The organism is Algoriphagus lutimaris (genome assembly GCF_017051705.1).
In the GTDB taxonomy this organism is placed as follows: domain Bacteria; phylum Bacteroidota; class Bacteroidia; order Cytophagales; family Cyclobacteriaceae; genus Algoriphagus; species Algoriphagus lutimaris.
Window position 1 is genome coordinate 2,476,555 of the sequence record NZ_JAFIDJ010000001.1, and the last position, 57,671, is coordinate 2,534,225.

Genomic DNA, 57,671 nt, shown 5'->3' on the forward strand with positions numbered 1-57,671 from the left:
ATAAGAAACCTCGAATCTGCTTCTATGCAATTAGAGACTTAATTGAATCCAAACTTAAAACGGAAGACTTTTGGCAAAATGAAGAAATGCATGTTTTGTATGAAAAGTCTTTCAAGGAGATACATGACAATATAGAAACTATATTATCAATTATTACTTTTAACACGCATGATTCACAAGAGCTTGAGGAGTTGTATGAATTAATATGGACATATAAAAATCACAAATCAGAAAGCTCCATTTTTGGAAAAGCGTTTGGGTATAAAGTATATGATTTCATTGAATATGGTTTCAGACAGAAATTTCCATTTCAAAGACAAAAATTTCTATTATCAAAGCTCGATTCTCAACTCAAAGAAAAACCTGACAATGAGTTCATACATAATCACATTTTCGCTTGTGTAAAATTCCTAATGGTTGAAGATTTTGAAGGAGAATCTCATTATGACAAATACACTCATGCATTTTCATGGGCAAGACACCATGTTTACCAAAATGAACATACAGAAAAGATTAGATTAGATTCATTGAATTTGTTATTTAGAATCTATGAATTAGTGCGCTATAAAGAACATTCCAAAAATTGTTTTGACAAAATTATCCATGTCCTTTATTTTATGTCTAAGACTTTACAGGATAAAAATCATCTTGACCAGACTAAAGAAGTCGAAATAGTTTTAGATTTTTTACACACAATATTGGATAAAGATCCAAGTATAAAAGAACGCAGCAAAATTATACGACAACTAAAAATTTATGAGCGTAGAGAAATTAAGGAAGAGTATAAAGCACAAAGGGATGAACTACTTCTTAAATCCGAAAGTGTTGATACTGTTAAAGAAAGACTTTCCTTATTATTTTTGGATGAGTATTTCTCATTGAAAAATAACATTGATTCTATTTTTAAGGAAATAATAGCCAAGTATAATGACAATTTAAGTTTCTTCGAAGATATTATTGAAGTTAAGAGAGAACTTATTAATAATGATTATTCCAATTTTAATGAACTTCTTTCATACCTAATTGCGAATCATCCCACCTTGTCTAAAGAATTACTGGATTTCGTTATTACGAATCATCCTGAACATGTTTGTGACTTTAGAACTCTTGTTAAAGCAAACTATAAAGACAACGAATATTTTTACTTAATTATCAATAAAGTATGGAGTTTTGATTTCGAATGTTCAAAGGGCTCAGTACTATGGATGCTAACAAATGGTCGTAATAGAGAGGTTGAATACTATAGAGAAGATGATTTAAAATACTTTGAGGATGTTGTCAAAAACAAGTTAAGCAAACAACTTTGGAGTACATCTTTTTCTTTACCAAAGTACATTTTAATCAATCCTGAAAGAACATTAAATTTAATCACATCAATTTTTGAAATAAGTGAAAATGAAAGAGAAGATGGATACTTACTTCATTCAATCTTTGAAGACAAAGAAATAATTGAAAATAATACTGAACTAATTAAAACATTTGTCTTTAGTAGCACTCATCATTTTCCAATTGACTATCATTACCTAGGAGAAGTATTAAACTTTTTGGAGAATTATTTTGGTTTTGATACCCTTTTAAAGTATTTGATTGAAAAAATAAAATTCATCGAGAAAAGTCAAAAACCAATTTATTTATCATACCACAAACGTTACACGAACCCAAACAAATCCTTAGAACAGACAGAAAAAGACTTTATACAAGTCATTAAATGGTATGCTGAATTAGAATCAAAATCTGATTATATCCATAAAGTACTGGTTGAATTCTTACGACCCGAAATTATTGAATCTGAGAGTTTCAAAACAAGTTTTAAAGAATTAGTTGAAAGTTCTGGAGATGATATTGACAAAGTGGTTGAATTGTGTAGAGCATTGGATGTTTTCGAAAATAAAGGAGAGTACTTAATTTCCCTACTGATAGAGGTGGCAAACGAGATATGCAATAAATATAAAATTGACAATCAAAAGCTTATAACCATACTCGGAAGAGACTACATATTTAATAATGGGACAAAGTCGGGACCAGCGGGAGGACCTTTCCCTCAAGACTTAGCAAAAAAGAAAGAAATTAAAAGAATCCTCGGTAAATACGACATGCATCCAGATGTTAAGTCTATTTTTGACTATGCACTTAAAAATGTAAACGGAGATATTAAAAGAGATTTATTTAGAGATGAAAAATGGTAGAAAACCCAGCAGGTAACACTTTGTATAAGTAATGGATGTAGCAAACATCGAGGTTTGTAGCCCGCTCAAACTGCATTGCGGTTTGACAGGAAAGTACCACGCAGTCTGCCACTACTCATACAATTTACCGTTGCATTTAATAAACGTCATGAAAATAACACATTAAACTACTTAACTAATGGATGTAAACTAATATCAGGATTTAAACATTAACCTGTAAACTTTTTTTAGGACGAGTCATACCACCTCCCCCCGGTGTCTACCCCCCCTCCCCCCGGGTATATACCCCCCAGGGGGGAGTAAAAAGAATCTCCCGAGATTCTTTTTATATCATCGGAGACTCTTTTTGTATCTCGGGAGACTCTTTTAATATCAACAGAGATTCTTTTTGTATCTCGCGAGATACTCTTAATATCAAGCGAGACTCTTTTCATATCTCGTGAGATTCTCTTTGAATCAATCGAGACTCTTTTTGTATCTATTGAGATATTCTTTGTATCAACGAAGACTCTTTTTATCTCTCCCGAGACACCTTTTGCATCAAGAGAGATTCATTTTTAGATCTAAGGATTTACAAAAAATTTCCAGAAACGGGCTTTTGTAAGAAAAAGAAGAGGATATAATGAAATAAAAAACCAGCAGTTCCGAAAAGGAATCTGCTGGTGAGCGTTAAGTTTATATCTAGGGCTAATGCAACTTTACATTAAGCGGCTTGCGAACTTTCTTCGCTGGAATTCTTATCGAATCGTTTCTTAAGATCCTCATAGATTCCTTTGGCACCTGGCGCATTCATTCTAGCTGCATATTTTACGGTGTTGTAATAACTCAAGGCTCCATCAAAACTTTCGGATCCAGCCAACATCAATGTGTCACTGAGGTTATCATTAAATAAATTAGCTGAATTTAATATGGGGCCCAATCCTTTTACTGCTCCCCAGTCTTTTTTTAATTCTTCCACAGGAAGATAAGGAGGCAAAAATTGAGGTTCAGAGTCAACATAATCCATGACCTTTTCTACAAAAGGCCTGGAACCATCCGACATTTTCAAAAGATCCTTCCGCTGCGTCGGAGTCAGCGCGATTAAATAAGGGGCTAAAAGTTCCCTTGCTTCATTTAATTTACCCAGAGCATCCGCTAATACAGCTTCTGGGATTTCGATTGAATTACGATTTTCTATCGCCATCATAAAAGTATTTAGGTAAATGATAAAAACTAACTAAAAGTAATTTAATAGATTATTTTCATAAAAATAAATTCTTAGGTCACTAAAATTAAAGTTCGTTACTTCCAGCATAATCCCCACTTTCAAATCCAAGTGACATCCCCTCCGCTATTTCTCACCTTTGACCCTAAAACCGGAAGCAGCCACTAAGCAGGAATTCCCCAAAATCCTTAAATTGTTGGAAACAAGCCAAACAACCTAGCCATCGACAGCCTACAAGCCGGTAGTAGATTCATTCATAGATGTACCGCTGGCTGTCTCAACCTTCGCCCATGATAAACTTTTTTCAAAAAATCCGACAACAATTGCTTTCAAATGGAAACACCGGGAAATACCTGAAATATGCCTTGGGTGAAATTGTGCTAGTAATGATAGGGATTCTGCTGGCGCTACAGGTGAATAATTGGAATCAGGATCGACTCAATCAGCAACTGAAGCAATCATACATAGAAAACTTATTGGTGGATCTGCAAAAGGATATTTCCTCCATCGAAGAACAAAAGGAGATCAATACTTATACAGAACAAGAGGGGCAATACTTGGAAGCGTTTTTGGGCCAGCAACTCACGGAGATAGATACTTTCCGACTTACACGCTCACTTATCATGACGGCATTCATTCCCAACGCCACCATTACCAACTCCACCTATAATGACCTGATCAATAGCAACCATTTTCACTTATTTCAAGATGCCCAGTTAAAAAGGCTGTTGGACGACTATTACATCCCTAATAATTGGGCAGTGCTATTTAATGAACGAATTCTTCAAACTGCCTGGTTTGATTACCGGGATGAAATGGTTAAATTCCATAGCCCGCTTTTGTATCGGGATTTTTATGAGTTGGACGATCCCGTGGAACTGAGTTATTCTCCAACATACCAGATCGATTGGAAAGGCATCCAGCAGAATGCGTATTTAAAAACTCAAGTGGGGATGATTGTGGCCTATAGACAGCAAATTCGAAAATTCCAGGAAGATCTACTTCAAAAAGCTCAGAAAGTAGTGGAGTATTTGGATCAAGAAAATTAAGGAAAGCGCTTGGAGCAGTATTTGGTGATCCTAAAAAGGGATCTTTTTAGAAAGAAAAACTTGTATACCCTGCGTGACCAAGCAGAATTGATGAAGGGGGGGATGAGTGGTTGCAGGGGATGATTCTATGAGCATCCATCTTTATTATAGCTATCATGAAACAACTCTCAAAAGCACAATCCATCCTGTATCATTTTTACCCTGGCGTGATCATTACTTTCTTTTTTATCTTGATCACCCCTATCCTATTGGAAAAAGGATTTCCCCCTCAGTTTTCAATGCTCCTCGCCGGCGGCCTTGTGGTGGTCCCTGTTTTTCTGATCCATTTAAGAAGCGCAAAATCAAAGGAGGGCGTTCCACGAATCAGCGACCTAATGGTTTACAAAGAGAAAATACCCACCAAAAAAATGGTGCTGTATACTGCCGGGTTGATCCTATTTGCTTTTTTGATCTACGGACTCACCCAGCCCCTCAATGTGCTGTTGACCGAAAAACTCTTGTTCTGGCTGCCCGACTGGTATCAGGTGAGAGACTTTGAAGGGTATTCGAAAAAAATAATTCTGATCACCTTGTTGTTAAACCTCCTTCTCAACGGGCTATTGGCTCCCTTTTTTGAGGAGCTGTATTTTAGGGGATATTTATTGCCAAGAATGGAAACCTGGGGCAAGTATGCTCCGGTGCTGAGTGCTGTTTTATTTTCACTCTATCATTTTTGGCAGCCCCAAATCTATTTGACCTTGATCCTTGCGCTGCTTCCCATGACCTATTTGGTTTGGAAAACCCAGAGTTTACGATTGGCAATCTATGTTCACTGTGGGCTCAATATCATCGGGACTTTGTTATCCTTAGGAATGCTTGGACAGTAGGAAACCACTAGGATTTTTTAATATTTGTCAGCCTTTGGATCTCTTTAGGTACCCCATCTGAGACTTCTCTGTTCCCGAATAATCGGGACTGGCAGTTCTCCTTCGAAAGGACCAACTTGCAACACAGAAAATCTAGCTTTAGTAGGGAAGTTGAACACCTGCTTCTGGGAGGCAGGCTACCTACTGAACACTGATCAAAATACCGTTTTCTACAAACCTTCGAGGAGCCCCTCTATCCTTTTTTTATTCGTAAACGGTCCGTCTAAACCTCCACGATTTTAATCCTTGAATTCCAAAACTTAATACAAGGATCAAGGAGAAAGTCCACGAAATCCTTAACTTAATTTTACCAAACCAAACCACGTGTGAGTCAATTGAATAAAACCAGCGGGATCAGAATTGAACTGGAGCAAAGCAAGTGATTTACGACACCAACACCCATGATTAATTTCTTTAGAAAAATTCGCTATCGGCTTATGGAGCATCAGTTAATCGGGAAGTATATGAAGTATGCGGTCGGGGAAATTATCCTGGTGGTGATCGGTATCCTGATCGCTTTCCAGTTGAATGAATGGAACGATCATCGCAAACAGGTAAAATTAGAACAGGAATATTATTGCCGGTTACTGGATGATGTCCGGTTGGATGAGAAACAAACACAAATTTTGTTAGAGCAAGCCGAAGAGCGTCTGGTAGCATCCAATCATGCTGTCCGATTACTCTTGGAAGACAACTCGGAAAAAATTGAAATTGCTTCTCAGATAACGCGCTCCACCAAAGCTGTATTCTCTGATTTTAAGCCAAATAATTCGGCTTTTGACGATTTAAAATCTGGAGCTAATCTCAATATCATCAGCGATAAACTCATCATCAAGGCGCTAAACCGTTATTTCAATAGGTTTGAAGAGCTAAAGAGTATCATCATGGTAAATGGGAAGCATGCGGTAGATATTTTGTTTGCGCATGAGGATTACTTTGCAAATGGTGCTGTCCAAGCCTCTATTAGAGAGGGGAGATTCAAAGATGGGCTGGATGAAGACTTGAAAGAAGCTATTCTGGTCCTTGACGATGATATTCTTACATCCCAAATGAGAAGGAGATTACTCAATGAATCCTTAGAGTTTGTAAGCGTGAACACCCGGCAAATCGAACTTTATCAATTGCTACTTCAGGAAACCAACGCCTTGAAAGTGCAATTAGAAGTAAAATGTGCAGCGCAATAAAGAAACCCGGTGATGCGATCATTCCGATCCAGGCTACTATAAACCTACCGCTGATAGGTAAGCTGCTGTTCGGGTTCCAATATCCTTCCTGGATGTAATCTTGAACCTAAATCATAGGATTTTAAATCCGCGTTATTGAAAGATCGGTATTATTCCTCTTAAATGATTTAACCAAGAGGTTTACAAGACTTTGGATCCTAATTCAAGATTACAACTGCGATATTTATCAGGTCTCGAATAGCTACGAAAATCAAAATCTATAATAACCGATTATAGTCAGTTGTTTTGATCAGTTATAATACTAAATTGATTGTCAAATACTTGAAAAATATACCAGTAGAGGTAGTTGACAACCAATACTGAAAAATAGCAGGATCTTTTTTAAACTTTTTTCATTTCAACTTATGCAACGATTACTTTATGTTTTGCTGGCGGCATCACTTCTAGCATGCAATGGCAAAAACAATGATAAAGCCCAAGAATCGGCTACATCTTCCTCTTCAAATATGGACACAATACATGTTGAGTTGGAAGAAGTAATCGGGGGATTGGAAAATCCTGTTCAACTAAAAAGCTTACAGGGTTCGGACAGATTATTCATTGTTTTGCAAGGGGGTAAAATCCTTCTTAAGGATAGAAATAGTCCTTCCCAAGAAGTGTTCTTGGATATTACTGACCGGGTAGATCATCAGCTCCCTGATTTCACAGAATTAGGGTTATTGGGATTGGAGTTTCACCCAAATTTTGAAGAAAACGGCCGATTATTCGCATTCTACAGTCATCAAATCAATGATGACAAAAACGGAGTAAACGTTCGAATTTCAGAATTTACGCTTCAAAAAGACGATTCAGGACTTGCTGATCCGGATTCGGAGCGAGTACTAATGGAATTGGATTACAGTGGTCTATTCATTATAGGGGGGAATTTATCCTTTGGGCCTGATGGGATGCTCTATATTGGGGTGGGCACAGGCAAAAGCGATGAAGCAAAATGGAATGCACAAAATTTAACTAATGTATTCGGCTCCATTTTAAGGATTGATGTAGACAAAGGGCAACCCTATTCCATACCAGAAGATAATCCTTTTGTAAATGGAAAGGCACCTGAAATTTGGGCTTATGGCTTTAGAAATCCCTATCGATTTGATTTTGACTCTGAAACAGGAGCTTTGGTTTGCATAGATGTTGGGGATAGACTCAAAGAAGAGGTGAACATCATTACCAAAGGTGGAAACTACGGTTGGCCTCTATATGAGGGCACCATTCTAACTGAAAACCAATCCATTGATTCAATTAATGGAAAACTGATTTTACCTGCGATTGAATACGATCACATTCTGGGATGGGGCGAGGCAATAGTCGGTTCCTTTCAATATAGAGGGAATAATTTCCCCGTCTTTCAGGACAAAGTTTTGATTTCAGATTGGAGTGGGCAAATGTTTCTTGCCAGCGATTTCGAAAATCCGAAGTTAGCTCCCATTGTATCAAACAGCATCAACATGCCCTCACAAGAAGATGTCAATCTAGGGGACAGATATTTTATCAATGGAATGATGGAATCCGAAGCTGGTGAAATTTATTTAACGGTACAAAAGGGTTTAGGTGATGGAAATGGTTTAGGGTCGATTTTTAGAATTAAGTATTAACCCATCTCGATTTTAGGTAAATGGATTCTGAATCTATTAATCAGTTTCCGCTGTTCAGGTCCTGATGGCTATCGTGGATGAAATCCTGAACCTATATCATAGGATTTAAAATCCGAGTAAATAAGAAAGAGCGTAGTGTTGTCTTTAAGTGTTTTGATCGAGAAGATAAAAACCTTTTGATCATACTTCGGGATTACAACCGCGATATTTATCGGTTTGAGAAGAGCGGAGTTCAAAAGCCTTATGGTCAAAAACTTTTAAGATCGGATAAAGAAAGAAATCATTGAAATTCTTATTTTAAGTTCAATACCAACTAACCCACTATCATCAAAACAACTAGTTAATCAATAGGATAGTTGTAATCGGGCTTTTTACTAAGTGTTGTGCTTCATTTTACCAACCAATAATCAATGATAAAATTCTTCAGGAAAATTAGGCAAAACTTGCTGGAAAAGGGTCAGACTGGAAAGTACCTAAAATATGCGCTTGGGGAGATCGTACTTGTTGTTATTGGAATCTTAATAGCACTTCAGATCAACAATGCGAATGAAAGCTTAAAGCAAAAACGCAAAGCTAAAAACTACGAAAAGACTTTAATTACTGAACTTAACGCTGATTTGATGAGGATCAATCAGTTAGATACCTTATGTCAGAAAATGCAAAAAGACATCAATGATTACCTCTCCTATTTCAAAAATCCGGATAAGGAATATAATGTAGTCATTCAAGAAATGGAAAAGGTGAACTATTACGGTGATTTCTACCAAAGTATTGCCTATACCATCGATGATATTATTAATACGGGCAACCTAGAGCTATTTAACAAAGAGATCAAAAATGCCATTTTAGAATATAAAGCCACGCAGGATTTTTATGAAAAAAACAGAGATGAAGTGGTACAAAAATATGTTTTGAGTGATCTTGAATTTGAAAATGCGGTAGATATACTTTCATTTAGCGATCTCCCATCTGATAAATCTAAAAACCTGAATGACTGGCTATTTGATTTCAAATCAGAACAATACAAATTGTTCAATAATCGAGCGCTTTCTATTTTACGGACTTACTATTTCCGGTCCGACCAAAACAATAAAATGAGACTTAGCATTGAAAACCTGCTAACAGAATTGGAAAAAGATTAAATAATGAAGCCATAACAACCCTTAAAATGAATGTTCTTACAGAATATTTTGAAAGTGTTGCTGCAAAATTGATTTTATAAAGGAATAGCAGATGGGACATAACCTAATCTCAGTTAGACCTTGCAATTTGTAACTAAAACAGCTATGAAGAGTAAATTAATTTTATTTTCCCTCCTCTTATTAGTTTCATGTTCCAGTAAAAAAATCGAGGCAGAATTTATTGAAATTGAGAATAACAATGCTCGATTTGAAATTGTGAATAACAGTGAGGAAGATATTGGCAAAATCACATTTGAAATAAGATACTTAGACAGTTCAGATGGCATATTACTTTTAGACACGGTATCCTATCAAATGAGTAATGAGGGTCAAAATGAGCCCCTTCCATTTTTAAAAGCGAATGATAGAACCTTTATCGTTCAACGTGCACCTGATCAATGCAATAAGGCAGAAATAATGGTATTGGAAATTGGTCATTGAGAAGCAGATAATACATATAAACTAGCTTCAATACGATAGAATGACCCTTGCGGTGAAACTCCCAAATTGACCACTGACCACTGACCACTGACCACTGAAAACTAATTCAGGATACTACAAACCTAGCAATAGCTCTTTTTCATTCATTATGTGGAAGTTATAAACCTGGTGATCAAAATCTTTAGGGAATTGTAAAGATGGAATCCAATGAAATCCATAATTTGGGTGAAACAGCGACACCCATATGGACATTGCAGATATATTCGCAATGGAATATTGTAGTTACGTATATACATGTGTTGGAAAAATAGACAAATATGAAAATTAAGCTTTTGCTCATAACTGGAATTTGCATGCTCGCAATAGCATGCCAGAATCAAAAAGATGAATCACAGGCAGGTTCTGAAAGTGAGAATTCGGAAAATCAATTTGACTTACCTGATAGTTTGTCAACCAGAAGAATTTCTTTCGTTCTAAACCTGAAAAAATCTGTTGCTGAAAGGAATTGGCCTGAGTTTGGGGAAAAGAATAATGAAGGAACTTTAATTTACTTCGATGCAGATCGGTCTGAAGTGTTCTTCCCAGATTCACATGTAAATAAGAAATTGCACAACCCCAAAAAACACAGTGATAATTATTGGCTAACAGGAAGGATAGACAGCATTCCTTATCACATGGAGGTAATGATCAGTTTCAATGAAGAAGATTCTTTAGAGTTCTTTTTTAAAAACCCTGTAGAACAATATTCTTCTGTGGAGGAAATAGGGAAATACATCCCTTCCGTTGAAAGTACAGAAATGTGGTCAACTATGGTTATTCATGAAATGTTTCATCACTTTCAATACAACAATGAGAACTACTTGGAGTATGCTGAATCCGATATTGGAATTTTACCTTTTGACATTAGAAACTTGGTGGCATTATGTCAGGAAGACAAGCAATTTCTAGCTATGATTCAGGATGAAAATAATATTCTAATGAAAGCCATTTCTGAGGATAGTAAAGATAATCGCGATTCTTTAATTACATCCTACTTGGACCAAAGGAAAAAGCGGATCACTAAATACGGTTCAGAACATCCCCATCTAGAACAGGTAGAAAACTATTATGTCATTCAAGAAGGATCGGCTAGGTACATTGAGTATTACAGCATGTTTTCCCTTAATAATTACTTCAATAATTCTGATGCTCCAATAATCCATAACGATCCAAAGTTTATTTCTTATTCAGAATTTGAAGAAATTGATTTGGAAAATCATGCTTTTAATTATTTAGTCTATGCTGGTCCAACGGACTATCATTATACGATTGGCTTTAACATCATGCGCCTTTTGGATGAATTGAAAATTGAGTACAAGAAATATCTGCTTAATAATCCAGAAAAAGGATTACACCAATATTTAGAGGATTATATAACTACTTTGCCAAACAAAAGCTAATAGCAATATCGTCCTGCTGGACATTACTGTTCATAGACAGACCGTCATTGAAAACCCTTTGAAGAGTTCCTGCTTACCGTTCTTATTTGTGAACGGAAAGGACATCCTTCAAAGGGTTTTATGTTTTACATCAGCCTTCGTCTCCGCTCAACCTGATAGTTTTACTTTGATATTTCGAAAGAAGATTTCTCAGTTCTCGAATAATCAGGGCTGGCAATTCCTCCTTCGAAATGACCTAATCACTATAGCGCCAACCTACCTCCGGCAGGCAAGCTGATCACTGATCACTGACCACTGACCACTGACCACTGACCACTGACCACTGAAAACTAATTCAGTATACTACAAACCTTTCAAAAATTCTTTTTCATCAAATGGGAGGAGATCATAAATCTTGTTATCATAAACTTTTGGGATAGGATAAAGATAGATTTCAATGAAATCCTTATATTAAATAAGGCACTTCACCTACTTGTGGATAATTGTGATATATACGCAATAGATTTTTGGAGTTGTGTATATACAAGTGTTGTGCTTCATTATGACCAACCAATAACCAATGATTAAATTTTTTAGAAAAATTCGTCAAAACTTACTAATGGAAAACAAAACTGGAAAGTATTTAAAATATGCTGTCGGTGAGATCTTACTCGTAATGGTCGGCATATTATTGGCTCTACAAGTAAACAATTGGAATGAAAAACAAAAGAATGTTAAACTCGAAGTACATTATCTTAATAGACTTTTGAAAGATTTAGAACTGGACCTTGAGGATCTTGGCACAGTAATTATTTCAAATACAGTTAACTTAGTTTTGGCTGAAGACGCCTTATTAAAATTAGGTGCGGATACTACAATTTTGAGGCGTGATGCCCCTTCCGAGATTGCACATAAAGAAGCTACAATTATTGATCAATCAGTTATTTACTCAGGTTCAATTATTACGGACTACTCATTTCGCTTGGAGTCATTTGGCCACCAATTAACCCGACTTTTGCAGACTAGAGGATTTGATCTAACCCAAACGACAATTAATGACCTCCTATCCACGGGTAAGATTGAAGTAATCAGAAATAAAAATTTAAGACAAAAAATTCAATCGTACTATGCTGTGATGCAAAGTAACATTGGAAATGAGGAAGATTTGATTAATCGACACAGATACTACCTCCAGAGTGTTTTAAACGACGCTGGGATTCCACCTTGGAGTAAATTGACCCTGGAAGAAGTAAAGGATATTACTGGAGTAGATAAAAGTCTTAAAACAGCCTTATATAATATTTATGAGGGCACTCATATATCACTCAGAATCAACTACACAAATGATGGCTCGCTTTTTAAAAAAATACAACAATTGAAGAAAGAAATTAACGCTGAATTGGACTTATTATAGTTACTTTAAGTATGGCAACTTAAATAATAAATTGAATAAATAAATAAATAACGAAAGCACAACAAAGCATAAAATGCTAATGGCTCCCATTCTGTCGCCACGCCATTTATGCGGGGCGTTTATCCATTTTGAATAGATTTGATCAGGAGGGCAATTTTCTTTTGTTCTTACCTCGGGATTGTAACCTCGATATTTATCTGATTTCGAGGAGCACATCCCGAAGAGTGGATAGCCTAAATAAAAAACCTCCGATATCTTCTCGACTCCGGAGGTTTACATTTTTCGGATATATTACGTTACTAGAGATTTCTCAGTTCCCGATAATCGGAACTTGAAGTTCCTCCTTCGAAATGACCTAATCACTATAGCGCCAACCTACCTCCGGCAGCCAATCTGACCACTGACCACTGACCACTGACCACTGACCACTGACCACTGAAAACTAATTCAGTATACTACAAACCTAGCAATAGTTCTTTTTCATTTATTGTGTGGAAGTTATAAACCTGGTGATCAAAAACTTTAAGGTATGGTAGAGATGGAAGCCAATGAAATCCTTATTTTGGATTACCCAACACTGAACTAATACGGTTGAAGACCATGCAAATAGGTTTGCATAGGATATAGATTATTAGGTTTATACCCGTGTTGTCTAAAATTAATAAACGATATGAAAGGGTTACTTGTACTTGGATTGATTTTGATTTCTCAATTTTCGATGGCTCAAGACACGATCTGTATAAACAAAACCATTGAGCACAAAATATATTCTGAATACTTAGAAGAAGAACGAAGCTATTGGATTAGTTTACCGCTTAATTATTCAGATACATTAAGCTATCCTGTCATCTATGTCTTAGATGCCGAATGGAGGTTTGACTTAATAAGAAATATCACTTTTTATTTAGGTGCAGACGGGAAAATTCAAAACTCAATCATTGTCGGTATTCCCCATATTGACTGGGAAGAAAAAAGAGGTCGAGACCTAACCTTTAGTCAATCAAGAAATGAATATGATGGAGAAAAAGTTGATTCAACCTGGTACAATGAGGCAAATTCAGGACAGGGCATGAAATTCTATCATTATTTTATTCATGAATTGATTCCTGAAGTAAACAACAACTACCCCACCAATAGTTACGAAACATTGATCGGCCACTCTTATGGAGGTTATTTTGGAGGATATATCTTATCCTTAAATCATCCCTTCGAAGTGATTCATATGTACGATCCTTCAATTTGGTTTAGCAATGGAGAAGTTATTAATAGGCTAAAAAACAATAATTTACAGAAGGAGGTAAAAATACATTTAACGTATCAGCCTATCCCAGAATTCCACAAAAGTAAAATTGAAGAATTCATATCAGAGCTAGAGAAGAACCAGAAAGTAAGTTTAACAACTGAATTTTATAGGGATGAAACCCACAATTCTTTGTTTCTGGATAGTTTTTACCAAGGAATTACGAAAACTAATAAATGACCTGATTTCACCACTGCCAACCTCCCTCCGGCAAGCAAGCTGATCACTGTCCACTGATCACTTTGAACTCATTCAGTATCCTAAAAACCTTTCAAAAGTTATTTTTCATCAATTGGGAGGAGATCAAAAGCTTTTTGATCAAAAAAATTTTAGGATTGGATAAAGATAAATTTCAATGAAATCCTTAAATTATTATAGTCGCTCCACCTTCTTGTGGATAATTGTGATATATACACAATAGATTTTCGGAGTTGTATATACAAGTGTTGTGCTTCATTATGACCAACCACTGAGCATATGATAAAATTCTTTAAAAAGATTCGACAAAGATTATTGACCGAAAATAAATTTAGTAAATACATCTTTTACGCGATAGGTGAAATTATTTTGGTTGTGGTTGGTATTCTAATAGCATTACAGGTTAATACCTGGAATGAATGGAGAAAGGACAGAAAACAAGAAAAAGAGATTTTAATCGACCTAAAACTGAACCTTGAAAATAACATAACCATTTTTAGAGCAAGAATAGATTATTTTAATTTTGGTCAAAAATCAGGTAAGATTATTATGGACGTGATTGATAATAAACTACCAAATCATGACTCACTGGGAATTTACTTTTTTAAGGCAACAGGAGGATATGGAGGAGCTGATGTAATTTCTTTCGTAGGCTATGAAGCATTTAGAAACAATGGATTTAGTCTTGTCGCTAATAAATCTTTAAAAGATGAGATATTGAAGTTGTTCGAAAACACTTATAGTCATTTAATTTCTATTGATGGAACATTTGTTCAACACAACTCATATCAAAGAGAGATTTTAGGGCAACTCTTCTATCAGAACGAAGATGATTCACTTATGCCTTATGACTATGATATGATTCTGAAATCTCAAACATACTATTCTTCGCTGACTGATTTCTATCACAATTATGGATGGATGAAAGAGGAAACAAACAAAGGATTATCAGAAACTCGTAGAGTGCTAAAACTAATAAATGAAGAATTAGAATAAAAACGAACCACCAACAGTGCATAAAATGTTCATTGCGAGCAAAAGCTCGCAACGCCATTTATGCTAACCGTTGTATCCAATTTGAATAGCTTTGATAAAGAAGGTAATATTCCTTTTAATAATACTTCGGGATTGCAACCGCGATATTTTTCGGGTCCCGAAGAGCACATCCCGAAGAGTAGATAACCAAAATAAAAAAAACTCTGAAATCTTCCTGACTCAGGAGGTTTATATCTTTCAGCTTTTGTGCATTGCACAAGAGATTTCTCAGTTCCCAAATAACCGGGGCTGGCAGTTCCCCCTTCGAAATGACCCAATCACCATATTGTCAACCTCCCTCAGGCAAGCAAGCTGATCACTGTCCACTGATCACTTTGAACTCATTCAGTATCCTACAAACCTTTCAAAAGTTATTTTTCATCAATTGGGAGGAGCTTATAACTCTTGTGATCAAAAAATTTTGGGCAAGGATAAAGATGGAAGTCGCTGAAAATCTTATTTTTATAAAAAGCACCATACCAACTCGTGGCTAATTGGGGTGTATTCGCTAAAGCATATTGGTGTCACATAAGTACAAGTGTTGGCAGCAATCAGGATAGTTCGATAACAATAGCAAAACGATAAAAAGATTTTTAAAAATATTAGAGGCTTTAAAGGATGAAAAGTATGAGAAGCAAAAAAAAGGAAAATTTAATATTTATATGGCGAATTACTGTGGCGCATACCATTGCATATTTCTGCGCTGGAATTTTTGCACTATTCGTAATAGATTATAAATCCTGGTTTTCAGAAGGTGCTATTTCATCTTTCATGTTACCAACGGATACGCCAATTGTTGCACTCGGGCCTGCATTCCAAATTATTAGAGGACTTATAATGGCGATGGTGTTATTGCCTTTGAGAAAAATATTTATAGACGGGAATTACGGTTTTTTTAAGTTGTGGCTTTTGATATTAGGGCTTTCGGTATTTTCTACTTTCGCAGCCGCCATGGGTTCACTTGACGGGTTCATCTATACAAATGTTCCAATTATTGAACAAATAATGGGTTATCCTGAAGCATTATTGTGGGTTACACTATTCGTCGGAATATTAAAAGCATTTTATAAATTGGAGAGCCGAGCGATCAACGTAATTGCCATCGTTTTTTTTGCTTTGATTATTTTCATGAGCATTATGGGATATTTAGAAGGGTTGGGAATTCTTGATACACAACAATAAAGGACATAAATGCCTGTTGCTAACATTTTGTATAGGTAATGTCCCTATCATACCATTTTCTGCCCAACAGATACCTTCGAGGAGCTACTGTGTCCGGTTTTTACCAGTAAACGGAAAGGAACTTTTAACTCTTAGGTCAAAAACTTTTAGGATAAGGTAGAGATGAAAGTCATTGAAAATCTTAATTTGGATTGAACAATAACCAATTCACTCTGAACCAATTGAATAGTCACGAAATAGACTAAGCAGAACTAGGCTCTTATAAGAAGCGTTGGCAAACTTTGCAAAAATGAAATCAAAAAATGAAATCACTCCATCTGAACTATTAGAAATCATAAAGCATGGGGCTCAGGTATGGGAGGAATGGCTGAAAAAAAATGCGCTTACTGAAAATTTTGACGAATATTTTAACAGCAATTTTCTTGATTCGGATATTGAATATATATCTCAAAAGGAGATGTTGGAAAGGAGAGTCAAAATCAATGGGCTATGCGAACTTGATCTTAGTGGTTTTGACCTACAGGAGTTTGATTTAAGATTTTTTCTTTTGAGAGGAGTAAATTTGGAAGGAGCGAATCTCTCAAATGCCAACTTGGAAGGAGTAAATCTCGAAAAAGCAAACCTTAAGGGAGCAACTCTTAAAGGGGTTATTCTTAAAGGAGCTAACCTTAAAGGAGCAAATCTCGAAAGAGTTAATCCCACAAAGGCAAGTGATTTAGATGATCCTTTTTTTTCAGAAAATCTTAGATCAAATCCAGGTAAAGCGGCAGATTTTTCAGGGGCAAATATGGAAGGGGCTATTCTTGCCCATGCAAATCTTTATGGAGACAATCTATATGAAGCAAATCTAAAAGAGGCAATTCTCACAGAAGTCATTCTAACGGAAGCATCTCTCGGTTCAGTAGATTTTACAAAAGCAAATCTTGTAAAAGCAAATCTTTGTAAAGCAGGTATTGGGTATGCGAATTTCACAGAGGCAAATCTTTATAAAGCATATATCCCATATTCAAGTCTTTTTCATGTAGATCTTACAGGAGCAAATCTTCAAGAAGCAGATCTTGAAGAATCAGATCTTAAAGAAGCAAATCTATCAGGAGCAAACCTTGAAGGAGCAAACCTTGAAAAAACAAATCTTGAAAAAGCAAATCTGGAAGGTGCTAATCTTACACAAGTCGTTCTTACTCAAGCAATTCTTTTGAGCGCAAATTTTACAGGTGCAACCATCAGAAATTCAATCCTGGCATATACAGTCATGATTGATACGAATCTTTCTAATGCAGACTTAACTAATACCATCTTGACTGGATCTAATTTTACATATACTAAAATAGAGAACGCCATTTTTGATGGATGCAATGTATATGGAATTTCAGTTTGGGATTTAATCGGAGAACCAGCTTCACAAAATAATTTGGTTATTACCAATCAACAAGAACCTAATGTTAACCCTATTATTACGGTAGATGATATTGAAGTAGCTCAGTTTATTTATTTGATGCTGAATAACACTAAAATTCGAAAAATTTTGACCACGATAACAGGTAAGGGAGTGTTAATTCTAGGTCGATTTTCTCCAGAAAGAAAGAAAATATTAGATGCTATTCGTAATAAGTTAAGAGAATTGGATTTTGTCCCTATGATGTTTGATTTTGAACAAGTGGAATCCAGAGATTATACGGAGACCATTCAAATTTTAGCAGGTATGTCCAGGTTTGTTATCGCAGATATTACTAGCCCTAAAAGTAGTCCTCTTGAACTTCAAGCTACAGTTCCCAATTTTAAAATCCCACTTATTCCAATTATTCAAGAAGATGAACAGGCGTTTGCCATGTTTTCAGATTTAAAAGGAAAATACAAATGGGTGCTGGAAGAATTAAAATATACAAGTGAAGTTGATTTAATTAAAGCATTTCAAAAAGGAATAATTGATCGTGCAATTGAAAAAGAGAAAGAATTATTTAAAGAGAAAGAGAAGCCAAAATTTGATGAAGATGTAAAGGATAATCGCCCCTCTACCTCTGATTATTTTTAAGAGACTGATTGTTACTATTAAAAATGGCAATTATTTGATTTTATGATGTTCAAGTAATTATTGCCATTTTGGATGCAATCCTGAACCCAAATCATAGGATTTAAATCTGTATTTTAAAAGCCCAGTATTTTTTCATCTTAAATGATTTAACCAAGAAGTTTACCAGCCTTTTGATCATTCTTTGAGATTACAACCGCGATAATTATCAGACCTAGAAGTGGGGAGTGATCACTGCAAACTGACCACTGAAAACTAATTAAGGATACTATAAGCCTTATGATCAAAGACTTTTGGGATAGGGTAGAGATGGAAGTCATTGAAATCCTTATTTTAGAATAAACAACAAGTAATTCACTCTGAACCAATTGAATAGTTATGAAATAGGCTAGCCCAACCCAGGCTTTTACAAGTAATAGCAGTACTGATAAATTTTATCCCTGTCATTTTAAAATTCGACGATATGTCCACAATAAAAAAAGCTTTTCCATTCCGAAATTTTCTCCTTTCATGCATTTTACTACAGAGCATTAATGCGTTTGGTCAAGGCCAGGAAAAAACAGAACCCCAGTTAATTAATGCCAGTCCAACAGATAATTTACCTCCCTATATAAAACTTGTAAGCGGCTTTGGAGAACGTCCGGATTGGTCTCATGATGGCCGGTTCATTTTGTTTTTAGACAAACCAATGGGCGAAGTATATGAAATGGAATTAGCAACTGGAATAATCCGTCCAAAAACCAGACATTTCAATCATTACGGTTTTACCAGAGCCATGTATTTATCAAATGGGGACATTCTACTTTCAGGTCCCAATGCACCATTTGACCCTACCAACATTGAAGAAAGGGATAAAGCGCGTGACTTAACCTGGTTGTATGTCATGGATAAAAATGGAAATACACCCCCGGTTTCATTAAACACACTCTGTGCTGAAGGTCCAGCTGTTTCCAGAAATAGGATGAGAATAGCCTGGACTCACCGGGACCGGCAATTACCTGAGCTAGGAAAAAACAGGGCAAAGCTATTAATGGCCGAAATAATTTATCAGGATGGAATTCCTAAGCTAGCCAACGAAAGGGAGATTTTTGATTCAAAACAATTACCCTTTTCACTGGGTCATGCAAGTCTTGAAACACAAAGCCTTGTCCCTCCCGAAGATGTAAAAGTAACTTTCGCTGTTTATACCATTGATAATGGGAATAATACGGATGTTTATATGGTTGACAGCGAAACCGGAGAATACAGGACGATCACTAATTCCCCTTGCTGCTACGATGAGCCCGAAGGAATATTCCCTGATGGGTTACACACCTTAGTCGAACACGGGAATTCTGAGAAAAATGCCTGGCCTTTGCTAGATCTGTATAAATTGAAATTAGATGGTTCAGGGGCAATGCAAAGATTAACGCATTTCACTGACTACAAGGGATACAAGGCCAATCAAGGAGTAATTTCAGACGATGGAAGATATTTATGTTTTCAGATAGGAAAAGATAATACAGAACCTGGCGTAGGCTTTGGTTTTCTAATCATGGATTTGGAAGAAGCTTCAAAACACCTGGAAGATTTTAAAACATATGATAAATAATAGAACTACAGCTACCAGTGTATTTAAGTACATGCAGGTTCGGGGCTATATTGAAATATGAAAACTTAATTCAAAGGGCAGCATTCACTGATAAGTTGAGGAGTTAAAACCCAGGATTACATATAAAAGAACCCTCCTTTAAAAACTTTCAGTAGCTCCTTTCTTTAGATCTATTTCATAGACGAAAAGGAGATTTTAAATCTTGTGATCAAAAACCTTTTGGAATAGGATAGAGATGAAACCCGCCGAAATCCCTATTTTGTTTACCACAACACTGAATTAATACTTATAAAAACCTTGCGGAAATTTACCAAAAGGGTATAGATTATTGAGTTTAAACAAGTGTTGTACTTATCACGGGGCAAGTCATTTTTAGCGAGAAAATCAGGAAAACCAATACGTTAATATAATTTAATAATCAACTAACTATAAAATCATGACCATTGAACAAAACATTGAAATTATTGAATCATTATACAACGCTTTCTCAACTGGTGATATGCCAACCGTATTGGGGCTAATGCATCCTGATATCGAATGGAATGAGGCCGAAAGTAATTCCCTTGCCGAAGGAAACCCATACATTGGGCCAGATGCAATTTTAGAAGGCGTATTTACTAACCTTGGAAATAAACATGAATACTTTGGATTACAGGATATAAAAATCCATGGCATGAATAATAATATGATCCTAGCTACTCTACGGTACGATGCTAAAGTAAAATCTACAGGTAAGGCTTATAATGCACAGGCTGCACATTTATGGACCCTTAATGATGAAGGAAAAATTATTGCCTTTCAACAATATGTAGACACCAAGAAATTGGCGGATTCAGAAGTATAGGATTGATTAAGGCTACTGCCTAGAAATTTTATATTAACAATAGCTCAATATTGTATAACCGTAATTATTTCGGGTTCGACTATGTCCGAATCCACATGGAGTTGCTATGGTCTGTGCCTGACAGATAAGCCGTATCTTAAAACCCGTAACTGACGGTTACACAATCCGCCCTAAAAAATCCTTCGAGCCCCCAGCACCCCTTTATTTATCGAGGGCTAAAAAGGAGATCATCAGCCTTGTGATCAAAAAAATTAAGGGTAGGAAAAAGATAGAAGTCACTGAAATCCTTAATTTTATACGAAGCACTGCTCCTATCTTGTGGATAATTGTGATATAAACGCAATTGATTTTTGGAGTTTCTTATACAAGTGCTACCTATCACCAATCTTAACTATGAAAAAAATCCTTCTTGCATTTATCTTTTTTACCTGTTGCTATTCATCAAAACTTTCTGCTCAAAATGGAATAGATTCCACGTTATTAAAAGAATTAGAGCGAATGTTTGAAATTGATCAGTTAGCAGCATCTAAGTCCAGAAGCTCTTCGAGTTTATCGACTACTGAGTGGGCTGACAGTGTTTACCAGGCTCATCAAATATTTCTTGAAAATACTCTTAATAAGTTTGGCTATCCTGGTTATGACAAGTTGGGTAAAAGAGGCTCTAATCTTTATTGGGTGATGGTTCAACATTCTGATTTTGATACAAATTTTCAGAAACGAGTTCTCGATTCGTTGTATCAAGAAGTACAGATTAACAATGCTGACCCTGTTAACTATGCCTATTTATTGGATAGAATTAAGATGAACTTGGGTGAAAAGTTGGTTTATGGCACGCAAGTAACTTATCATTGGTTTACAGGAAAAGCTCGCATTAGGCCTACAATTGACCCTGAAAATCTAAATAGTAGAAGAGCTGAGATTGGTCTAGAACCAATTGAAGTATATCTGGAAGAAATGAACGAGGTAAATAATTTACAGGGCAACTCAATTATAGGCGGAATAACAAATTTGGGGTTATTGTTGATAATCACCTTAATAGTAATATCAACTTTAGTTGTACTCTTACTTTTTAAAAGGAAAAGAGCAATAGATAAAAAACCTAAACTGAATTAATACGCAGTTTAGCCAAACCGCTGTATCCAATTTGAATAGATTTAATCAGGAAAGTTATATTCTTTTTGATCATACTTTGGGGTTACATCCGCTATCAGATCCCGAAGAGCGGTTAATTGGTCTTTGATATTTTGAAAGAGATTTCTCAGTTGTTCCTCCTTCGAAATGACCTTTCTACTACTCTGCATGATGATCACAGATCATTGCCCCTAATTACTGCAACTGCCTACTTGTTTCAGATTCAGCTATTATGAATTGCCAAAGAGATTTATCAGTTCACGAATAATCGGGATCGGCAGTTCCTTCTTCGAAATTACCTGATCACTATTCTGCAAGCTGATCACTGATCACTGACCACTGACCACTGACCACTGACCACTGAAAACTAATTCAGTATCCTGCAAACCTTTCAAAAGTTATTTTTCATCAATTGGAAGGAGATTATAAATCTTGTGCTCAAAAACTTTTGGGATAGGGTAGAGATGAAAGTCACTGAAAACCTTAATTTTATAACAAGGACTCCACCTACTTGTGGATAATTGCGATTTATACGCAATAGATTTTTGGAGCAGCGTATGTACAAGTGTTTCCACACATTTAAAAAAAGATGATGACAAGAAAAGTATACTTCACAATATTTGTTTTGATTGTGTCCTGTAATTTGACTTTTGGACAATGGCCAATGTCAAACGACCCTGAATTTAACTCTGAAGTAAAAGAGCCAACTTATAAAAAGGGGAAAGGACCAAAAATACTCTTAGATGGTGCTCACCATAACTTTTTTATTCAATGGGATTTTATAAAACCTTTCTCTGACCTGGCAAAAGCTGATGGATACCAAACAATAGTAGATAGTTCAAAATTTACACCTGAATATTTAAAACGCTTTGACGTTGTAATGATTATTACGTCTCTTCCATTCAACTTCACCACTAAAAATCAGGTAACAGATGAATCTACGTTCTCTAAAGACGAGATAAATAGCTTGTATGATTGGGTTAACAACGGTGGTTCACTTTTAGTTTTTAGTGAACATGCACCATTTGACCAAGCAATCAACCCACTTCTAAATCAGTTTGGAATTGAGTCGAGTATTGGAACAACAATTGACAGTTTGAACTATAACAAAGAAATTGGAAGAACAGGATGGATAGAATTTACCAAGGATAATGGACTTCTAAATATTGAACATCCAATAGTTAAAGGGAGAACACCGTCGAATCAAGTTAATCGCTTGCTGACATTTGGAGGTAGTGGACTTAATGGAAAGAATTATACCAACCTGTTAAGGTTGTCTGAATCATCAGAAAACGTAGTTCATAGTACAGGAGTTGGGCCAATTGGAAAAGGTAATTCACAGGCTTTGGCAGGAAATGTCGGTAAAGGAAAAGTAGTTGCTCTTGGAGATTCGAACGGATTTACAGCAATGGTTTTTGACCAAAATGATGGAACAAAACAAAAAGCTGGTATGAATTTAGAAAATTACGATTGGAAACAATTTGTATTGAATACTTTATACTGGCTATCAACTGAATAAAAAAAACGTGTGGTAACAATGTATAACCGCAATTACGGTGGATTCGACTACGTCCGAATCCACTAGGAATTGCTAAAGTCAGTGCCATACCGAAAATTACCGCATATTAACCCGTAACTGACAGTTATACGAGACCGTTAGGCTTCATTATGACCTACCTTTAGCAATGATAAAATTGTTTAGAAATATTCGTCAAAATTTGCTTTCCGAGGGAAAAACTGGAAAGTATATGAAATACGCCATTGGAGAAATTATTTTGGTAGTTATTGGTATTTTGATTGCATTAGCGATAAACAATTGGAATGAGGCAAGAAAAAATAGGGTTAAAGAAAAAGACATTCTTTTTGAAATTGCAGAAACCCTAGAAGTTAATGCAAAAACACTCGATTCTAGTATTTTTTGGGGAAATAGATTTATTAAAGAGCGGCAAAACTATCTTAAATCAGTTAGGGAGAAAAAACCTTATAATGACACAATGCAACAAGGTTTTCAACGTATGAATTTGGGATTTTCTCGTACAGCTCTTTCAAAATCTGGATATGAAATGCTAAAGATTAGTGGATTTGATTTATTACAATCAAAGTCCTTAAAAAAAGAAATACTTAATTTATTTGAAGTTACTTATCCTAATTTAGAACTCAGAGAAAATGATAATCGCCTAAATATTATACTAGAAAATGTCCAATTATACTATTGGCAAAATTTCATGGATACAGACAGTGGCAAATTTCCTATTAATTATGAGCAGCTTTTAAATGATAACTACTTTTATGAACTGATAAATGCTTATCTGGAAAGGGAGACTTTATTACGTAATTGGAAAACGGAAACCTTCGATGAAAATAACCGAGTTCTACAATTAATTAATGATGAATTAAAAAATTAACGAAAGCACAATACCGGCTATAATTCATTGCTTCTGACTTTCCTCGCTGAAAGTCCTTGCAAATTTGCTATCCTCAGTTTACGGTTGAAAATCCTTGCGGATTTTATCGCAGCGAAACCCTTGCCAAACCGCTGTATCCAATTTGAATAGATTTAATCAGGAAAGTTATATTCTTTTCATACTTTGGAATTACAACCGCGATATTTATGGGGTCCCCAAAAGCGGGAAGTCTACATAAAAACCCTCCGAAATCTTCACGACTCCGGAGGTTTATATCTTTCAGCTATTGCGTATTACCTAAGAGATTTCTCAGTCCCCGATAATCGAGACTTGTAGTACCTCCTTCGAAATGGCCTGACTACTACGCAGCTTGCTGATCACTGAGACTGCCCACAGCGATTATCTAATTCAAATAAAACCTTCGAGGTCCCAAAGACCTCAAAGGTTATCTTAGATTTTTATATCGAATTCGCTTCGGTGTCACATCACCCAGACGCTTTTTCTTGTTCTCTTCATAGTCGGAGAAGTTACCCTCAAACCAGACCACCTGAGAATCGCCTTCGAATGCCAGGATATGCGTACAGATCCTATCCAGGAACCATCTGTCGTGGGAAATTACTACGGCACAACCTCCAAAGTTCTCCAGAGCTTCTTCTAAGGCTCTTAGCGTATTTACATCCAAATCGTTGGTAGGCTCATCGAGTAACAGCAAGTTACCACCTTCTTTTAGCGTTAAAGCCAGATGAACCCGGTTCCGTTCTCCACCAGAAAGTACTCCTACCTTCTTCTCCTGGTCTCCTCCTCCGAAGTTAAATTTGGAAACATAAGCTCTTGAATTCACTTCCTTGTTGCCCAGCTTCATCAATTCATTTCCTTCAGAAATCGTCTGGTATACGGTTTTATTCGGATCCAGAATATCATGTCCCTGATCCACATAGGCAAGTTGAACGGTCTCCCCTACTTCGAAATTCCCAGCATCTGGTTTTTCCTGTCCTGTGATCAGCTTGAAAAGCGTGGATTTACCTGCACCATTCGGTCCGATCACACCGACAATCCCACCTTGTGGCAAGGCAAAAGATAAGTTTTCGAACAAAAGCTTATCGCCATAGGCTTTGGATACGCCGTTTACCTCTATCACCTTAGCTCCCAATCGTGGCCCCGGTGGAATAAACAACTCCAATTTTGCTTCTCTTTCCTTAGACTCCTCTCCGACTAATTTATCATAGGCGCTCAAACGGGCTTTTCCTTTTGCCTGTCGGGCTTTCGGAGTCATTCTGATCCATTCCAGCTCTCGTTCCAAGGTCTTCTGACGCTTGGACTCCGTTTTTTCCTCCTGCTTCAATCGGTTTTGTTTCTGATCCAACCAAGAAGAGTAATTGCCTTTCCATGGAATCCCTTCCCCACGGTCCAGTTCCAAAATCCATCCCGCCACATTATCCAAGAAATAACGGTCGTGCGTCACGGCAATGACAGTACCTTTGTAATTCTGTAAATGTTGCTCCAACCAATGTACAGATTCCGCATCCAGGTGGTTGGTCGGTTCGTCGAGTAACAAGACATCCGGTTCCTGTAATAAAAGTCGACAAAGTGCCACTCTTCTTTTTTCACCACCGGAAAGGTTTGCCACGTTGGCATCACTAGGGGGAAGTCGCAAAGCATCCATGGCTTTGTCCAGCATGACATCGAGTTCCCAGGCGTTGGCAGCATCCAGTTTTTCCTGTACTTCTCCTTGCTTGGTGATCAGTTTATCCATGGCATCCGGGTCCTCCATCAAGGCAGGATCCATGAACTTCTCATTGATCTCTTCAAATTCTTTCAGCAAAGCAACCGTCTCGGCTACAGCCTCTTCAACCACCTCTTTTACGGTCTTAGAAGGGTCTAATTGAGGTTCTTGCTCCAGCATTCCCACGGAATACCCGGGAGACCAAACTACTTCACCTTGGTATTCTTTGTCCTTCCCAGCGATGATTTTCAGCAAGGAAGACTTACCGGAACCATTGAGTCCGAGAACCCCAATTTTGGCTCCATAAAAAAATGAGAGATAGATATCCTTTAATACTTTTTTCTGCGGCGGATAGATTTTTGAGACTCCAGCCATAGAAAAGATGATTTTTTCTGCACTCATGTGGTATATTTTGCGTTACAATTTCACTAAATGGTAAAGATGGCAAAAAAACCCCTTTCTTAGGATAAGTGCTTTTGAATTAATTAATTTGCCAAAAATTGGAAACGACCACCTAACCTACTGTAGAGCAATGGAGCATCCGTATGGATATATAAAGGATAACAAAGTTTATTTAAAAGGATTTTTAGGTCAGGATGACAGGGTGATTGGAGAGGTTAAGGAAGACGAAGCCTCCACAATCAGCTATTTTGAAACAAGGTTCGATCAACTCAAAGAGAAGGTCGAAAAGCTAAAATCCGATATTCAAGAAAACCAAAACAAAGGTTCTTTTTTGATGAAGTTGATTCATCTGAGAGATTCTTTGATGCAAGCGGATGCCTTAGGCGATTTTATTCCGCTGATTGAGGAGCTCAATAAGGAAGAAGAATACCTGAGTGAAATTATCCAGTCCAATCGTGCCAAAAACCTGGAAGTGAAAAAAGCATTGATTCTGGAAGCAGAGGAAATGAAGGATAACACGGATTGGAGAGAAACCACGGAGGCTTACAAAGACCTGAAAATGCGTTGGATCAAAACAGGTCCAGTGGAGAAGGAGTTGGAAGAAGAGATTGAAAAGAAATTCAACGACGCCGTACAGCATTTCTTCGAGAATAGAAGACATTATTACGAAGGACTCGCTTTACAGGCTGAAGAAAATATTAAAGTATATGAGGCCTTGGTGGTGCAAGCCAGAGAGGCGCATGATTTCCCAGATGCCAAAGTTGCTTTTGAAATCAGTAAAAAAATTCAAAAGGAATGGAAAGCATCCGGAAAAGTCCCCGCTGAAAAACGTCAACCTTTATGGGATGAATTTTCTAGACTTAACAACCGAATTTTCTCCAGGTACAAACGGACTTTGAATCCAGGGCCATCGATGCACCCTAGAGAGATCATTCGAAAGGCGGAGCAGCTGACGGACGAAATCAAGAAGCTGGCAGGTCAGCCTACATCCTATGAGTTGATCGGTCAAGCCAAAAAAATTCAGGAAGAATGGAAGAAACTTCCGATGAGAAAGCCGAAAGAAGTGAATTTGACGGCAAGATCATACCAATTCTTTATGGATATCGTTTTCGAAAAAGCCTTTTTGGAAAAACTCGTACACGGTAAATACGAGGGTTTTGACGAAAAACCTGCAGAAGAGCAAAAACAAATAAAAATTGCTTTATTAAAGGATCTGCTTCATAGAGATCAGACTGAATTGGACACGGCTCAGAGTAATTCTGATAATTTCCGCGTTCAGACTCAGGATTTTGAGATTATGATGCGAAAAAAACTTTCAGGACTGAAAAGAAAAGTGGATGTAAAAAATTATATTTTGAGACAACTTTCTTTTAAATAATCAGTACTTGATTACATATTTCAAAAAAAATATAATTTTGCAACCCAATTAAAATCCGGAACACCTATTAATTAAATAAACACTATGTACTGGACACTTGAACTTGCCTCTTATTTAGAAGATGCTCCCTGGCCTGCGACCAAGGATGAGTTAATTGATTACGGCATCAGATCTGGCGCGCCACTTGAAGTGGTCGAGAACCTCCAGGAATTAGAAGATGACGGCGAGCCTTATGAAACTATTGAGGAAATTTGGCCTGATTATCCGACCAAAGACGACTTCTTCTTTAACGAGGACGAATATTAAATTGAGAGCCCTGGCTAGCCTGGGGCTTTCTACTTTTCATAATCCTAGTACCTGCCTAAGTCGAGAATAACCCGATTTACTGACTGGCACTTGCTTCCCATTTCTGAGCTTAATCAAGAAATTCTCCCGCTCATAGGGTTCAATTTGGGTCACTTCATTTAAGTTGACCATAAAAGACCTATGCACTCTTGAAAATTTGGAGGGGTCCAACACCTCTTCCAGGGATTTCATGGTCATCTTTTTCAAGTATTTCCCATCCTTCACATGGATGGCGATGTAATCGTCTTCTGCTTCAAAATACAGCACCTCTTTGATCGGAACGATTTTAATTTCGTTCTTTACCCGCACCACCAATCGCGTGCTTTTCTCCGCCAATTGATTTACCCCCTCCTGTATCACCTCTGGAGATTGGTTCAGGTATTTCTCAATCGCTTGATTAAATCGAGCCTGAGAAAATGGTTTTAGGAGGTAATCGATCGCTTTTGAATCAAAAGCCTTTAGAGCATATTGATCAAATGCAGTAGTAAATATGACTACCGGTGGTTCCTCCAATAACTCCAACATTTCAAACCCAGTGATTTTAGGCATCTGAACGTCCAAAAAAATCAGATCAGGCTGATAGGTTTGAATTGCTTTTAATCCCTGAAAACCATCCTGACATATTTCCAACACTTCAAATTGTGGAAATGCTTTTAAATATTCCTCTACGATGGAAGCAGCCAATGGCTCGTCATCTATGATTAATGTTTTGATCATTTCAATTGTGGAATTTTAAGGGTTACCGTAAATCTCCCTGCATTGGAATCTGTCTTCAGTAAATCAGATCTTCCAAATAGTAATTCAAGTCTTCTTTTGACAGAACTCAGTCCAAATCCCACACCTGAAGAGGGAGTGCTTTCTTCATCAAAAGGGTTAACAATCTGGATCATCAGGTAATTCTGATCCTTGAAGGCTTTGATCTGAATACCCACGTCTCCTGTAAGACCATATAAACCATGTTTAATGGCGTTTTCTAATAAAGGCTGAACAAGGAGCTGCGGAAGCCTTAACCCCTCTGAGAACTCCCCAGAATCGATCTCTACATGCAAGCGATGTCCGAACCTGACCCGTTCGATGTCCAGGTACATTTTCAGATAACCCAACTCCTCATCCAGGCTTACCCATTCTTTATGATCTTTTCGAATGGTCCCTCTTAAAAAATCGGAGAGTTGGAGCACCATTTCCCGGGCCTTTTGGGGTTGGGAAACCACAAGTGCACTGATAGAATTCAAACTATTGAACAAGAAGTGGGGCTGCAATTGCTGCCTGATGGAAGTCAACTCTGCTTCCCTGGAAAGCTGGTTAATTGTAGCTTCTCTTTTTTGCGTTTCCTCCTGTAGCTCCAGCTTAGAGATCACCAAGGCAATGACCGCGACCAGAATTTCAGGCACCGCCAAAAAAGCCCAACGGAGGTAAAAACTTTCCTGAAGCATTTCTAAGTAAAGAATCTCTTCACTGAAGAGCCATTGAAGGATCATTTTATGTGCTAGGACTTCCACTAAGCTTAATACGAAAGGAATACTGAAGAGCAACCAACTGTTTCTTCCTTTGGGTATGTAAAAGCCAAAAATGATTTCCAGTACAAATACCCCTGCTAAAAACACACCTGTATATGCCAAGGCATCAGGCCAGGCAAGATTTACTTCCACTCCAAAATTTCTCAAAATAAAAAAGCATCCCAGAAACCAGCCAGTAGCGGTCCCTGAGATGATGTATTTGATAAGCTGGGGTTTTGTAAACGCCTTAAAAATCAAAATTTCTATGCTTTAGTTGGACCGAATTTCATTAATAAGATTTGATTTCCAAACCTCCGAAGAGTACAGTCCCTTTTAAAATCAGCACTTTCTCTGGATCGATCATTGAATCTCTGTATACACGCTTGTCGTCAATGCCAGCAGCAATATTGCTTACCTCGGATCTGACATCCCAATGAGGAGGCACCACCAATTTCATTCCTCCAAAAATAACATCCACCTGAATGGTTACAGGCCCCTGAATATCTGCTTGGGTTAAATCCAAATCAATCCCGCCGAAGGCAGCAGTCAATTTACCTCCTTTGAGGTTCTTGGTCAAGATTCTCTTATTGACTCCGCTCAAAATGGCATCTATGTTTAGCGTATCTGAAAAGGAAGCACCGGACATGTTTCCAAAACTTGATTTAGCACCAGTCCCAGAATATGTTTTGGAATCAGAAGGATCTTCAATAACCTCTTCACCGGACGTCCCCATAGAACTTTTCTTTTGATTGACTTGCCATTTGGCCTGAATATCCCGGATCAAATCCTGCTCTTTCTTCTTTTTGGTAATCAGGTACACTCCTAGCAAAATCAAGGCAATAGGAAAAATGTATCGGTCCAAGGCAAGGTTAAATCCGAACTCATTTCTCAATAAGAAATAGGAACCCAAAAAAAGCATGAAGCCACCAAACAGGCTTTTAAACTCGTGCTTAATCAGGGTAAACAAACCGATTGCGATTAATATCATCGGCCAGGTGAGAACCCAAGAAGGAATGAAAATGCCTACTTTTTTCAGTAAAAGAAGTACACCGATTATCAGAATAACAAATCCAAATATGATGCCTCCATCGTTTCGTGGGGAAGAATAATTTTTCATGAGTGCATTGATTAAAATTGATAATCAAATGTATCTCTATCCACTTTATCCAGAAACGACAAATAGGTCAGGTGAAGCCAAGGGTCGGTAAGCGACCCTAAAAAGTCGGTAAAAATGGTAAGATCATTTTTCTTTTCCCTGAGAAAGCAAAAATTCCCCATAGGCCAAGTCTTCCGGGGTAGTGATTTTGATGTTCTCCAAATTTCCCGCAATCAAAGACACTTGCCAGCCCTGATGCTCGTAAACAGTGGCATCGTCTGTAAACTGTGGGATTTCTTTTACTTGAAAAGCTTTTTTGATTTTGGACAGCAAGAAGGTCTGTGGCGTTTGTACCAACCTAAAATCCTGTCTTTCCTGATAACAAGACTTGCCATCATCTCCTAGCTTTCTAATGGAGTCTTTCAGTGCAATGACAGCGATACCACTCCCGGATTGCCGGGCTTCATGAAAGGAATGTTCAATGACCTCTTTTTTCACAAAAGGACGAACCCCGTCATGGATTGCTACCAATCCTTCTTTCCATGTCAGAGTATCCAAGCCATTTCGTACCGATTGAAAACGTGAATTTCCTCCAGCCACCAGTTCATGTGGTATTTGGAATTGGTATTGGTCGCACAAGGCTTCCCAATAAGAAAAGTCAGCTCCAGGAATTACAAGAATCAATTTGATGGAGGAATCTACCTCATGAAAAACCCGGAGTGTCCGCATCAATACCGGCTCTCCACCAATGGGCAAATATTGCTTTGAAATCGGTGCTCCCATGCGGGTGCCTTTTCCTCCTGCAACAATAACCGCTGCTTTGTTCATTTTGTGAATTTTGTGACAAAAATATCTAATTCAGTCCGATTAGATTTTCACTGCAAATTATCAAACCCTCAAGAAATAAAAAAAGCTCCCTGAGGGAGCTTTCAATTTATTAGAGGATCAACATGGCGTCTCCGTAAGAGAAGAAGCGATATTTTTCTTTAATGGCTTCTTTATAAGCTTTCATAACCAAATCATAGCCTCCAAATGCTGCTGCAGTCATCAACAAGGTAGACTCAGGTAAATGGAAGTTTGTGATCAAGGCATTTGCAATTTTGAACTCGTAAGGAGGAATGATGAATTTATCTGTCCATCCAGCGCTAGCTTTCAATCGACCATTTGCAGTTACTGAGGATTCTACCGTCTTCAAAGAAGTAGTACCTACTGCTACCACACGCTTTTTCTCATCCAAAGCTCTATTTACCAATGCTACTGTCTCATCAGGAATGCTGTAATTCTCTGAATCCATTTTATGCTTGGTCAAATCTTCCACATCAACTTGACGGAAAGTACCTAGCCCCACGTGTAAGGTAATCGGAGTTACGTCTACGCCCTGAAGCTCCAATCTCTTCAACAAATGTGGGGTAAAGTGCAAGCCTGCAGTAGGTGCTGCCACCGCTCCTACATTCTTTGCAAATACAGTTTGATACCTCTCTCTATCTTCTGCTTCTACTTTTCTTTCGATAAACTCTTTCAACAATGGAGTTTCACCTAAAGAATCAATGGTCTTGTGGAATTCTTCTTCTGTTCCATCAAAAAGGAAACGAATGGTTCTTCCTCTGGAAGTCGTATTGTCGATGACTTCTGCCACGAGGTCAGAATCTCCAAAATACAATTTATTTCCTACTCTGATTTTTCGAGCAGGATCCACTAGAACATCCCAAAGTCTAAGTTCAGCATTCAGTTCTCTCAACAAGAAAACTTCAATTTCTGCACCTGTTTTTTCTTTGTTTCCGTACAATCTGGCAGGAAATACCCTGGTGTCGTTGGTGACGAAAACATCACCTTCACCGAAGTATTCTACAATATCTTTGAAAACTCTGTGTTCGATCTCCCCCGTGTCGCGGTGCAATACCATCAGACGGGATTCGTCTCTGTTTTCAGTTGGATAAAGGGAAACCAGTTTTTTTGGAACGTCAAATTTGAAATCCGATAATTTCATAGGAAAGCTTTAGTAGTCTGAGCTTGATTTGTTTATTTTAGATTAACTCTAAAAAATGCAAAGATAATAACAATAATGCCCAATTTCAGCTATCTTAACAAATTGTTTTAACCAACTATTCTAAACATGCTCTTTTTCCAATTGACTTGGGAGAGTTTTCGGTTCGCAGTAACTGCCTTAAAAGCCAATATAACCAGAACTATCCTCTCTCTTTTAGGGGTTACCATCGGCATCTTTGCCATCATCGCAGTATTTACATTAGTAGATTCTCTAGAGAATAATATCAAGTCTTCTTTTTCATTTTTGGGAACCAACGTCATGCGGGTGGATCGCTTTCCTTTTGCCAGTGGACCTCAGGATTACCCCTGGTGGAAATATTTCCGTAGACCTCCGGGAACCCTTTCGGAATATCGATTTCTACAAGATCGCTTGAAATCCGCAGAAGCAGTAACTATCTCAGCGTCTGCAAGTACTACTGTTCAAGCAGGTAGCAATGCTTATCAAGGCATGCAGTTGACAGGAGTGGAATACACCTATCCTGACGTATATGACCTACCTCTAGAGGAAGGAAGATTTTTTCTGGAATCCGAGATCAATGCTTCCAGAAACCTGGCCATTGTAGGAAGAGAAATTGCCAATACCCTTTATCCCAACCTTCCTATTTTAGGAAAGGAAATAAAGATCAAAGGAATCAAATTTACAGTGATTGGAGTTTTTGAAGAGGAAGGCGAAGGGCTTTTTGATGCCCCATCCAAAGACGAAGCTTGTGTGATCCCCTATGGAGCATTCAGCAAAATGTTTTATACAGGGAAAAATGGAATTGAACCTACGATAGCCGCAAAAGGCAAAGAAGATGACATAGGTTTGGTTGCTTTGGAAAATGAGTTAACAGGATTAGTCAGAGCCAAAAGAGGTCTGAAACCTACCGAAGAAGATAACTTCGCTTTAAATAAGACCGAGTTTATTCAAAATGCCATCGGATCCATTTTCGATGTGATTTCCATTGCCGGATGGGTGATTGGAGGATTTTCCATTTTGGTCGGAGGATTTGGGATCGCTAACATCATGTTTGTGTCTGTGAGAGAGCGAACCAACATCATTGGAATTCAAAAATCTTTGGGTGCCAAAAACTATTTTATCCTTTTCCAATTTCTATTTGAATCTGTATTCCTCAGTTTAATTGGTGGGGCCACCGGAATCTTGATCGTGTTTGGCCTGAGCTTTATTCAGCTAGGGAGTTTAGAATTGATATTATCCTTTAAAAATATTGTACTTGGACTAGGAGTCTCCTCCATTATTGGGGTAGTTTCAGGGATTGTCCCAGCCACACTTGCTGCTAGAATGGATCCAGTGGAAGCTATCAGAACGACATAAGAAGCATGAATTAGGCCAAAAAAAAGGGAAGCTTGAAGCTTCCCTTTCTCATATTGTGAGTTTATTCCACTTATTCTTTTATTTCTTCAGCCACAGCGACTAATCCTGCTGCTGCTTTAATTTTAACTTCCAATTCTTCCATTAACTCCGGATTGTCCAATAGAAGACTCTTCACAGAATCTCTTCCCTGTCCCAACTTCTCACCATTGTAAGAGAACCAAGATCCCGCCTTCTTAATAATATCGAATTCCACTCCCAAGTCGATGATCTCTCCCACTTTGGAAATTCCTTGACCATACATAATGTCAAACTCCACTACTTTGAATGGAGGAGCCACTTTGTTTTTCACCACCTTTACTCGAGTACGATTTCCTAAAATATTGTCTGCGCTTTCTTTGATTTGGCCAATTCTTCGGATATCCAATCTAACAGATGCATAGAATTTCAGGGCATTACCCCCAGTAGTGGTTTCAGGATTCCCAAACATCACCCCGATTTTCTCTCTCAGCTGGTTAATGAAGATACAGGAACATCCTGTTTTATTGATCGCTCCAGTTAATTTTCTCAAGGCTTGAGACATTAATCTAGCTTGCAATCCCATTTTGGAATCTCCCATGTCTCCTTCCAGCTCTCCCTTAGGAACCAAGGCAGCAACAGAGTCAATTACAATAATGTCGATGGCGCCAGAACGAATTAAATGCTCGGCAATTTCCAAGGCTTGTTCCCCATTGTCCGGCTGAGAAATCAACAAGTTTTCTGTGTCAATACCCAATTTTTCGGCATAGGTTTTGTCGAATGCATGTTCAGCATCAATAAACGCAGCTAAACCTCCGGCCTTTTGGGCTTCAGCGATACAATGCATGGTGAGTGTGGTTTTACCAGAAGATTCCGGTCCATAAATTTCGATCACTCGGCCACGCGGAATCCCTCCCACACCTAATGCCATATCCAATCCAAGAGAGCCTGTGGAAATAGCAGGAATATCCAGCACCTTGTTGTCGCTAAGCTTCATCACAGTACCTTTTCCATAGGTTTTCTCCAATTTATCGATGGTAAGTTGGAGCGCTTTTAGTTTTTCTGCGTTATTACTCATGAGTTTTATTTTAAGAATCTATTGTAGGTGAATTTAGTTAAACAACATGCGATAACCAAAGAAGGATCAGCCATTGTTTTCGATGAGCAAATTCGTAATTTTATTCACCAAACGACGCTTTTTTCCGTAATACCTTATGAAAAACTTAATTTTTGTCAGGTATTGTCAATAAAATTTATGAGAAAACTATCCGGAATTTTTTTCTTGACCCTAATTCTGTGGAGTTCCAATTCATTTTCCCAACAATACCCAACAAATGATGCGTTCACTTTTGGCGAAGAACTCAACTTTGAAGTGAGCTATGGCTGGTTGAATCTTGCGGATGCCAAGTTGCAAATCAATAGACGTTCCCAAACCCAAAACAACCGGCCCCATTATAAAATAGACGTGTATGGCAAGACCAAAGGAGCCGCTACGATATTCGGGAGAGTCAATGACAATTGGGGCACTTACCTAGATACCAATACCATCCAGCCTTCGGTATCTTACCGCCATATTGAAGAGGGAAAGTACAGAAAGCATGAAAAAGTGTTCTTTGACCAGTTGAATAATAAAGCATTGGTTGAACTCTATGAAAAGGACAACAGGACGCTCAAGAGCGTGAAAGAATATGATTTGCCAGGAACAGTCCAGGATTTGGTCAGTGGATTTTACTATTTAAGAACACTGGATTTAAGAAAGCTCAAGCCCGGAGAAACGGTTTTAATCCAAGGTTTCTTTGACAAAGAGATATATAACATAAAGTTAATATATGAGGGAACGGAAAAACTGGAAACCGAAATTGGAGAGAAAGAAACTTATATATTCTCTCCCCAATTACCCAAAAACAAATTGTTTCGAGGAGAGTATCCGGTAAAAGTATGGGTTACTAAGGATCAGAATAAAATTCCTGTTAAAATTAAGGCCAATTTATTTTTAGGGTCATTGAATTTTGACATCATCAATGCAAAAGGATTAAGAAACAATTAAATAAGATTCACTTAACCTTTGCTTAACCTCTCCTTTTGAAAACAGAATAATTCATTGGAAAACATAAAAAACGCCACCATATCCCGCTTTTTATTTGGCTTCAATCTTCAAATATTCCTTATTTTTAAGCGAATTATTAAGAAATGCTAGCATGAGCGATAAGCAAAAGATAAAAGTTCTCGTAGTAGATGATGAGCCGGACATTGTAGAAATCTTAAAATACAATTTGCAAAAGGAGGGCTACGAAGTGGCTACCGCAGAAGATGGTATTAAAGCAGTGAAGGTAGCATCCAAATTTTTACCTGATGTCATTCTTTTGGACATCATGATGCCAGGACAAGATGGCGTGGAGACCTGTTTACAGATTCGTCAAATTCCCGAGTTAAAAAACGCATTTGTAATCTTCTTGACGGCCCGAATGGAAGAATACTCAGAAGTGGCTGCTTTTGATGTGGGTGCAGATGACTACATCACCAAACCTATTAAACCTAGAGCCTTAATGAGTAGGATTGCTGCCTTATTCAGGAGAGAATCCAAAAAAGAGCAAGAACAGACTCAAATCAAAATCAAAGACTTGATTATTGACAGAGGAAGTTATACGATCGATAAATCAGGAAAAACCATCATCTTACCGAAGAAGGAATTTGAATTATTGTATTTCCTTGCTAAAAACCCTAATATGGTCTTCAGTAGAGATGAACTTCTTCAAAATATCTGGGGAGCAGATGTGTTTGTCCTCGCTCGAACCGTGGATGTACATATTCGGAAAGTCAGAGAAAAAATTGGAGAGGACTATATCACTACTGTAAAAGGAGTAGGATACAAGTTCGATCTAGGCTAATATGCTAACTAATTCCCGGGGTATTGCGTTAATTCTTGCTTTGGCCATCTCTGCGATGGTCGTTGCTTTCCTATCCTTATTAAACACAGTTGACACGACCATCTTGCTGGTGGCTGGAGCGATATCTTTTTCCGTGGCTTTTTTATTGACCAATATCACCTTTGAATTTCTAGTCTTTAAAGAGATCGGAAATATTTATTCCTTATTGGAAAAAATACAAAAGAAGGATTTTTCCGAAATCAGCGACAAATATTCAAAATCCTCCATTTCTCCTTTACGGAGAATCAATAAGGTGATCAACTCCTATGCCTTGACCAAGCAGAAGGAAATCGAAACCCTTCAAAAAAACGAGGCGTTTCGAAGGGAGTTCATTGCAGATATTTCCCACGAATTAAAAACCCCGATTTTTGCTACCCAAGGATATATTCTCACGTTATTGGATGGAGCTATTGATGATAAGCAGGTGCGGATGAAATTTCTGAAACGTGCCGCAAAGAGTTTGGATTCCTTGGATGTATTGGTTCAGGATTTATTAACTCTAAACCAAATGGAAAGCGGAGTGATTAAATTCACCTTTACCCAATTTGATTTAAAGGATCTCATCCTGGAAGTAATCGATCAATTGGAACATAAAGCCTCCAAAAGAGATGTGGAGATCAAATTCAATTACGAGGAAGGCAAAAATTACATTACGACCGCTGACAGGCAAAAAATTTATCGGGTTTGCCAAAACCTGATTTTCAATGCTGTCAAATACAATAATAATAAAGGAGAGGTTAAGGTAACGTTGAAGACCAGCAAGAACAGTATTCAGGTGGACATCAAGGATGATGGACAAGGAATCCCGCCTGAGGACCTCAAGCGAATCTTCGAGCGATTCTATCGAGTCGAAAAAAGCCGATCCAAAAAAGAGGGGGGAACCGGTCTGGGCTTGGCAATTGTCAAGCATATTCTAGAGGGACATAAAAGCAAAATATCTGTGAGCTCTACGGTGGGCAAGGGGTCGATATTTAGTTTTTCACTTCCTTTAGTAAAAGAAACCGTATCTACAGTTAAGGCTTGATTCCCATTACAATGAAAATATTTTTAATTATACACTTTGGATTTTAGTTATTTTTTTTAAACTTCATTTCACTAAAAATAGTTTACAATGAAGAATTTAATTTCAACTTTTATGCTTTTTGGCATCTTTAGCCTAACGGGAATTGTAAATGCTCAGATTTATAAGCAACCGGATATTTGTGGGGAATATATAAAAGGGTGTAGAAGTGTTGTGGAGAAATGCAGGTTCACTGGAACAGCCTATTGTGTGATCTCGGATCAAGTTCCTTGTGAAGAGGCTTGTCAAATAGCTTAATATGCGGTTTAGTTATTTGTCCATATTCATATTATTGATTTCTTGTCAAGAATCGGACAATGACTCCTTGGAGCGGATTCAAATTGAATTTGGGAATGAAATTGAAAATCTTAGTGAGATAGCTTCCACAATTGAATATATTCCGCTCCAAGATCAACCTCCTCATTTTTTAGGGAATATTGATAAAATGATTTTAACCGATAACCTTATTATTGCTGGGGATATTTCGACTAGACCAAGCATTAATATATACGATACATTAGGGAATTTTCTTTCATCCATTGATTATTATGGAGATGGACCAGGTGAATATACTCATATCTCAGATTTTGGTTTTGATCCAATAAAAAAGATAATTTCTGTTAGCTTGGTCAGTAAAATCATTTTTTATGACCTGAAAGGAAATTTCCTGGGCGAACATCGTACAGATGTAGTTTATTATAAGCATATTCCTTTAGATGATGGTAAATTTCTGATCTATATTCCACAGGTATCAGCACCTGAATTAATTGGCACGGGATATAAAGAAGGCATCCTATTTTTAGAAGATCCTGTTCAAGAAACATCAAAGCAAATATTAAAACACACGTTTCCTAAGGGTATAAATACACCTTACCTTTTTGAACGAAATGTTTTTCAAATCGGAAAAAATGAAAAATTAGCTTTTTCGCATAGCTTTAATGATACGGTTTATGTTTTTGACAAAAACTACAATTTAGAGAAGAAGATTTTAATTGAACTAGGAGACTTTAAATTAGAAAATAAACATTTTGATAAATTTGACGAGGCTGTGGAAGCACTAAATAATGTAGGGGAAAAAGCATTTAACCAAAATTACCTTATGTTTAATGGAGATTATTTATCCGGTAAAATCCGAAAGGATGGGTATTCTTATTTTTTTATAAATAACATTAGAAATAAAAAGACATGGCTGGTAGGGGAATATGTCAATAATATTGATGGAATGCTATCCTACTTCCAACTTAGAGGAATGAAAAACAATACAATATTTAGTATTCATAGGTATGAAGAACTAGATCAAGAAATCTCTAAAAGGATAATTAATCCAGCATTAAAAAAGAAAATAGAAGACAACTTATTTTTTATAGCCAAATACAAATTAAAGGATTAATGAAAGAAACATTAAATTTAAGTTACTCAAATCCTTTTGAATACTTTTCTTCACAATGTTTTTTACCTACTTTTGCACCCTCTTTGAAGAGGCAGGAGAATCCATGAAGAAAATTGATTTTCAAAAACTTATTCTGTTTGAAAATGCGGATTACCTGGTAATCAACAAACCACCGTACCTATCGAGCTTAGACGATCGGCACGAAGCGCAGAACATACTTGACCTTGCCAAGGCACACACTCCCGATGCCCAACTGTGCCATCGACTGGACAAGGAAACGTCAGGCTGCCTGGTGATTGCCAAGAATCCGGAGGCCTACAGGCATTTGGCTATTCAGTTTGAAAACAGAAAAGTGGACAAAGTCTATCATGCGGTAGTGGAAGGGATTAAGGATTTCCAGAATGAACTGGTAGATCGAAACCTGGCAGCTACTAAAAAAGGAATCGCCAAAGTCACTAAAGATGGAAAGCCTGCGCAGACCTATTTCAATACGTTGAAAACATATTATGCGCATACGCTGGTAGAATGCAAACCTGTCACGGGCAGATTGCATCAGATCCGTGTTCATTTGGCTTACCTGAAGTCACCAATATGTGGGGACACTTTATATGGAGGCAAGCCTTTATTACTTTCTTCACTCAAGCGCCGATTCAATCTTAAGAAGGACACAGAAGAGTTACCTATCATGCAGCGGGTTTCTCTCCATGCCTTTTCTATTGGATTTGAGGGATTGGATGGTAAAAAGCTGAAAATTGAAGCACCTTATCCGAAAGATTTTCAGGTATTGGTCAAACAATTAGCTAAAACCGCTTAACCCAATTAATTCAAAATAAAAAGTATGGAAAATCGATCTCTAGAAGGGGATTTTGGGCTAAGCCAATGAAAATTAGGACTTAGTATTCAAAATATTTTGCATGAAAAATAAAATACTTCTATCTTTGTGTCCCTTTTTGAGGGTGAAATAAATTTAACAAGCTAAAAATTAAACAGTTACACAGTGGATACTTTGAGCTATAAGACCGTATCAGCCAATGCCGCGACTGTAGAAAAGCAATGGGTCGTAGTGGATGCCCAAGCTGCAGTTTTGGGTAGATTGGCAAGTGAGGTCGCAAAAATCTTAAGAGGTAAGACAAAGCCAAGCTTTACTCCTCACGTGGATTGTGGTGACAATGTCATCGTAATCAACGCAGACAAAGTCCGTTTGACTGGTGATAAGTGGAACTCCAAAGTTTATGTGAGACACACTGGATACCCAGGAGGACAACGCATTTCTACACCAAGATTATTGAAGGAAAAGTCTGCTTCTATCTTGGTTGAGAAAGCTGTAAGAGGCATGCTACCTAAGAATAGATTAGGAAGAAAATTATACGGCAACTTGTACGTGTATAACGGATCTGAACATCCGCACGAAGCACAGCAGCCTAAAACTATCACTCTTTAATCGCTAAATCATGGAAATGATCAATACAATCGGTAGAAGAAAGACCTCTGTAGCCAGAATTTATATGGCTCCAGGAAGCGGTCAAATCTCCGTAAACAATCAGTCAATCGAAGTTTACTTCCCATTTGATCTTCACCAGATCGTTGTGAAGCAGCCGTTGGCTCTTGTTGGCGTGGAGGGTAATTATGATATTAAGATCAATGTAGACGGTGGTGGTATCAAAGGGCAAGCGGAAGCTGCTCGTATGGCTATCTCTAGAGCTTTATGTCAATTTGACGAAGAGCACAGACCAGCATTGAAAAAAGAAGGTTTCTTGACTCGTGACCCTAGAATGGTTGAACGTAAGAAGCCAGGACGTAGAAAAGCAAGAAGAAAATTCCAGTTCTCTAAACGTTAATCCGGAAGTTCTTCCTTTTATAAAAATATTATTATGGCCAAATTAGAATATAAAGACTTACTAGATGCTGGTGTTCACTTCGGACACTTGACGAGAAAGTGGGATCCAAGAATGGCTCCATACATTTTCATGGAGAAAAATGGTATCCACATCATCGATCTAAATAAAACGCTTGCTTGCCTCGACGAAGCATCTAACGCAATCAAGCAAGTAGTACGCTCAGGCAAAAAAGTGATGTTCGTAGCTACTAAGAAACAAGCAAAAGACCTAGTAGCAGCAGAAGCTCAGCGTCTTAACATGCCTTATGTAACCGAAAGATGGTTAGGCGGTATGTTGACCAACTTCGCTACTATCCGTAAATCATTGAAGAAAATGTCCGGTTTGGACAAATTGATGAAGGAAGAGTCCTATGCTAACTTAGCTAAGAAGGAGCGCTTGATGATCTCCCGTCAGAAAGACAAAATGGAAGATGTACTTGGTGGTATCTCAGACTTGAGCAGACTTCCAGCAGCACTTTTCATTGTTGACATCAAGAGAGAACACATTGCAATTGCTGAAGCAAAGAAGCTTGGTATCCCTGTTTTCGCATTGGTTGATACGAACTCTAACCCGAACGAGGTTGATTTCCCAATCCCTGCCAATGACGATGCATTCAAATCCGTATCCTTGCTAGTGAAAGCGTTTGGTGCAGCTATCGAAGAAGGTCTTTCAGAAAGAAAGAAGGACAAAGAAGAAGCTAAACTTTCTGAAGAGGAAGAAGCTAAAAAAGCTGTGGACACTGAAACTAAAGGATAATCCACACTTGATTTGAAATATAAAAAATTGAACATGTGGTTTCGGCCTATGTTCAATTTTTTGTTTAAAAGATAATTAGAGCCAATCTAATCGTCAAACAATAATAGTACAACCTTCACCCTACTTGAAAGGAAAGGTTCTCCAAATAAAAATATTCTGTTTACTATTTAAACCGATAATACAATGGCAATTACTGCACAAGAAGTAAATAAACTGAGACAAATGACCGGTGCCGGTATGATGGATTGCAAGAAAGCTTTGACTGAAGCTGAAGGCGATTTTGAAAAAGCTGTGGACATCCTTAGAAAAAAAGGTCAAAAAGTATCAGCTTCTAGAGCTGATCGTGAAACTAAAGAAGGTGTAGTTGTAACAAGCGTTTCTGACAACGGTGCAAAAGGAACTTTGCTTTCTTTGACTTGCGAAACTGACTTCGTTGCCAAAAACGAAGAGTATGTTGCATTTGCCAACACACTTCTTGACATGGCTGTTGCTGCTGGAGCTTCTTCTATTGAAGAAATCCATGCATTACCTTTCGAAAACATCACTGTTGCTGAGAAAATCGTTGAGATGACAGGTAAAATCGGTGAGAAAATCGAAATCTCTAACTACGAAGTGATCAACGCTGAGACTGTAGTTCCTTACATCCACTCTAATGGTAAATTAGGTGTATTGGTAGGATTGGTTAATACTTCCGGTGCTGATGTAGAAGATGCTGGTAAAGATGTTGCGATGCAGATTGCAGCAATGAACCCAGTTGCCGTTGATAAAGACGGTGTAGATTCTTCTGTAGTAGAAAGAGAAATCGAAGTAGGTAAAGAGCAAGCTAGAGCTGAAGGTAAGCCTGAAGAAATGCTTGAGAAAATTGCTTTAGGTAAACTGAACAAATTCTACAAAGAAAACACCTTGTTGAGCCAAGTATTCGTTAAAGATAGCAGCAAAACTATTGCTCAATACCTTGACAGCGTAAGCAAAGGTTTGACAGTTTCTGCCTTCAAGAGAATCTCTATCGGATAATTCATCCCGATTCTAGATCATAAAAAAATCCTCTTCAATTAATTTTGAAGGGGATTTTTTATTTCTCCGTTTGAACTTAAGAGTTCATCAACTCCTCTATCTCCTCCGCCTCTATCGGAATATCTCCCATCAAGTCAAGATATCCATTCTCCTGAACAACAATATTGTTCTCCAATCGAATTCCCATTCCTTCGGCAGGAATATAAATTCCAGGCTCCACAGTAAAGACCATTCCTGGCTTGATCGGTCCATGCATCGTCCCCACATCATGCACATCCAATCCCAAATGATGGGAAGTCCCATGCATAAAGTACTTTTTAAAGGCTGGCCAATTTGGGTCTTGGTTTTTCACATCCGTCTGATCAATCAACCCCAACCCAATCAATTCGCTTTGCATGATCAACCCCACTTCCTTATGATAATCCTGTATATTTTGGCCAGGTATAAGCATACTGGAAGCTTGATTCTTCACCCTTAAAACCGCATCATACACCGCTCTTTGTCTCTTGGTAAATCTTCCGTTCACAGGAATGGTTCGCGTCATGTCTGCATTGTAGTTTCCATACTCTGCTCCCACATCCATCAAAATCAATTCACCATCCTTACACTCTTTGTTATTTTCCAAATAATGCAACACACAGGCACTACCGCCTGAGGCAATGATCGGTTCGTATGCAAAACCTTTGCTTCGATTTCTGACGAATTCATGCAGATACTCCGCCTCAATTTCATATTCCGTTACCCCAGGCTTTACAAAAGACAATATCCTTCTGAATCCTTTGTTGGTGATATCACAAGCAATCTGCAGCTGATCGATCTCCTCCTGCTCTTTCACCCCTCTTAATTCATGCATAATAGGGGCGGCTCGCTCGTATTCATGCAAAGGAAATTGGGCCTTACAAGTCTTGATGAATCGCGCATCTCTGGTTTCTACCACTACACCGGCTCTCAAATGCTCATTGGTATTCAAATACACTTGATCAGAAAGCGCCATGACTGTTCCAAAAATTTGATCAAAACTGGAAAGCCACTGGATATTTTGAATCCCAGAAGCCGCTTCAGCCTCCTCTTTGGTGTACTTATGCCCTTCCCAAATAGCAATCAGCTCGCTGGTTTCACGAAGGAACAAAACCTCTCTCATGGCTGGATTGGGACAATCAGGAGCCAATAACAAAATCGTTTCTTCCTGGTCTATTCCACAGAGATAAAATAGGTCGTTATTCTGGCGGAATTTCATCGTCCCATCTGCATTGGTAGGCATGATGTCATTTGCATTGAAAATGGCTACACTGTTCTTTTTCAGTTTAGCTGCAAATTTGGCTCTATTTTTTATGTATAAACTCTGGGGTAATGGTTGATATTTCATAAATCCTTTCTGATTTTTTCAAAGCCGAAGTTACTAAAATCTGCTTCAAAAGGAGAGGAAAACAAGGTGGGAAACAAATTGATGCTTTTCTTTGTATTTTACCGAGAAGGTATTCAAAAATGGATTTAAACATCAAGGAATTAAAGAACGGAATCCGGATCGTTCATCAGGAAGTCACACATACCCGATTGGTACATTGCGGCTTTATCTTGAACATAGGCAGCAGAGATGAAACGAAAGAGCAGGAAGGCCTAGCCCACTTCTGGGAACACATGGCCTTCAAAGGAACCAAGAAAAGAAAAACATTCCATATCCTCAATAGACTGGAATCGCTGGGTGGAGAGTTAAATGCCTATACCACCAAAGAGAAAGTTTGCTTCTATGCTTCTACCTTGAAGGAGCATTATTCCAAAGCAGCTGATTTGCTTTATGACATCACTTTTAACAGTACCTTCCCTCAAAAACAGATAGAAAAGGAACGGCAGGTCATTTTAGAAGAAATGGCCATGTATCGGGATTCTCCAGAAGATTCTATTCAAGATGAATTGGACGAATTGGTGTTTGAAAATCATTCTCTTGGTAGAAATATTCTGGGAAATGAAGAGACAGTCGGAAGTTTTTCACATTTGGACTTCATCGATTTTATTTCTACCCAGCTGGATACCCATCAGATCATATTTTCGGTAGTTGGGAATATATCCTTTTCCAAAGTTTTAAAATCCATTGAAGGCCCTTTAAATGAAATTCAGGAAAAGCGAAGCCTCTATGTGCGAAATGGTTTCCATACCTACCTGCCAAAAACCAAAATCATTGAGCGTGAAATTTCTCAGTCTCTTTGTGCCATAGGAAGACCTGCGTATTCCTTACATGACCCCAACCGGTACAAGTTGTTTTTACTTAACAATATTCTAGGTGGGCCCAGTATGAACAGCCGATTGAATTTGACTCTGAGAGAACGGTATGGCTATGTGTACAACATCGAGTCTACCTACTCACCTTTTTCGGATACCGGTTTTTTTGGGGTGTATTTCGGAACAGAAGAGAAAACCTTGAAAAAAGCCCAAAGTCTGGTCATGAAAGAAATGGCGACGCTTCAAAAGAAGAAACTTGGGAAAATCCAGCTTCAAATGGCCAAGGAACAAGCCATCGGGCAAATGGCAATGGCCGAAGAGAATTATGCAGGTTTGATGCTGGTATATGGAAAAAGCCTTCTAGATCATGATAAAGTAGATCCTTTAGAAAGTATCTTTGAAAAAATAAAGAACACGACAGCTGATGAACTTCAGGAGATTGCCAATGAGATTTTCAATCCTGAAAACATGAGTTTTCTAACGTATAAGCCCCAATAATCATGGAATTTATCTCCGATGACTTATTACAATATTGCGAAAATCACACCAGCGAAGAGGATTTATTGCTTCAAAAAATCACCAGAGAGACCCAGCTGAAAGTCTTGAAACCGAGAATGCTTTCCGGTCAACTTCAAGGAAAAATGCTGGAACTATTTACCAAAATGATCAATCCAAAAATCGCTTTGGAAGTAGGAACTTATACAGGTTATTCAGCCATCTGTATAGCCAGGGGATTAAGCAAATCCTGTAAACTCATCACTATGGACATCAATGATGAGTTGGAAACGATGGTCAGAGGATTTTTTGATGAAAGTGGCCTAGCAGATCAAATTGATTACCGTTTAGGAAATGCATTGGACCTACTTCCGGAAGTGGAAGGACCGATTGATATGGCTTTTATCGATGCGGATAAAATCAATAATGAAAAATATTACGAGCTGATTCTGGAAAAAATGAATCCCGGAGGGATTATCATGGCAGACAATGTCCTTTGGTCGGGCAAGGTATTGACAGAAGAAGGAAAGAAAATCGATAAAGATACCCAGGCAATTCTTGACTTTAATTCAAAAATAACTCAGGATCCAAGGGTAGAAAATGTGCTTTTACCAATTCGGGATGGCATCATGATGGCGAGAAAATTATAGCATATTCAAAAAGGGAATCATTTTTGCTAAAAAGAGGCTGAGCACTAGATTAAAGCCTTTTTGGAATGAGTAAATACATATTTTCAACCCTTCTTTTCATCCTCACGCTCTTCAGCAGCTTTTCTTTGCATGCACAGATTCCGCAAGTACCTGCTGAATTGGAGTTTGCAGATTTAATTGTAAGAATTAATCCACAAGCGAGAAGGGAAATTCAACTGGATGTAGACGCTCAATACAGAAACCCTGAATATTTCAAAATCAAGCGGGAACGGGTCAATTTATATATGCCGATTATCGAAGATATACTTCGAGACAATCAGGTTCCTGAGGATTTAAAATACCTGGTAATCCAGGAAAGCTCCCTCATAGCCGATGCGGTTTCTACCTCCAATGCGGTTGGATTTTGGCAATTCAAACAGGGTACTGCAGAGGAAGTATTTCTTCGCGTGGACAATCAGATCGATGAACGAAAGAATATTGTTTCCTCTACCCGTGGTGCGGCTTTGTATTTAAAAAAGCATAACAACACTTTTGACAATTGGATGTGTGCTTTGGTTTCCTATCAAATGGGACTAGGTGGTGCAAAAGCCTATTTTGGAACAAGATATAATGGAAAGCGTGTGGTGGATGTAGACAGGAATACGCATTGGTATTTCAAAAAGTTCTTGGCCCATAAAATTGCCTTTGAAAACCAACTAGGTGTACTCACTTCCAATTCTAGAATGGTAGAAGTCCCTATTCAAGGTCCAACTACCCTAGCTGCCTTGGCCAAAAAATATGGAGTATCTGAGTCGCATTTAAAAGAATACAATAAATGGACCTCCAATGGTAAAATCCCAGGCGATAGAACCTATGGACTAGTCTATATCCAAGATGGCACGCTACCGGTACAACCAGCCATTATTAAAAGTAGTCCATCCAAAAACAGTTCTAACAGTAACAATTCGTTAGCCAATTCACCAGCTTATAAGCAGGCTAACTCCTATCCAAGGATCAACGGAAATACGACCAAAGCGAGTCAGCCAGACCAAATTACTGTCAATGACATCGAAGGGGTTCAAGCCTCACAGACCACTACTCAAAGTAACTTCACTGATAAGATTGGAATCAAGGAGAAGAAATTTAGAAGACTCAATGATCTTGATCCTGGAGAAAGAATTGAAGCGGGAGAATACTATTATACCAAGAAAAAGAAATCCAAAGCTGAAGTTGAGCACCATATAGTGATGCCGGGAGAAACACTTTGGAGCATTTCTCAAAAGTATGGACTCAAGCTTTCTTCTTTGAAATCTAAAAACCGCATCAGAAAAGACTCTGACCTGAAAGTAGGTATGGTATTGAATCTTCAAGATCACAGGAAACGTGGGGAGGATATCCGGGTTGTCAATATCAAGAAAGCTCCTCCAGCCCAGAAGGCGGTAGTTGCCAGTAGCTCAAGATCCAAAGGACCTTCACAGCAAGCTAAAACCTCCACTGCATCAAATCTAAGTTCTGAGGGAAAGATTACTCACGTGGTAAGCAAAGGTGACACGCTTTTTGCGATCAGTAAAAAATATGGGGTTACAGTCAATGACTTAAAATCCTGGAACAACATTGGCAGTCAAAACATCATTAGCATCGGTCAGAAATTGGTTATCTTCACGCCTTGATCCTATTATCTTCATTTTTGAATGCGTAATTACCTCCTTTTTATAGGATTTCTTTTGTTTGGAATGAGTCATCAGGTATTGGCTCAAGACCGACTGATTATCCCAGATACTGTATTGATCAATGGGGACACCTTATTAATGCTTGGCGACTCCTTGTTGGTGGAAGAACCTAAAAAAGAAATCTTTTGGGAGACCGGAGGTAATTATAACTTAAATATTCAACAAGTGACAATAAGCAATTGGGCAGCGGGTGGAGCTAGCTCTTTTGCACTCAATTCAGGGATTACCATTTTCGCGAATTATAAGAAGGATAAAAAAGTCTGGGACACACAAGTCACCATTAACTTAGGAATGAACCGTCAAGATGACCGTGATTTTAGAACGCGGAAAAGTAATGACAACTTCATTTTCGTCAGTAATTATGGCCGGGAGCTTTCGGAAAAATTTTACCTATCTACCCAATTGGATGCTCGTACGCAATTGCTGGCAGGTTATAAATATTCCAGACCCTCCGGAAGTGATCAAGATGTAAGAACCAAAATATCGGATTTACTCTCTCCAGGTTATGTTCAATCTTCGACAGGTTTGAACTATAGAAGAACCTATTCTGATAAAAGCAAGTTGTCGGTCATCCTATCTCCATTTACGGGACGTTTTACGATTGTGATGGACGATTCTTTGAGTCGTGCGGGGGCATTTGGGGTAGTTCCTGGAGAAAATGTCCGTGCCGAAGCAGGTATGTCATTAGCAACTTCCGTAGCAGATATTCAGCTCATGGAAAATATCACCTGGAAAGCAGATCTCAACCTTTTCTCGAATTACGAACGGTTTGGTAACATGGTCGTGAATTTCAACTCCACCATTCGGATGAAAGTGAACAAGTACATTTCTACCAGGATGGAAACCAGAATTATCTATGATGAGGAGGTGTTTATCAAACAAGATGACGGCAGTTCAAAACAGGCAGTTCAGCTCCAGAATTTGATAAATTTTGGGATATCCCTGGATTTCTAGTAGTCTGTTTCCAGACCAAATCTTTTTTGGAACTCGGCTAATGCCGCATGCTTTTCCTTTAGGAATCGAAGCTTATCGGAACTAGTATAAAGTTTATTGGTAGCGGATTCCAGCTCCTCTTTTACCACTAATTTTATAGCCAGTTTACCCGCTCCTGTCAGATCTCTGATTAAGGACAATAACTCCGGCTTCATTTTCTGCGCAATTTCTTCCTGAACATGCCCCATAACTTCCAAACAAATTTCATGTCCTTCCAACTTGATTGGTTGGTTCAAAATCGCATGTTCCAATACTTTACCTTGCACCCTAAAATGATCCAATACCTTTGGTATTACCTCATCCAACATGGTTTGAGTTAATTGAAGCGTATTAACAGGCTCAACTACTTTTGCCTCCGCTTTCCGCTGCTCAATTCTTTTTTCCTCATCCTTCGCTTTCTCCTCCAAAATCTTTTTGGTATGAGACAAGCTGGTAGGAATAGACATGGTCCTTTGAACAGGAACAGACTTAGCTTTAGTTATTGGGGTAGAATTTGAATCGGAAGGAGCTGCTTTAGACTCTGATTTACTCAGACTTTTTTTTTTGATTCCTCGGCAGCCAGAGTTGCTAATTTGAAGACCTGAGGCAGTTTGGCCATTTTCATCAATGCCAGTTCTACATGGAGGCGTTGATTTTTGGAGGTCTTATAATTGATATCGCATTGGTTGGCAATATTTAGAGCTGACAACAAAAAGGATACGGAAGTTGCTCCCGTCTGTTGTAAGTATCTTTCTTTTGCACTTTCAGAAACCTGGATTAATTCCACGGTAGCGGGATCCTTTGCCACCAACAAATCTCTAAAATGCTCACAGAGGCCAACAATGAAATTATGACCATCAAAGCCTTTCTTCAGGATCTCATCGAATATCAACAATGCCTTGGATAAATCTTCCTCAATCAAGGCATCTACTACTTTGAAATAGTAATCGTAATCAAGGATATGAAGATTGTCGATGGTTTCCAGATAGGTGACTTTCTTGCCCGCAGAATAGGTGACGATCAAATCAAAAATAGATAAGGCATCACGGAGCGCACCATCCGCTTTGGTGGCTATCAATCTCAAGGCTTCCTCTTCGTAGTCTACCTGTTCCTTCTCTGCAATGTATTTTAGATGCTCAGCAATATGTTTGATCTGAATTCTGTTGAAATCAAAAATCTGGCATCGGGAAAGTATCGTCGGGATGATCTTATGCTTCTCTGTAGTAGCAAGAATGAAAATCGCATATTTCGGAGGCTCTTCCAAAGTTTTCAGAAAGGCATTGAAGGCCTGATTGGAAAGCATATGAACCTCATCAATAATATATACCTTGTATTGACCTTTTTGAGGCGCATAGCGCACTTGGTCCACCAGGTTTCTAATATCATCTACCGAGTTATTGGATGCTGCATCCAGCTCATAGATATTAAAAGAACTGTTATTTTTGAAAGAAACACAGGATTCACATTCCCCGCATGCTTCCTGATCTGCTTGCCGATTTTCGCAGTTAATGGTTTTAGCCAAAATCCGGGCACAGGTAGTTTTACCTACACCACGAGGTCCACAAAATAGGAAAGCCTGAGCTAAGTGATTGTTTTTAATCGCATTTTGAAGAGTCGTGGTAATGTGCTGCTGCCCAACCACACTCTTGAAATCTGCTGGTCTGTATTTTCTTGCCGAAACGACGAAGTTTTCCATCACCGCAAGATATAAAAAACTCCATATTCGGGAAGCCTAAATGTATGTGATCTGCGACAATTTCTGATAAAATATTGATTTCCAATTCAAGAATTTTAAAAAAGCCCAATTGGAGGAGGAGAAACAAAAAACTATGTACTCTTGGAACCAAAAATCTATTACTTTTGTCATCCTTATCAAATGGGGCTGACCGGTATTGACAGTAAGTGTAAAGATCGGGCTCGCATGCAGGCTGGAGTATGTACGGCCTTGAAAGATTCATACGAACTATAATTGGCGAAAATTCTTACGCCATGGCTGCCTAATCTACCCTCTTAGGATAGATCGCTTAAAGGGTTGAGTTACTAGAGTAATTCCCCAGCCACATCTCACCGTCCGTTATCTGGTCCGGACGGATTTGAGGTGTCGACTTGATCAGGTTGCGGCTTGTGATGCTATTAAGCAAGTCTAAGATCAATAGCTAAGCCGGAACAAGGTGTGTCATCCAGCATATTTCGGTCGAAAACCTAACAGGTGACTAAGCATGTAGACGGTACGGTGTTTCCTTATCTGGACGCGAGTTCGAATCTCGCCAGCTCCACAAAAAGCCTTCAGATCTTTTCTGAAGGCTTTTTTGTTGATGCCCCCATTTATTTGTTTAACGCTACCACCCTGCCCAATTTTTTCAACCTTCGAGCTGATCCAAATAGCTAACAAACAATGAAAAATACTTATTAAAGGCATTTAGGTAGAGCTTCTTATCCTTTTTCTCTCTTGCCTGGGAAATCTCGATGGCGAAAACTTTTGCTCGAATATTGGCTCTTAAACACTTGTAATAATTGAACAATTTTTCTTCTTGTTCAGAAACGGTCTCCCCTTGTTGCTCAAAATAGGTAGTCAAAAAAATCCTCGACAAATCTTCTCGTCCCCAACTTTCCAAATCCATACAAAGGAAAGCCACTTCATACAACACATCGATCTGTCTGAAGTCTTCTTTAAATTCTATGCAATCAAAAAGTACAGGATTTTCCATCAAAAATACATTCCCTCCATGCAAATCCCCATGAACATCTCTTACAAACCCTTCTGTAGATCTCTTTTCTAGGAGTTTTGAGTTGCTCGTCAAAAACAAGTCGCTCAACCTAACTGCCCTATGTAATTGCTCTTTGAGTTCCTCATAATTAGGGAGCTCTTCCAATACTTTTTTTATACTCAAAATATCATTGAAGGTCTCTTTCGATTTTTGTAAGTCAAAAGACCGATGGATCACTCGGGCTTTTTTGTGGAAACTCGCCACCTGATGGGCTAATTTTTCTATGGCTTCTGAAGACACCTCTGCTTTCTCCAAAAGTCGATCCATCCGCATATCCTCATCCATTCTCTTCATCACCACAGCGAAATCCCGAGGCAATCCTTTTTCCCCTCCAATGGACCAATGGCCTTCTTCAAAATAAACTGGTTCCACCCCCAAGTAGATATCAGTAAACCTTGCATTCAGGTACACTTCCTGCTCACAGTAATACCGCCGCTTTTCCAAACTGGAGAAATCAACAAAAGACAAGTGAACGGGTTTCTTGATTTTAAAAGCACGGTCCCCGGATAGGATGACCCAAGAAATATGAGTCTCTACCAATTTTCCCTTTAGGAGCTGCCCTTTAAAATTTCCGGACCGGAATAAACTTTTTATTTCGGAAGAATTCATTGGTCAGGGTTAATATAGTCCATCGCCTGCTGAAGCATCTTATCCAGATTTGATTCTCCAGAAGTTACAGAAAGGAAAGGCGGACGAACAGGATCAAAATCTTTTTTCAGTTTCAAATACACCTCATAGTTTGCCTCACTAGTTTTTCTTGGTTTTTTCAGCCTTTTTTTCACCAATGATTCATTTGCTTCCACCAAAATGGTGCTCAAAGGAACTTCATACCTGGATGAAAGTTGATAAATCAACTCTCGATATTCCTTCAATTGAAAGGTAGCATCCACTACCACCGATTTCTCTTCTAGGACTAACGCTTCCGTGCGTCGGCACAATTCTCGATACACCTCCATTTTATCCTCTTTCGAATAGCTCCCCATTTTATGAAGTTCTTTTCGGATCACATCATTTTCCAAATGGACTGCCTTGAGCTGTGCTGACAGCTTAGATGCAAAATAGCTTTTCCCGGAACCGGGAAGTCCCATGACCATGATCAACAACATATCTCCTACTTATTTTTCTAACTCCTGATGTATAATCCAATGTGTAAAAGGAAGGAATCTAGACTAATTTAAAAAAAAGAAGCTGCCTAAACCGCTTTTCTAACTGGTTCTCTTACTCCAAGTTGAAATCGCAAGGGTCTTAGCAGCCTCTATAAATCCTTAACTTCTCTTACTTACTGATGGCTAATTTGATTGGGAAGAAAGCCACTGCATAATAGTCACTGGAACTCCATTTACTTTTACAGGGCTTCCGTCAAAATCAGTTTGACTCAAATTAGCATGTGAATAAATCCATGACCAGTGCCCCGGATAATGGTAATCCTCTCCTCCTAATAAGCCTGTGATATCTACCACATGTTCATAAAAAGTCAAGTGAACATCTTTTGCTCCAGCTTTGATTAGTTTATCATACACTGGTAATACAGTCTGATCCGCGACAGTGGTCGAATCATCTTTGGAGTGCACAAACCAGATCGGTACATTTTTGATACTTTTAGCTTGGTCATCTGATAAATAGGCCGCCCTGTAGGCCAAGGCACTTATATATCCTCCGGCAAAGTAATCAGGGTATTCCAAGATCAGTTTTAAACTCATATATCCTCCATTGCTACATCCCCCGACATAAATCCGATCTATATCTACATTGGGATTTTTTGCCACAAAATCATCAAATAAGGCCTTCAAAGCTTTAAAATAAATATCATCTACCTGACCACTAGTAGAACCATCTCCGCTATCCATCCATCGAGTAGGTGTTTGTGGTACTAACACGTAGGCTCCATCAAAATATTGTTGAATTTCGGGTGAGGCATAATTGGCGGCCCGATTCCCTAGCAAAGGAATCGTGGTATCTGTTCCTCCTTCTCCTCCACCATGTAACCAAATAATCAATGGAACCTTCTCTTGGTCCGTTTCCGGTGTAAATGAAGCATAGGTGAGTTCAACATTGGAATGAGTGAATTTACCATCCAAATCAAATTCATCGATCAAAGGCATGATCCGGTCACTTTCTTTATTCCAGATTTCCAAGGTCTCTGTATTGGTAATTAACAATTGATAGTCTACCCAGACGTTGCCATGACCACGCATGTATTGAAAGGGTGAACTCACACGAATTGTAGGAGCTACTGCCAGGTTCAGGGTCACATAATTTCCATCTTCCTGCCTGTTTCCTTGAGCATCCGAAGGATAAGCAGATAGTACTGTCCTTTCTCCTCCAGAAGGATTAATAGGACTTTCTGAAAGTTCAGAACTTCTTGTAGCATAAACCTGGTAAACTGATGGATCTACACTTAAATCAGTGCTGCCTTTGGACAAAATCACTTTGTTCACCGCCGGACCCCAGTCAAAGCCTTCCACGACAAGATTGTACGTATTTTGTGCCATCACCTGAAAGGAGGCTAGCACCATACAAAAAATTAGAAATAAGGGTTTATTGTTCACGATTTATTGGCATTTACAGAATCTTCAATTTAACAATCTATCCTATTCATTTACTGCTAATTATATAAACGTGATGATTTTTTTTATGGAATCACTATATAACGCTCATTTGTAAACCACTTTTTTTTAATCTTAAAAGTGGTTTACAAAATCAGCTAATTTGAGATAGGGATCATTCTTCTTTTTCATATTGGTAAAATGACTTGTTATAGATGAAGTAAAAACCTTTTCTAGCAAAGCAAAAACTACATTACTCGCCTCGTCAAATAAAAAAACAAAAATAATTGACCGAAATAATTTGAAGATTCTCAATAAAATATATAATTTTATAAAAAAATGTTAAGCATGGCACCAAACCAAAATAAAATTTGATTTAGTACCATTGATTCAAAAGCCTTTTAATTTTTGTATTGAATTGAGAGGAACAGTTGAGTCGTTAACAGGATTTAACTGAAGTTTTCTTGACTGAGAGAAAAACTTTTTTTATTTCGCACCCTGATGACAAAGTTGATTACAAGAATTGTACTTTCATTTTGCATCCTACTTTCAAGCGGGTATAGTCAACTATACGCCCATGAAATGGAGGAGGGTCATCAGTATGTTCAGGAAGAAAATTTTTCGGGGTTAGAAAATTCTCACATAGCCCAAAGCAACTCCGACCAAGTCCCAATCATTCAAACTCACGAGTCCGGTAAAATCAAGTTAGATCCTACTGAAATCGAGGAGGAAGATGACATCCTTTTTTCATTTAAAAAGTATGTAGAAAACAGCAATTACTTTATTGCTATTTTTTGCACCCTAATTCTCGGATTTTTATTCCGGTTTATTCAAAGACGCTTATTCCTTAGTAAGCATTTCTACCATATATCGTCCTATAGGGTGCACCTCATCAACCAGGTGTTTACTATATGATACTACTTTTTAAGTAGGCTATATAATCCATAGCTCTTCTTACCCTACCCTTCTTGTGTTGCTTCAATTTCCAAAATGAAGGACGCAATCCCGTGTATCAATTCTTTACACGTTTCTAAAATTCAAGAATAAATACCGTTTAACATCTATTTTATGAAATCGAGAATTATCATGCTCGCAGGCTTGTGTGCATTACTATTCCATACAGGCTGTAACTCTCACGGAGAGGAGCACCATGAAGCAGAAACCACCTTTCAGGTAACCAGTCCATTACCCATGGACACAACTATCACCAAGCAATATGTGTCTCAGGTCCATGCGATCCAGCACATTGAGCTTAGAGCCCTAGAAAGAGGCTACTTACAAAAAATCTATGTAGATGAAGGTCAGTTCGTTAAAAAAGGCACCTTGCTTTTCAAAATCATGCCGAATGTCTACGAGGCAGAGCTAGCAAGAGCAAAAGCAGAAGCTGAATTTGCGAGAATTGAATATGAAAACACCAAATCTTTGGCAGATAGAAATATTGTTGCACCCAATGAATTGGCCATGGCCAAAGCAAAAGTTGACAAAGCCAATGCCGAACGACTATTGGCAGAAACCCATTTACAGTTTACTGAAATCAGAGCTCCTTTTGACGGAATTATTGACAAGTTCCTGGTAAGGGAAGGTAGTCTGCTAGAAGAAGGAGAGTTATTGACCAACTTCTCTGACAACAGTAAAATGTGGATTTATTACAACGTGCCTGAAGCGGAATACCTAGATTATAAAGCTCAGGTCAAATCCAATGAAAAAGTGCAAGTGGCCTTCCAAATGGCCAATCACAAAATGTTTGAATACCCAGGAGTAGTGGAAACTATTGAAGCGGATTTCAACAATGAAACTGGTAACATCGCTTTTAGAGCGACTTTTCCGAATCCTGATGCTTTGTTAAGACATGGGGAAACTGGAAACATCCAAATGACAATCCCTCTCGAAAATACCTTATTAATCCCTCAAAAGGCAACCTTCGAAGTGTTGGATAAGAAGTATGTATTTGTCATTGATGAAGATCATGTAATCCACTCTAGAGAAATCGAAATCTCTGCAGAGTTACCACACATTTACGCAGTAGTAGGAGGATTAGAGCCTACAGATAAAATACTATTGGAAGGTCTTCGACTAGTAAAAGAAAACGAAGAAATCCAGTATGATTTTCTAGAGCCGAAATCAGTGATTTCGAGTCTGGATCTGTATGCCGAGTAATTCCAATCCTAAAACAACAAACTGATGTTTACAAAATTCATAAAAAGACCAGTTTTAGCGATTGTAATCTCCATTATCATTGTGTTTGTAGGTTCTCTGGCCATGAAGCAGATGCCTATTTCCCAGTTTCCGGAAATCGCTCCAACAACGGTAAGTATATTTATCGCCTATCCAGGTTCCAGTGCCGACGTGCTGGTAAAGTCCACGCTTATTACGCTTGAAAACTCCATCAACGGGGTACAAGGTATGCGATACATGGCCACAGATGCAACTAGTGCGGGTGAGGCAACCATTAACGTAATCTTCGAACCAGGCACCGACCCCAATCAGGCCGTCATACGAGTCAAGACCAGAGTGGATCAGGTTATGCCTCTCTTACCAGAATTGGTACAAAGAGAAGGTGTGATTATCACCCCTATCCAGCCAAGTATGTTGATGTACGTCAACCTTTTCTCGACGAGTGAAAGCATGGATGAAAAATTCTTGTACAACTATGCAAACGTGAATATGATTCCGGAAATCAACCGGATCAAAGGGGTAGCAAGGTCTCAAATTTTGGGCAGTAGAACTTATGCCATGCGGGTATGGTTAAATCCAGACCGTATGCGTGCCTACAACCTTTCTGTAGAAGATGTCATGGAAGCGATGCAAGAGCAAAGTATCGTAGGACGCCCCGGAAGAATCGGTCAAAGTTCCGGTATCGCAGCCCAGTCTCTTGAATATGTTTTGACCTACAAGGGTCGTTTCAATACCTCTGAACAATACGATAACATCATCATCCGGGCAAATCCTGATGGTGAAAGCATCAAACTCAAAGACATCGCTAGAACTGAGTTAGGAAGTGAATTCTTTGATATTTATTCCAACCTAGACGGTCATCCTTCCGCGGCTATTGTATTGAAGCAAAACTATGGTAGTAATGCTAGTGATGTAATCGCTGAAGTGAAAGCAAGACTGGAAGTCATGAAAGAATC

52 protein-coding genes and 1 other RNA gene (2 of these 53 only partly in view) are annotated in these 57,671 nt (G+C 38.2%); 39 read left to right on the top strand and 14 right to left on the bottom strand.

Annotated elements, in window-relative coordinates; translation table 11 throughout:
* Positions 1 to 2,186 carry the 3' portion of an NACHT domain-containing protein gene (locus tag JYB62_RS10150; RefSeq protein ID WP_205645260.1) on the top strand. 1,591 nt of this gene lie to the left of the window's left edge, so only the last 2,186 of its 3,777 coding nucleotides appear in the window; its start codon lies beyond the left edge, outside the window; it ends in the stop codon at positions 2,184 to 2,186.
* Positions 2,187 to 2,889: 703 nt separating this feature from the next.
* Here JYB62_RS10150 and JYB62_RS10155 read toward each other — a convergent pair.
* Positions 2,890 to 3,372, bottom strand: coding sequence for a hypothetical protein (locus tag JYB62_RS10155; protein ID WP_243431502.1), 483 nt, complete (start codon positions 3,370 to 3,372; stop codon positions 2,890 to 2,892).
* Positions 3,373 to 3,680: 308 nt separating this feature from the next.
* Between JYB62_RS10155 and JYB62_RS10160 the strand changes: the two genes are divergently transcribed.
* From JYB62_RS10160 to JYB62_RS10240, 17 genes are all read left to right on the top strand, one after another.
* Positions 3,681 to 4,439: a DUF6090 family protein gene (locus JYB62_RS10160; protein ID WP_205645261.1), complete on the top strand. Its 759-nt coding sequence runs from the start codon at positions 3,681 to 3,683 to the stop codon at positions 4,437 to 4,439.
* 155 nt (positions 4,440 to 4,594) lie between these two features.
* Complete coding sequence (locus JYB62_RS10165; RefSeq protein WP_205645262.1) at positions 4,595 to 5,305, top strand: CPBP family intramembrane glutamic endopeptidase; 711 nt, start codon at positions 4,595 to 4,597, stop codon at positions 5,303 to 5,305.
* A gap of 440 nt (positions 5,306 to 5,745) precedes the next feature.
* Positions 5,746 to 6,528 (top strand): DUF6090 family protein, encoded by a 783-nt coding sequence (locus JYB62_RS10170; RefSeq protein WP_205645263.1) that lies wholly within the window; start codon positions 5,746 to 5,748, stop codon positions 6,526 to 6,528.
* 404 nt (positions 6,529 to 6,932) lie between these two features.
* Entirely contained in the window at positions 6,933 to 8,174 is a 1,242-nt protein-coding gene (locus JYB62_RS10175; RefSeq protein ID WP_205645264.1) for a PQQ-dependent sugar dehydrogenase, read from the top strand.
* Positions 8,175 to 8,584: 410 nt separating this feature from the next.
* Positions 8,585 to 9,316 (top strand): DUF6090 family protein, encoded by a 732-nt coding sequence (locus tag JYB62_RS10180; protein ID WP_205645265.1) that lies wholly within the window; start codon positions 8,585 to 8,587, stop codon positions 9,314 to 9,316.
* Positions 9,317 to 9,460: 144 nt separating this feature from the next.
* On the top strand, positions 9,461 to 9,796 hold the full coding sequence (locus JYB62_RS10185; protein WP_205645266.1) for a hypothetical protein: 336 nt from the start codon (positions 9,461 to 9,463) through the stop codon (positions 9,794 to 9,796).
* A 317-nt stretch (positions 9,797 to 10,113) separates the two neighbouring features.
* Entirely contained in the window at positions 10,114 to 11,235 is a 1,122-nt protein-coding gene (locus JYB62_RS10190) for a hypothetical protein (protein WP_205645267.1), read from the top strand.
* Positions 11,236 to 11,794: 559 nt separating this feature from the next.
* The gene (locus JYB62_RS10195; RefSeq protein ID WP_205645268.1) at positions 11,795 to 12,628 is read left to right on the top strand and encodes a DUF6090 family protein; all 834 of its coding nucleotides are present in this window, start codon (positions 11,795 to 11,797) and stop codon (positions 12,626 to 12,628) included.
* Between the two features lie 670 nt (positions 12,629 to 13,298).
* A complete protein-coding gene (locus JYB62_RS10200) occupies positions 13,299 to 14,108 on the top strand; it encodes an alpha/beta hydrolase (protein ID WP_205645269.1) in 810 nt (269 codons plus the stop codon).
* 297 nt (positions 14,109 to 14,405) lie between these two features.
* Positions 14,406 to 15,122, top strand: a complete 717-nt coding sequence (locus tag JYB62_RS10205; protein WP_205645270.1) for a DUF6090 family protein — start codon at positions 14,406 to 14,408, stop codon at positions 15,120 to 15,122.
* A 666-nt stretch (positions 15,123 to 15,788) separates the two neighbouring features.
* On the top strand, positions 15,789 to 16,343 hold the full coding sequence (locus tag JYB62_RS10210) for a hypothetical protein (RefSeq protein WP_205645271.1): 555 nt from the start codon (positions 15,789 to 15,791) through the stop codon (positions 16,341 to 16,343).
* Between the two features lie 289 nt (positions 16,344 to 16,632).
* Positions 16,633 to 18,375: a pentapeptide repeat-containing protein gene (locus JYB62_RS10215; RefSeq protein WP_205645272.1), complete on the top strand. Its 1,743-nt coding sequence runs from the start codon at positions 16,633 to 16,635 to the stop codon at positions 18,373 to 18,375.
* Between the two features lie 460 nt (positions 18,376 to 18,835).
* Positions 18,836 to 19,963: a TolB-like translocation protein gene (locus JYB62_RS10220; RefSeq protein ID WP_205645273.1), complete on the top strand. Its 1,128-nt coding sequence runs from the start codon at positions 18,836 to 18,838 to the stop codon at positions 19,961 to 19,963.
* A 436-nt stretch (positions 19,964 to 20,399) separates the two neighbouring features.
* Positions 20,400 to 20,807: a nuclear transport factor 2 family protein gene (locus JYB62_RS10225; RefSeq protein WP_205645274.1), complete on the top strand. Its 408-nt coding sequence runs from the start codon at positions 20,400 to 20,402 to the stop codon at positions 20,805 to 20,807.
* Between the two features lie 393 nt (positions 20,808 to 21,200).
* On the top strand, positions 21,201 to 21,920 hold the full coding sequence (locus JYB62_RS10230) for a DUF6624 domain-containing protein (RefSeq protein WP_205645275.1): 720 nt from the start codon (positions 21,201 to 21,203) through the stop codon (positions 21,918 to 21,920).
* A 682-nt stretch (positions 21,921 to 22,602) separates the two neighbouring features.
* Positions 22,603 to 23,457, top strand: coding sequence for a hypothetical protein (locus JYB62_RS10235; protein WP_205645276.1), 855 nt, complete (start codon positions 22,603 to 22,605; stop codon positions 23,455 to 23,457).
* Between the two features lie 229 nt (positions 23,458 to 23,686).
* Positions 23,687 to 24,343: a DUF6090 family protein gene (locus JYB62_RS10240; RefSeq protein ID WP_205645277.1), complete on the top strand. Its 657-nt coding sequence runs from the start codon at positions 23,687 to 23,689 to the stop codon at positions 24,341 to 24,343.
* A gap of 445 nt (positions 24,344 to 24,788) precedes the next feature.
* On the opposite strand, the gene ettA is transcribed toward JYB62_RS10240, so the two are convergent.
* Positions 24,789 to 26,468, bottom strand: coding sequence for an energy-dependent translational throttle protein EttA (gene ettA, locus JYB62_RS10245; RefSeq protein ID WP_205645278.1), 1,680 nt, complete (start codon positions 26,466 to 26,468; stop codon positions 24,789 to 24,791).
* A 130-nt stretch (positions 26,469 to 26,598) separates the two neighbouring features.
* Between ettA and JYB62_RS10250 the strand changes: the two genes are divergently transcribed.
* Positions 26,599 to 27,846, top strand: coding sequence for a DUF349 domain-containing protein (locus JYB62_RS10250; RefSeq protein ID WP_205645279.1), 1,248 nt, complete (start codon positions 26,599 to 26,601; stop codon positions 27,844 to 27,846).
* Between the two features lie 84 nt (positions 27,847 to 27,930).
* Positions 27,931 to 28,152: a DUF2795 domain-containing protein gene (locus tag JYB62_RS10255; RefSeq protein ID WP_008202749.1), complete on the top strand. Its 222-nt coding sequence runs from the start codon at positions 27,931 to 27,933 to the stop codon at positions 28,150 to 28,152.
* A 36-nt stretch (positions 28,153 to 28,188) separates the two neighbouring features.
* On the opposite strand, the gene JYB62_RS10260 is transcribed toward JYB62_RS10255, so the two are convergent.
* The 5 genes from JYB62_RS10260 to queA form a co-directional block, all read right to left on the bottom strand.
* A complete protein-coding gene (locus JYB62_RS10260) occupies positions 28,189 to 28,908 on the bottom strand; it encodes a LytR/AlgR family response regulator transcription factor (RefSeq protein ID WP_205645280.1) in 720 nt (239 codons plus the stop codon).
* Positions 28,905 to 29,945: a sensor histidine kinase gene (locus JYB62_RS10265; protein WP_207758599.1), complete on the bottom strand. Its 1,041-nt coding sequence runs from the start codon at positions 29,943 to 29,945 to the stop codon at positions 28,905 to 28,907. Before JYB62_RS10265 ends, JYB62_RS10260 begins: the two co-directional genes overlap by 4 nt.
* Positions 29,946 to 29,976: 31 nt before the next feature.
* Positions 29,977 to 30,804, bottom strand: a complete 828-nt coding sequence (locus tag JYB62_RS10270) for a LiaF transmembrane domain-containing protein (RefSeq protein ID WP_205645281.1) — start codon at positions 30,802 to 30,804, stop codon at positions 29,977 to 29,979.
* A 123-nt stretch (positions 30,805 to 30,927) separates the two neighbouring features.
* Positions 30,928 to 31,611, bottom strand: coding sequence for a 2-C-methyl-D-erythritol 4-phosphate cytidylyltransferase (locus JYB62_RS10275; RefSeq protein ID WP_205645282.1), 684 nt, complete (start codon positions 31,609 to 31,611; stop codon positions 30,928 to 30,930).
* 109 nt (positions 31,612 to 31,720) lie between these two features.
* Positions 31,721 to 32,770 (bottom strand): tRNA preQ1(34) S-adenosylmethionine ribosyltransferase-isomerase QueA, encoded by a 1,050-nt coding sequence (gene queA, locus JYB62_RS10280; protein ID WP_205645283.1) that lies wholly within the window; start codon positions 32,768 to 32,770, stop codon positions 31,721 to 31,723.
* 126 nt (positions 32,771 to 32,896) lie between these two features.
* On the opposite strand from queA, the gene JYB62_RS10285 reads away from it, so the two are divergent.
* On the top strand, positions 32,897 to 34,144 hold the full coding sequence (locus JYB62_RS10285; RefSeq protein WP_205645284.1) for an ABC transporter permease: 1,248 nt from the start codon (positions 32,897 to 32,899) through the stop codon (positions 34,142 to 34,144).
* A gap of 70 nt (positions 34,145 to 34,214) precedes the next feature.
* Here the strand turns inward: JYB62_RS10285 and recA are convergent, their stop codons facing one another.
* On the bottom strand, positions 34,215 to 35,237 hold the full coding sequence (gene recA / locus JYB62_RS10290) for a recombinase RecA (RefSeq protein ID WP_205645285.1): 1,023 nt from the start codon (positions 35,235 to 35,237) through the stop codon (positions 34,215 to 34,217).
* A 177-nt stretch (positions 35,238 to 35,414) separates the two neighbouring features.
* On the opposite strand from recA, the gene JYB62_RS10295 reads away from it, so the two are divergent.
* The 10 genes from JYB62_RS10295 (at position 35,415) to tsf (ending at position 43,183) form a co-directional block, all read left to right on the top strand.
* Entirely contained in the window at positions 35,415 to 36,206 is a 792-nt protein-coding gene (locus JYB62_RS10295; protein WP_207758600.1) for a DUF3108 domain-containing protein, read from the top strand.
* A 151-nt stretch (positions 36,207 to 36,357) separates the two neighbouring features.
* A complete protein-coding gene (locus tag JYB62_RS10300) occupies positions 36,358 to 37,047 on the top strand; it encodes a response regulator (protein ID WP_205645287.1) in 690 nt (229 codons plus the stop codon).
* A gap of 1 nt (position 37,048) precedes the next feature.
* A complete protein-coding gene (locus tag JYB62_RS10305) occupies positions 37,049 to 38,110 on the top strand; it encodes a sensor histidine kinase (protein WP_205645288.1) in 1,062 nt (353 codons plus the stop codon).
* Positions 38,111 to 38,197: 87 nt separating this feature from the next.
* Entirely contained in the window at positions 38,198 to 38,404 is a 207-nt protein-coding gene (locus tag JYB62_RS10310) for a hypothetical protein (RefSeq protein ID WP_205645289.1), read from the top strand.
* 1 nt (position 38,405) lies between these two features.
* Entirely contained in the window at positions 38,406 to 39,536 is a 1,131-nt protein-coding gene (locus tag JYB62_RS10315; protein ID WP_205645290.1) for a 6-bladed beta-propeller, read from the top strand.
* A 103-nt stretch (positions 39,537 to 39,639) separates the two neighbouring features.
* Entirely contained in the window at positions 39,640 to 40,350 is a 711-nt protein-coding gene (locus tag JYB62_RS10320) for an RluA family pseudouridine synthase (protein WP_074222895.1), read from the top strand.
* A 183-nt stretch (positions 40,351 to 40,533) separates the two neighbouring features.
* The gene (gene rplM, locus JYB62_RS10325) at positions 40,534 to 40,977 is read left to right on the top strand and encodes a 50S ribosomal protein L13 (protein WP_205645291.1); all 444 of its coding nucleotides are present in this window, start codon (positions 40,534 to 40,536) and stop codon (positions 40,975 to 40,977) included.
* Between the two features lie 10 nt (positions 40,978 to 40,987).
* Entirely contained in the window at positions 40,988 to 41,374 is a 387-nt protein-coding gene (gene rpsI, locus JYB62_RS10330) for a 30S ribosomal protein S9 (RefSeq protein WP_074222893.1), read from the top strand.
* Positions 41,375 to 41,407: 33 nt separating this feature from the next.
* The gene (gene rpsB, locus JYB62_RS10335) at positions 41,408 to 42,169 is read left to right on the top strand and encodes a 30S ribosomal protein S2 (protein WP_205645292.1); all 762 of its coding nucleotides are present in this window, start codon (positions 41,408 to 41,410) and stop codon (positions 42,167 to 42,169) included.
* A 183-nt stretch (positions 42,170 to 42,352) separates the two neighbouring features.
* The gene (gene tsf / locus JYB62_RS10340; RefSeq protein WP_205645293.1) at positions 42,353 to 43,183 is read left to right on the top strand and encodes a translation elongation factor Ts; all 831 of its coding nucleotides are present in this window, start codon (positions 42,353 to 42,355) and stop codon (positions 43,181 to 43,183) included.
* A 76-nt stretch (positions 43,184 to 43,259) separates the two neighbouring features.
* Here the strand turns inward: tsf and JYB62_RS10345 are convergent, their stop codons facing one another.
* Positions 43,260 to 44,549, bottom strand: coding sequence for an aminopeptidase P family protein (locus JYB62_RS10345; RefSeq protein ID WP_205645294.1), 1,290 nt, complete (start codon positions 44,547 to 44,549; stop codon positions 43,260 to 43,262).
* A 119-nt stretch (positions 44,550 to 44,668) separates the two neighbouring features.
* Here JYB62_RS10345 and JYB62_RS10350 point away from each other — a divergent pair, with 119 nt between their 5' ends.
* The 4 genes from JYB62_RS10350 to JYB62_RS10365 all read left to right on the top strand — a co-directional run bounded on the left by JYB62_RS10350 (position 44,669) and on the right by JYB62_RS10365 (position 49,208).
* Positions 44,669 to 45,898, top strand: coding sequence for a M16 family metallopeptidase (locus JYB62_RS10350; protein ID WP_205645295.1), 1,230 nt, complete (start codon positions 44,669 to 44,671; stop codon positions 45,896 to 45,898).
* 2 nt (positions 45,899 to 45,900) lie between these two features.
* Positions 45,901 to 46,545 (top strand): O-methyltransferase, encoded by a 645-nt coding sequence (locus JYB62_RS10355; protein ID WP_205645296.1) that lies wholly within the window; start codon positions 45,901 to 45,903, stop codon positions 46,543 to 46,545.
* 65 nt (positions 46,546 to 46,610) lie between these two features.
* The gene (locus JYB62_RS10360) at positions 46,611 to 48,194 is read left to right on the top strand and encodes a lytic transglycosylase domain-containing protein (RefSeq protein WP_205645297.1); all 1,584 of its coding nucleotides are present in this window, start codon (positions 46,611 to 46,613) and stop codon (positions 48,192 to 48,194) included.
* A gap of 21 nt (positions 48,195 to 48,215) precedes the next feature.
* Positions 48,216 to 49,208 (top strand): DUF3078 domain-containing protein, encoded by a 993-nt coding sequence (locus tag JYB62_RS10365; protein ID WP_205645298.1) that lies wholly within the window; start codon positions 48,216 to 48,218, stop codon positions 49,206 to 49,208.
* Here JYB62_RS10365 and JYB62_RS10370 read toward each other — a convergent pair.
* Both JYB62_RS10370 and JYB62_RS10375 read right to left on the bottom strand, forming a co-directional pair.
* Complete coding sequence (locus JYB62_RS10370; RefSeq protein WP_205645299.1) at positions 49,205 to 49,693, bottom strand: hypothetical protein; 489 nt, start codon at positions 49,691 to 49,693, stop codon at positions 49,205 to 49,207. The two genes, JYB62_RS10365 and JYB62_RS10370, sit on opposite strands and share 4 nt — an antisense overlap.
* 83 nt (positions 49,694 to 49,776) lie before the next feature.
* Positions 49,777 to 50,922, bottom strand: a complete 1,146-nt coding sequence (locus tag JYB62_RS10375) for a DNA polymerase III subunit gamma/tau (protein WP_074222884.1) — start codon at positions 50,920 to 50,922, stop codon at positions 49,777 to 49,779.
* 182 nt (positions 50,923 to 51,104) lie between these two features.
* On the opposite strand from JYB62_RS10375, the gene ssrA reads away from it, so the two are divergent.
* Positions 51,105 to 51,505, top strand: a transfer-messenger RNA (tmRNA) gene (gene ssrA / locus JYB62_RS10380).
* A gap of 81 nt (positions 51,506 to 51,586) precedes the next feature.
* Here ssrA and JYB62_RS10385 read toward each other — a convergent pair.
* The 3 genes from JYB62_RS10385 to JYB62_RS10395 form a co-directional block, all read right to left on the bottom strand.
* Complete coding sequence (locus JYB62_RS10385; RefSeq protein WP_205645300.1) at positions 51,587 to 52,603, bottom strand: phosphotransferase; 1,017 nt, start codon at positions 52,601 to 52,603, stop codon at positions 51,587 to 51,589.
* Complete coding sequence (locus tag JYB62_RS10390; protein WP_205645301.1) at positions 52,600 to 53,100, bottom strand: AAA family ATPase; 501 nt, start codon at positions 53,098 to 53,100, stop codon at positions 52,600 to 52,602. Before JYB62_RS10390 ends, JYB62_RS10385 begins: the two co-directional genes overlap by 4 nt.
* 183 nt (positions 53,101 to 53,283) lie before the next feature.
* Positions 53,284 to 54,543, bottom strand: a complete 1,260-nt coding sequence (locus JYB62_RS10395; RefSeq protein ID WP_205645302.1) for a prolyl oligopeptidase family serine peptidase — start codon at positions 54,541 to 54,543, stop codon at positions 53,284 to 53,286.
* Between the two features lie 498 nt (positions 54,544 to 55,041).
* Here JYB62_RS10395 and JYB62_RS10400 point away from each other — a divergent pair, with 498 nt between their 5' ends.
* The 3 genes from JYB62_RS10400 to JYB62_RS10410 form a co-directional block, all read left to right on the top strand.
* Entirely contained in the window at positions 55,042 to 55,455 is a 414-nt protein-coding gene (locus JYB62_RS10400; protein ID WP_205645303.1) for a hypothetical protein, read from the top strand.
* A gap of 153 nt (positions 55,456 to 55,608) precedes the next feature.
* Positions 55,609 to 56,697, top strand: a complete 1,089-nt coding sequence (locus JYB62_RS10405; RefSeq protein ID WP_205645304.1) for an efflux RND transporter periplasmic adaptor subunit — start codon at positions 55,609 to 55,611, stop codon at positions 56,695 to 56,697.
* 24 nt (positions 56,698 to 56,721) lie between these two features.
* A protein-coding gene (locus JYB62_RS10410) for an efflux RND transporter permease subunit (protein ID WP_205645305.1) crosses the window boundary here: on the top strand, positions 56,722 to 57,671 show its start. The gene runs 2,218 nt beyond the window's last position; 950 of the gene's 3,168 nt are visible here — the first part of the coding sequence; the start codon lies at positions 56,722 to 56,724; its stop codon lies beyond the right edge, outside the window.

Coding starts and splice junctions, on each gene's coding strand:
- JYB62_RS10155 (WP_243431502.1), bottom strand. CDS start 3,372: ATGATGGCGATAGAAAATCGTAATTCAATCGAAATCCCAGAAGCTGTA.
- JYB62_RS10160 (WP_205645261.1), top strand. CDS start 3,681: ATGATAAACTTTTTTCAAAAAATCCGACAACAATTGCTTTCAAATGGA.
- JYB62_RS10165 (WP_205645262.1), top strand. CDS start 4,595: ATGAAACAACTCTCAAAAGCACAATCCATCCTGTATCATTTTTACCCT.
- JYB62_RS10170 (WP_205645263.1), top strand. CDS start 5,746: ATGATTAATTTCTTTAGAAAAATTCGCTATCGGCTTATGGAGCATCAG.
- JYB62_RS10175 (WP_205645264.1), top strand. CDS start 6,933: ATGCAACGATTACTTTATGTTTTGCTGGCGGCATCACTTCTAGCATGC.
- JYB62_RS10180 (WP_205645265.1), top strand. CDS start 8,585: ATGATAAAATTCTTCAGGAAAATTAGGCAAAACTTGCTGGAAAAGGGT.
- JYB62_RS10185 (WP_205645266.1), top strand. CDS start 9,461: ATGAAGAGTAAATTAATTTTATTTTCCCTCCTCTTATTAGTTTCATGT.
- JYB62_RS10190 (WP_205645267.1), top strand. CDS start 10,114: ATGAAAATTAAGCTTTTGCTCATAACTGGAATTTGCATGCTCGCAATA.
- JYB62_RS10195 (WP_205645268.1), top strand. CDS start 11,795: ATGATTAAATTTTTTAGAAAAATTCGTCAAAACTTACTAATGGAAAAC.
- JYB62_RS10200 (WP_205645269.1), top strand. CDS start 13,299: ATGAAAGGGTTACTTGTACTTGGATTGATTTTGATTTCTCAATTTTCG.
- JYB62_RS10205 (WP_205645270.1), top strand. CDS start 14,406: ATGATAAAATTCTTTAAAAAGATTCGACAAAGATTATTGACCGAAAAT.
- JYB62_RS10210 (WP_205645271.1), top strand. CDS start 15,789: ATGAGAAGCAAAAAAAAGGAAAATTTAATATTTATATGGCGAATTACT.
- JYB62_RS10215 (WP_205645272.1), top strand. CDS start 16,633: ATGAAATCAAAAAATGAAATCACTCCATCTGAACTATTAGAAATCATA.
- JYB62_RS10220 (WP_205645273.1), top strand. CDS start 18,836: ATGTCCACAATAAAAAAAGCTTTTCCATTCCGAAATTTTCTCCTTTCA.
- JYB62_RS10225 (WP_205645274.1), top strand. CDS start 20,400: ATGACCATTGAACAAAACATTGAAATTATTGAATCATTATACAACGCT.
- JYB62_RS10230 (WP_205645275.1), top strand. CDS start 21,201: ATGAAAAAAATCCTTCTTGCATTTATCTTTTTTACCTGTTGCTATTCA.
- JYB62_RS10235 (WP_205645276.1), top strand. CDS start 22,603: ATGTCAAACGACCCTGAATTTAACTCTGAAGTAAAAGAGCCAACTTAT.
- JYB62_RS10240 (WP_205645277.1), top strand. CDS start 23,687: ATGAAATACGCCATTGGAGAAATTATTTTGGTAGTTATTGGTATTTTG.
- ettA (WP_205645278.1), bottom strand. CDS start 26,468: ATGAGTGCAGAAAAAATCATCTTTTCTATGGCTGGAGTCTCAAAAATC.
- JYB62_RS10250 (WP_205645279.1), top strand. CDS start 26,599: ATGGAGCATCCGTATGGATATATAAAGGATAACAAAGTTTATTTAAAA.
- JYB62_RS10255 (WP_008202749.1), top strand. CDS start 27,931: ATGTACTGGACACTTGAACTTGCCTCTTATTTAGAAGATGCTCCCTGG.
- JYB62_RS10260 (WP_205645280.1), bottom strand. CDS start 28,908: ATGATCAAAACATTAATCATAGATGACGAGCCATTGGCTGCTTCCATC.
- JYB62_RS10270 (WP_205645281.1), bottom strand. CDS start 30,804: ATGAAAAATTATTCTTCCCCACGAAACGATGGAGGCATCATATTTGGA.
- JYB62_RS10275 (WP_205645282.1), bottom strand. CDS start 31,611: ATGAACAAAGCAGCGGTTATTGTTGCAGGAGGAAAAGGCACCCGCATG.
- queA (WP_205645283.1), bottom strand. CDS start 32,770: ATGAAATTATCGGATTTCAAATTTGACGTTCCAAAAAAACTGGTTTCC.
- JYB62_RS10285 (WP_205645284.1), top strand. CDS start 32,897: ATGCTCTTTTTCCAATTGACTTGGGAGAGTTTTCGGTTCGCAGTAACT.
- recA (WP_205645285.1), bottom strand. CDS start 35,237: ATGAGTAATAACGCAGAAAAACTAAAAGCGCTCCAACTTACCATCGAT.
- JYB62_RS10295 (WP_207758600.1), top strand. CDS start 35,415: ATGAGAAAACTATCCGGAATTTTTTTCTTGACCCTAATTCTGTGGAGT.
- JYB62_RS10300 (WP_205645287.1), top strand. CDS start 36,358: ATGAGCGATAAGCAAAAGATAAAAGTTCTCGTAGTAGATGATGAGCCG.
- JYB62_RS10305 (WP_205645288.1), top strand. CDS start 37,049: ATGCTAACTAATTCCCGGGGTATTGCGTTAATTCTTGCTTTGGCCATC.
- JYB62_RS10310 (WP_205645289.1), top strand. CDS start 38,198: ATGAAGAATTTAATTTCAACTTTTATGCTTTTTGGCATCTTTAGCCTA.
- JYB62_RS10315 (WP_205645290.1), top strand. CDS start 38,406: ATGCGGTTTAGTTATTTGTCCATATTCATATTATTGATTTCTTGTCAA.
- JYB62_RS10320 (WP_074222895.1), top strand. CDS start 39,640: ATGAAGAAAATTGATTTTCAAAAACTTATTCTGTTTGAAAATGCGGAT.
- rpsI (WP_074222893.1), top strand. CDS start 40,988: ATGGAAATGATCAATACAATCGGTAGAAGAAAGACCTCTGTAGCCAGA.
- rpsB (WP_205645292.1), top strand. CDS start 41,408: ATGGCCAAATTAGAATATAAAGACTTACTAGATGCTGGTGTTCACTTC.
- tsf (WP_205645293.1), top strand. CDS start 42,353: ATGGCAATTACTGCACAAGAAGTAAATAAACTGAGACAAATGACCGGT.
- JYB62_RS10345 (WP_205645294.1), bottom strand. CDS start 44,549: ATGAAATATCAACCATTACCCCAGAGTTTATACATAAAAAATAGAGCC.
- JYB62_RS10350 (WP_205645295.1), top strand. CDS start 44,669: ATGGATTTAAACATCAAGGAATTAAAGAACGGAATCCGGATCGTTCAT.
- JYB62_RS10355 (WP_205645296.1), top strand. CDS start 45,901: ATGGAATTTATCTCCGATGACTTATTACAATATTGCGAAAATCACACC.
- JYB62_RS10360 (WP_205645297.1), top strand. CDS start 46,611: ATGAGTAAATACATATTTTCAACCCTTCTTTTCATCCTCACGCTCTTC.
- JYB62_RS10365 (WP_205645298.1), top strand. CDS start 48,216: ATGCGTAATTACCTCCTTTTTATAGGATTTCTTTTGTTTGGAATGAGT.
- JYB62_RS10370 (WP_205645299.1), bottom strand. CDS start 49,693: ATGTCTATTCCTACCAGCTTGTCTCATACCAAAAAGATTTTGGAGGAG.
- JYB62_RS10375 (WP_074222884.1), bottom strand. CDS start 50,922: ATGGAAAACTTCGTCGTTTCGGCAAGAAAATACAGACCAGCAGATTTC.
- JYB62_RS10385 (WP_205645300.1), bottom strand. CDS start 52,603: ATGAATTCTTCCGAAATAAAAAGTTTATTCCGGTCCGGAAATTTTAAA.
- JYB62_RS10390 (WP_205645301.1), bottom strand. CDS start 53,100: ATGTTGTTGATCATGGTCATGGGACTTCCCGGTTCCGGGAAAAGCTAT.
- JYB62_RS10400 (WP_205645303.1), top strand. CDS start 55,042: ATGACAAAGTTGATTACAAGAATTGTACTTTCATTTTGCATCCTACTT.
- JYB62_RS10405 (WP_205645304.1), top strand. CDS start 55,609: ATGAAATCGAGAATTATCATGCTCGCAGGCTTGTGTGCATTACTATTC.